We start from the raw sequence: 54302 nt of genomic DNA, 5'->3' as shown, positions 1-54302 counted from the left end.
CAGACGCTGCAGCTGCTGGCCGACAGCGACGAGAACAACATGCTCAGCCAGCTTTACAGCGCCAAACACCTGCTGCTTGAGCTGGCCGGGTTGGACGATAAGCTCAGCGGCCTGCTGGACATGCTGGAAGAGGCCTCTATCCAGATCAGCGAAGCCAGCGACGAGCTGCGCCATTACGCCGATCGCATGGATCTCGATCCCAACCGCCTGCACGAGCTGGAACAACGCCTGTCGCGCCAAATCAGCCTGGCCCGCAAACATCAGGTCGCGCCGGAGGAGCTGCCGCAGTTGCATCAGCAGTTGCTGGATGAACAGCAGCTGCTGTCGCAGCAGGAAAGCGACCATGAACACCTGAACGAAGCGGTCACCCTGCATCACCAGCAGGCGCTGGCGCTGGCGGAAGAGCTGCACCAGAAACGCCTGCACTACGCCGCCGAGCTGACCACGCTCATCACCGACAGCATGCAGGCGCTCTCCATGCCGCACGGCAAATTCAACATCGACGTGCGCTTCGAACCGCAGCACCTGAGTGCCGAAGGGGCCAGCCGCACCGAGTTCTGCGTCTCCACCAACCCGGGGCAACCGCTGCAGCCGCTGGCGAAGGTCGCCTCCGGCGGCGAGCTGTCGCGCATCGCGCTGGCCATTCAGGTGATCACCGCCCGCAAGATGGAAACCCCGGCGCTGATCTTCGATGAGGTGGACGTGGGCATCAGCGGCCCGACCGCCGCCATCGTCGGCCGCCTGCTGCGCCAGCTCGGCGAATCCACCCAGGTGATGTGCGTCACCCACCTGCCGCAGGTGGCCGGATGCGGGCATCAGCACCTGTTCGTCAGCAAGCAGACCGACGGCACGGTTACCGAAACCCAGATGGCGCCGCTGGATAAACGCGCCCGGCTGCAGGAGCTGGCGCGCCTGCTCGGCGGCAGCGAAGTCACCCGCAATACGTTGGCCAACGCCAAAGAACTGCTGGCCGCATAAAAAAGCTCAACTTTTTCACTTTCCTGCGGTCTGACAGTGACGCTGTTGGCCCGAGAAATATCTAAAGTGCGGCGCGGCGGTGATCCAAAGCCATCTCAACGGCCTGAAAAAGGCCAAGCGCTTGAGGTGCTAAAAGAAAGCCAATGCGTCGCAACGTGAAAGATGAAGGGTATAAAGGTTTCCAACTGCCGCAAGGTCTATTATCATCGGCATCCTATGCCCTAAAGGAATGTGATTACTATGCGCTGTAAAACGCTGACTGCCGCCGCTGTAGTTCTTGTGATGCTGACTGCAGGCTGTTCTACTTTTGAAAAGGTGGTTTATCGTCCTGACATCAACCAGGGGAACTACCTGACGTCGACCGACGTGGCAAAAATTCAGAAAGGGATGACCCAACAACAGGTCGCTTACACATTGGGCACCCCAATGCTGCAAGACCCGTTCGGAACGCAAACGTGGTTCTATGTGTTCCGTCAGCAGCCTGGCCATGAAGACATCACCCAGCAGACGCTGACGCTGACCTTCGACAGCGCAGGCGTGTTGACCGATATCCAGAACAAACCGGCGCTGACCAAGTAATCGGTGCCGCCCGCTCTTCCGGCCCATGAGGGGGCATGATGTTCCTCATGACAGTCGCAGGCTGCAACGCGGAAGAAAAAGTCAGCTTCAGATAAAAAAATAAGGCGCTATAAGCGCCTTATTTTTTTGCCTTTTCTGCCCGTTGCCGGCGCAGCTCTTTCGGATCGGCTATCAAGGGCCGGTAGATCTCCACCCGGTCGCCGTCGTTCAGCGTATCGCCCAGCTTGGCTGGGCGGCTGTAGATGCCGATTTTGTTGCTTTTAAGATCGATATCCTGGCGCAGCTCCAGCAGGCCCGAAGCCTGGATCGCCTGCTCAACGCTGCTGCCCTCGGCCAGCTTCACCTTGCGCAGATACTGCCGCTCCGGCAAGGCGTACACCACCTCGACCTGGATATCAGACACTGTAGACCTCTTTCGCCCGCTGGGTGAATGCCTGCACCATGCTGCCCGCCAGCTCTTTGAACACCTTGCCGAACGCCAGCTCAATCAGTTTGTTGGTGAACTCGAAGTCCAGGTGCAGCTCCACCTTGCAGGCCTCTTCGCTCAGCGGTGTGAACTGCCAGCCGCCCATCAGCTTGCGGAACGGGCCATCAACCAGCTGCATATTGATGCTCTGGTTATCCAGCAGCGTATTGCGCGTGGTGAAGGTCTTGCTGATACCGGCCTTGGCGACGTCCACCGCGGCGGTCATCTCGTTGGAGGTAGCGTTAAGCACCCGGCTGCCGGTGCAGCCTGGCAGAAAATCGGGGTAAGAATGAACATCGTTAACCAACTGATACATCTGCTCGGCGCTGAACGGCACTAATGCAGACCGACTGATCTGGGGCATATCATTTCCTGTAAGACATAAAACGTACAGATAATACCATTTATCTGGCGGCAAACAAAAAATCTGCTAAGGGATGAGGGAACCAAAAATGCGAAAAATTGCGCAGGTGCTGACCGGGAAAGGATTTCTTTCGCTGAAGCATCCAGTATAATGAACGCACTATGACAAAGAAAAAAGCACACAAACCCGGTTCCGCCACCATTGCCCAAAACAAGCGCGCGCGTTTCGAATACTTCATTGAAGAAGAGTTCGAGGCGGGCCTGTCGCTGCAAGGGTGGGAAGTTAAATCGCTGCGTGCAGGCAAAGCCAACCTCAGCGACAGCTACGTGACGTTCCGTGACGGTGAAGCCTACCTGTTTGGCGCCACCATCACCCCGCTCAACGTGGCTTCGTCGCATGTGGTGTGCGATCCGACGCGTACCCGTAAACTGCTGCTGAACCGGCGCGAGCTGGACACCCTGCTCGGCCGCGTCAACCGCGAGGGTTACACCGTGGTGGCCTTGTCCCTGTATTGGAAAAATGCCTGGAGCAAGATCAAGATCGGCGTAGCCAAAGGCAAGAAAGAGCACGACAAACGCGATGACATCAAAGATCGCGAATGGCAGACGGCGAAAGCCCGTATCATGAAGCACGCCAATCGTTAAGCCGCTGGCTTATCGAGGTAAACTTCTGGTATACTGCACAAAGTTACTTGGGGCTGATTCTGGATTCGACGGGATTTGCGAAGCCCTAGGAGCATGCCGAGGGGCGGTTGGCCTCGTAAAAAGCCGCAAAAAAATAGTCGCAAACGACGAAAACTACGCTTTAGCAGCTTAATACCCTGCTTAGAGCCCTCTCTCCCTAGCCTCCGCTCTTAGGACGGGGATCAAGAGAGGTCAAACCCAAAAGAGATCGCGTGGACGTCCTGCCTGGGGCCGAAGCGTTAAACTCAATCAGGCTAGTCTGTCAGTAGCGTGTCCATCCGCAGCTGGCCGGCGAATGTAAAGATTGGACTAAGCATGTAGTGCCGACGGTGTAGTAATTTCGGACGCGGGTTCAACTCCCGCCAGCTCCACCAAATACGTCGCCAGTGAACCAGATAGACCCGGCGATAATAGCGAAAAAGCCCACAACTTCGGTTGCGGGCTTTTTTGTTTTTGTCACATTCAGGGGGAACCCCCTTGGCACGGGTTCCCCCGGGCCGATGCAGGCTAGTGATCCAGATAAAGGTAGTGCAGCCAGCTGGTCATGCGCAGCAGCACTTTGCGCATCACGGAGACGTGCTCGAAGTGGCCGGTGTAAACCGCCGCCTGGGCGCTCACGCCGTCGGGCAGATGATCCAGATCCGGGTTGGCTGCCAGATCGATCATTACGTACACCCCTTCCCGCCCTGGCGTGGCGCTCAGGCCCTGCAGTGCGCCGCTGGCCTGGTAGCTGCCGTCCGGTATCGCCGGCAACACCCGGCTCACGGTGCCGCCATAAACCTGTCCCGGCAAGCCGTTAAACACCACCTCAGCCTGATCCCCCTGCGCCAAGCGCAAGATGGCGTTCTGGCGGAATACCGCCACCACCTGGCGCTTTTGCTGCGGGATAAAGATCATCACCGGTTTGAACGGCAAGCGCACCGCCGCCGTGCCCGGCCGCGCCAGCACCTGCGTGACATAGCCATCGCTCGGCGCACGCACCACCGTTTGTTCCAGGTTGTAACGCGCTTCGGCTATTTGCGATTTCAGGCTGGCTATCGTGGCGTCTTCGCCGTCATAGCGTCCGGACAACCGAGCCTGTTCCTGTTGGAACTGGGCTTTCGCCGCCTGCAGCGCGGCGGATTGCGCCTGGTACTGCTGCTGCGCATGGCTGACGTCCTGCTCCGAGAATGGGTTGACCGGCATGGCCGCCCCTTTCGCGTAGCGCTGGTAATCCTTGCGGGCACGATCATACTCCGCGTTCGCCCGCTGCACGTTGGCGGCGGACTCGCTGAGCGCCGCCCGACGCATTCTGATCTCCGCCTCCGCCCCGGCCAGATCCGCCTCCAGCCTGGTGAGCCGCGCGCGGTAGCGGCTGTCGTCGAGCCGGAACAGCACCTCGCCTTTGCGCAGCAGCACGTTGGTTTTCTCCGTCACTTCAACGATCATGCCCGAGACCTGCGGCACCATCGGCACCGACACGGCAATTTTCTGCGCCCGATCGCTGTACGGATGGTTGTAGTTCATCGTCAGAATCAAAGCGCCGACGATAACGATCCCGCCGAGTACGGCGGTCGGCACGGTCCATTTGTTGACCGGAATGCGGAACAGTTTAAATACGCCGTAGCTCAGCGCCACGTAGCTGAGAATAATGAGCAAATCCATAGGCTACGCTCAACTTACCGTGGGGCCGGGAACCGCCGTCGGCTTTTCCTGCAGGCGTTGTAATTCGGTTTCGAGCAGTGCGATGCGCGCCTGCAGATCCGTTGAGGATTCCGTTCTTTCACTCATGCCCCAGCCGCGTTCCGGCCGATAGAGCGTCGCCCAGATCCACAGCAGCGGCCAAATGGCGTGCAGCGTAAACAGGCTGACCCAACCGGCAACGTGAATCGCATCCTGATGCGGGTGCCGGCGCTTTTTCGCCAGCAAATAAGGAATGTCATGAATAATAATGACGCCGTAGAATAATATCAGGAATACCGCAATCAGTACGCCTAACGCAAAATAGTTAAGAAACATGTAAAGTCCTGGTTGAGAATAATGGAAATAAATAATCTCTATAGCGTGTTATATTGTCTGATGTCGTTGGCGATGGTATCGATGGCGTTCTTCACGTCGGTGACTTTCAGCTGTGCTTTCTCATTATTAAGATTTTCTCCCGAAGCCTTACGCACCACTTTAATCACCGGCTGGTTGGTCGCGGCATCGATAAACTCGCCTTCCATATAAACCGCGCTCTCCATGGTGCGGTGCCCGGTTACGCTTTGCGTGGCGGCGATCAGCAGCGTGATTGGCAAGACTTCATAGACCTGCAGCCCTTTCTTCTGCGTGTCGATCGCCGTGATGGCGCCGCGGAAGATCAGCGTATGCTCGCGCGGCATGTCCACCAGCGTAAAGTGGGTGCCCATCGCCTGTTTAAACTGCTGGTTGGTGTAATTCAGGATATTGTCGAGCGCGCGTTGGCTGACCATTTCGCTCGGTTTCGGCCGCGGGAAATAGATCATCGGTTGATACACCAGATATTGATAACGGGAAAAATCGACGCTCTGATCTTTCCAATATAAAACGTCTTTACCGGACGCGGATTGGCCTTTGTTAATATCGTTATAATTGGTCAGAAAGGTCGAATATTTTTCTTTTTCGGTCACGGCGGACGAGCACGCGGCCAATAATAACAGCGCAGGTAAAATCACCGTTCTTGTTACTTTCATTGACGGATTTCTCTTTATTTATGTGGATAGCAAATAATCAAATCGAATGATACCCACCCGCCCGTGATAAGTCATATGACAATGCCGCCAAAGACGTATATCATTTTTGATATACATACTCATACGAGCCAGCCAGTGAAAGAGAAAGACTTCCGTATTGAAGAACTCAGGATTGTAAGCGTCATCGCCGAAACGGCGAGCGTCAGCAAAGCGGCGCAGCTGCTGGATATGCCGCAGTCGAATGTGTCGCGCGCCCTCACCGCGCTGGAGCGGCGGCTGGGTCTGGAACTGTTCTTGCGCGGCCCGCGCACTCTGTCACTGACCGAGTTCGGCGAACAATTCTTGCGCCGCGCCTCCCAGTTGCTGAACGAGCATAGCGATCTGCTCGATATGGCCGGCACCTATAAGCGCAGTATGAGCGGCATGGTCACGCTCGGCGCGCCGATCGGTATCCACGCTTTCCTGGCCAGCTATTTGCTGCCGCCGCTGCTGCACGCTGCGCCGGCGCTGACTGTCGATCTGGTGACCCGCAACCCCGACGAACGTGAGAAAAAATATGGCGCAGTATTCGACAGCGACTGCGATTTGCTGATCAGCTTTTTCCAGCCGCAAAACGAAAGCCTGATCGCCAGGCCCTTTACCCGTTTTCGCGTCGGGCTGTTCGCCGCGCCGGATTACATCGCCCGCATGCCGTTGAAGGAGCTGGATGAACTGTCGCAGCATCGCTGCATTACCTTGCGTATGCTGGGCGGCATCCGCAATACCTGGAGCGGCTACAATGCACAGGGGGAGTTGGTGCAGGTCGAGATCAACGGCGCCAGCGTCTGCGATAACATTCTGCCGGCGATCGAGCTGGCCAAACAGGGCCTGGGCATCGTCTACGCCCCGTATTATTCCGTGGCCGCCGAGCTGGATGCCGGCACACTGCAGCCTTGCCTGGCGCGCGAGCGCGGCATCGATATGCAGGCCTACCTGATCTACCGCCGGCGAGGCGTGTTGCCGCACCGCGTGCAGGTGACGATGGACAGCATCATGGAAAGTGTCAAACTGCACGCGCACCGGCTGATGTAACCAAGAAAAACCCCGCCGCAGCGGGGTTGAACGCCTCACATCAGCGCAAAATACCTCACCGCCCCTCTTTTTCCCCCAGGAAGAAATACCACAGCGGAATGGAAAGCAGCAGGGTGAACACCAGCGTATACAGCAACACCATCAGGCTCTGCATCACGATCATCTGGGCGCTCCAGGCACCGATCGGCAGCTGAAACTGCTCGACGGTGCCGCCGAGGATCGCCCGGCCCATCACGCAGCCAACCACCACCGCGACCGTCGCCACCGCCGCGCGGAACTTGCGCACCTCGGCGCGGCGGGCGGCCGCTTCCGGCGTTCCGTCCCGAAGGCCTTGCCGCTGGCCGCGCCAGCGCCATACGTCCACCAGCAACAACGCCGCGAGGCTCACGCCCATCACCGGCAGGCAATAACCCAGTACGGCTGCAACCAGCAGCGTGACGGCGCGCGCCGGCAGGGAAAGCGCCAGCCAGGCGGCAACCAGCGTATGCACCGGATGCTGCGCACCCGCCGCCGGGCGGCGACTCCACCACATGCGGTAACCCAGCACGATCGTCAGGCACAGCCCAAGGCCAAACGCCGCCAGCAGCAGCTGATTCGGCAAGCCGAACAGAATGCCCATGTGGGCGTCGATGCCCCAGCGGGTCAGCTTGGCGATGAGCGGGAAGGTGTCGAACCGCACCTGGTCGACGACGGCGAAGCTTTGCGGCGCGATGGCGACCGAGTCCACCTGCGTTGGCCAACTGCGATCCACTTCGGTCACCGTCCAGGCTTTGCCCTCGCCTTTCGGCTGGCGAAGCTCGACCTTAGCGGCGTCTATTCCGGCGGCGCGCGCGGCGTGCAGCGCCCGATCCCAATCGCCGTTCAGCGCATTGCTTTGCGCGGCAGGGCCCATCTTCATGCCAGGCATCATCCCGCGGTGCTCGGCGTGCGGATCGGCCGGCATCTGCGGCGCATCGGCCTGCAGGCTGGCGTTGACCTGCGGCGTCAGCCAGCCCAGGTTGGCCCGCAGCGCGTCGATGTTGCCGCCGGCCCACTGCGACCAGGTCAGCCCGGTAGCCGAGAAGAACAGCAGCCCGGCCAGCAGCGCTACGCCCAGCGTGATATGCCACTGGCGGTTAGCGGCGAAGCCCCCTTTCACCCTTTTCAGCTTGCGCTTCGGCCGCGTCGCCAGCCACAGCGCCACGCCGCCCAGCGCGGCCACCCACAGCCAGGAAGCCGCCAGCTCGCTGTAATTGCGGCCCATATCGCCGAGCAGCAGGCTGCTGTGCAGCTTATCCAGCCAGGTGCGCAGCGGCAGTACGCCGGAGGTGCCGTACACCGTCATATCGCCCTTGATCGCCAGGGTGTAAGGATCGACAAACAGCGCGCGCGACTCGGAAGCGCCCAGATCGGCTCCCACGAACTGTACGCGCGTGGTATCCGTCGCGCCGGGCGCCGGGCGCACGGCGTAAATGCGCGTCTCGGCACCCGCCACGCGGCGGGCGGCGGCGATTTGGTCGGCCAGCGATGTCGCCTGTCCGTGCGGTTCGGTGAAAAGCGCATCGCGATACAGCGCCTCTTCAAGCTGCGGGGTTAGCACATACAGCGTGCCGGTCAGTGCGGCGACCAGAATAAAAGGGGCAACCAGCAGGCCGATATAAAAATGCAGCCGTCTGATCAGGTTCAGCATCGCGCCTCGCGGCGATGCGGCAGGTGGAGTTTTGGTTATTGAAGACATGGCCTTTCTCGTTTTTCAAACTGTGTGCGCAGGCAAACCGTCCGCAGCGATACGGACGGCGTGACCCATGATCAAGCAATAGGGAAAAACGATTGGCCGGGTGGCCCGCGCGGGCTCGGCCGCAGATTAAGGCGCCGAATGGGCGGAGAAACGATGCGCGGCGCGCAAGGCAGGCGTGCGATGCGCGCCATCAGCCACAGCAGCGGGACGAATGTCCACAGCAGCAGCGGCACGTGGATCAGCAGCTCGCAGTAGCCGCAGAAAATCATCTCCGCCGGATCCATGCCGTGGTGGCCGGCATGCTCGGCGGCGGGCATCGCCATCCCGTGCATCTCGTGCGGCATGGCGGCTGCCGGCTGCGCCATGCCGCCCATCATCTGATGGTGCATCAGCGATTTCGACACCACCGGCGCCACAAACAGCAACAGCACCGCCATAATGGCGATGCAGGCGGTAAAGCGTTGCGGTAGCTGGCGTGGCACTCTCATCGCGCGGCGAATTAATCCGGTCGGTGGCGAACAAGCGGCCAGTGTAACCCGCGATGCGCGATGAGGTGAATGAAAAGTCAGGTTTGTCTTACACGGCGGCGGCGATCACAGCACCCGCGAATAGACCCGCGAGGTCTCGCCCCAGGGGTGATACCCAAGCCCGTTATAAACGAAACCGCTGCGCTCGTAGTAACCCTCCAGATCGGTGCACAGGTGCAGCTGCGGGAAGCCCAACCGGCGAGTTTCCGCCGCCACATGCTCAATCAGCTTGGCGCCGCAGCCCCGGCCGCGCTGCGTTTCCTCTACGTAGAGCGCACACAGCCAGGGATACAGCTCGCCGCGGCTGATAAAGTCGTTGGTAATCAGCCCCGCACAGCCGAGGATCTGGTCATTTTCCATCAGCAGGTACCACTGCGGCAGCGGGTTGGCGGCGCCGAGGCTGCGGTTGATGGCGTCTTCATACATCATCAGCGTCTCTGCCGTGGCCCAGTGCCGCTGAAAATATGCAATGGCGCGCGGCGCCAGCTCGGGCGCTTGCCGCACCGAAATCATGTCCATCGTCATTCCCGTTATTCATGTTGTCAGCGTAGAATTATGCAGCAATATGCAGAGTATGGCAGCGGCATTCCGCCGCCGTCATTCATCCCAAGGAGTCATCATGACGCAAAACATCTATGACAATCAGGCCTTCTTCGACGGCTACGCGCAGCTCAGCCGCTCGCAGCACGGCCTGGACGGCGCGCCGGAATGGCCCGCCATCCGCCGCATCCTGCCGGACTTGCAGGGAAAAAGCGTGGTCGATCTCGGCTGCGGCTACGGCTGGTTTTGCCGCAGCGCGCGCGAACAGGGCGCAGCCAGCGTGCTGGGGCTGGACGTCTCGGAAAAGATGCTGGCCAAGGCGCGGGAGATGACCGCCGACGCGGGCATCGAGTACCGCCGGCAAGATTTGGCGCAGCTGCAGCTGCCGCCGGAAAGTTACGATCTGGTCTACAGCTCGCTGACGCTGCACTACCTCGAGGATCTGGCCGCGCTGTTCGCCACGGTTTACGCCGCGCTGAAACCCGGCGGGCAGTTCATCTTCACCGCCGAGCACCCGATCTACACCGCCCCGGCGCAGCAGGGCTGGCTGACCGACGGCAACGGGCAGAAATCCTGGCCGGTCAACGGCTACCAGCGGGAAGGCCAGCGCGTCTCCAACTGGCTGGCGGAAGGCGTCATCAAGCAGCACCGCACGCTCGGCAGCTATATCAACCCGCTGGCGCAGCAAGGATTTATCATCCAGCATTTGAACGAATGGGGCCCCAGCGCGCAGCAAATCGCCGCTACCCCGGCGCTGGACGAAGAGCAGGAACGCCCGATGATCTTCATTCTCGCCGCCCGCAAACCCGCCTGATGCTTGCCTGATTCACCTGCAGTACACCATTAACACCGCCAAATTTGGGGAGGCCGCCTCCCCCCAACGTTACTCACCAATCGGCAGATACCCCTGCCACAGCGGCCGGGCCGGTTTGCCGTGCGGGTTGGCCCGCAGATGAACGTGATAACCCTGCAACGCCTGCAGCAGCAGGCAGTCGTCCACCTCGGCCAGGTCATCCTTGTGCTGCTGCGCGCTGTCGGTCAGCAGCACTCGTTTGGCTTTGTCTTTCGCCTCGTCGGCGGAGCGCGCCACGAACAGGCCGAACTGGTGCAGTTCCGCCAGCTCATCGCTGCGGTAACCGCCCACGTTAACGAAAAACAGCTTCTCTTCACCGGCGAACGGCGCAGGCTCCAGACTCACGTCGTAACCGTCCGCCCAGTCGATGCGCGCATAGCCGTCGACATGCACCTTGCGCTTATCGCCGAACCACTTTTCGCGCAGCAGTGGATACGCCTCATCCGGCCGATCCGCCGCCGCGAACTGCACGTCGTGCAACTCAATATTGGCGCCCGGCGCCGTACCGCCCACATAAAACATCAATAATCCCGGCATGTTAGTCTGCTCTCCCTGGTGATAATCGCTGTATAAGTTAATACATAACGAAACATCTGCCAACGGTAGCGCCATTCTGTGTTATCAATAGGTGAGGTTTAATCTGTTGTGGAGGAACGCATGGCATTCAATATCGGTGATTTTGTACAACGCACCACCGGCGGCCCAAAGATGACCGTGGTGGCGATCGACGGCGAAACCCTGGTTTGCAGCTGGAATGAACTGGGTAAAGAGCAGCGCACGGAGGTGCAGGCCAGCGAGGTGGCGCTGTACCACGAAGACGGCGATTTCGGCGTCTGCTGAACGCTCGGGGCGCGCGCCGCGCCCCGTTATCGCCTCAGGCGCGAATGTCCTGATAGGCTGGCGTGGTATCAAACTCATGCTTGGCGAACGGGCACAGCGGAATGATTTTACGCTGCTCCGCGCGCATTTTCTCCACCACCAGCGCCACCAGCTTTTTGCCGACGCCCTGCCCCTTCAATGACTCATCCACCCAGGTGTGATCGATAATGGTCAGCTTGTCACCGCTCGGCACGAAAGAGATCTCGGCGATCAGCTTGCCTTGCTCATCATTGATATAAAAACGCTTGTCGTCTGCCAAGATTTTATGATCCATACGATTTCTCCCTATATTTCAGTGCGCCGCTGGGGCAGCTGTCGATAACGCGTTTCACCTCGGCCGGCTCGGCATTGTCCGGCATAATCCACGGCCGGCGGTTCAGGGTAAAAATAGCCGCGTTGCCACGCACGCAGTTGGCGGAATGGCGGCATATCGCGCTGTTAAAATAAACGTCAATCTTGTCGCCGGAATAACGGCGGTAACCGGCGGCGGTCAATTCCTCATCCATCACGACCTCACATTGCCTGTTTTATTGTTTTTGCTCCAGGCTCAAGTATAGGCAATGTCGCCGGCTTCACCACGCGTCTCGCCCAACGAAAAAAGTGGCGCAACCGCCCGTCGCCGCTAGAAAAAAACGTAAATTGTTCTAATCTTTATACAGTAAGACAACATAATTCCGACAGTGGCTAAGGAGTTCGAAATGGGTGATAGCTCAAAAGACGGCGTAATTCTGCTGTCCCGCATATTGCTGATGATTCTGTTTATCATTTTCGGCTGGATGAAACTGGTCAACTTCGGTGCGACCGTCACGGCGATGGAAGGTTACGGCACGCCGATGCCTTATTTGGCGGCGATCGTTGCCGTGGTGGTGGAGTTTATTTTCGGCATCGCGCTTATTCTCGGCCTGTTTACTCGCCCTATCGCGGTCATTTTCGCCCTCTATGTTTTGGGCACCGCGTTTATCGGCCATCCATTCTGGAAAATGACCGGTATGGAAATGATGGGCAACGAAATCAACTTCTTTAAAAACATCAGCATCATTGGTGGTTTGCTGTTGCTGGCGGTGACCGGCGCCGGCCGTTATTCGCTGGACTATAAAATATTTAATAAATAATTCATCGATGGCCGGCGTCTATCGCCGGCCATTTTATTTCGGCAATCCTTTCAACGGCTACGCTTGGCGTGGCGCTCAAAGTTTTCCGCCCTGGCCTGCACCGATTTACGCAGCGTGACGTAGCAGGCGCCCTCGCCGCCGTCGCGCGGTAAGGCGCGGCAAAACGCCTGCACCTGCTCAAACTGCGCCAGCCATTTGGCGACGTAACTGCGCACGATATTCGGATGGCTGTCGTTCTGCCGCCCGCGGCCATGCACGATCAGCAGCGAACGCAGGTTTTGCGTCTCCGCCTGCACGATGAAGCGAAACAGCGCCTGCCGGCTGGCTTCGACCGACTGACGCAGCAGGTTCAGCGACGCCTGCGGCGGGTAACGCCCGTTGCGCAGCTTGTCCAGCACGCCCTGCTGAATGCCTTCTCCTTTGAACTCCAGCGGCTGTTCGCAGGGGATCACCTCGAGAAAATCGGTGCTGAGGAAGTTTTCCTGCCGCAGCCGCTGTGCTTCGCGCCGCGCGCTTTTGTCCACCGTCTCCTGCGGCCGGAGGTGCAACGTCTGCCGCCCGTTCGCCAGCGGCACCACGTCCGCCATCGCCTGTTCAAAAAAGTCTTTTTCCTGCTCGCTCATGTTCCACCTCTCTTGAACGGCAGCCTTTACGGCTGGGAATGGGGTCGATTGTAAGACGCCTTGCCACGGTTGCAAGCCGGGAATTGTCAGCGGCATGTGTCTCATTTGTCGTCAACGGGTGAGCTTGCGAACAGTTTTCGCTATACTGCTAAGCCATCATTGAGTGCCGCAAAGGATCGAGCCCATGACAATGCGCGAGCTGGAAATCCAGTTTCAAAATGCGATGAATGAGTTGCAGAGCAGCTTCGAACGGCAACACCGCGAATGGCAGCAGAGCTACCAGGCGCTGCAGCAACTGCTGGAAGAAGCCAAACAGCGCGAAGCCGCGCTGCGGGCGCAGAATGAACAACTGGCGCGCAAACTGAGCACCGCCAGTTCGGTGCCGGAACAACATGCGCTGGTGAAGCAGATCAAAATGCTTGGCGCCCATCTCGACGCGTTGGCCAAAGACGCGGCCACCTTTAACCACCATCTGCGCCAGCAGAGCGCGGTCGGTAATTTCAGCGGCGAACAGCATTGATAGCGGGCGCTGTCGCACAGCGCCTCTCCCTCTTCTGGCGTATTGAGAGTGTAATAAAGCCTAAATGACCTGGATCATCCTCGCCGTCCTGATCGTCGTATTTATTATCGGTTACCGCATTCTGACGTCCGACACCCGCAAAGCCATCGATTCGCTGGCCCATCTGCTGAGGGTCAAACCGATGCTGATCGAATCGATGATCCAGGAAATGGGCGGCCGCCAAAGCCAGACCTTTATCCGCATGCTGAACAACGGCTACACCGAAGAGATGCACCAGGCCGCTTACCTGCTGTTCATCTATCTGACGTTCATCAAACAGGCGGACGACGAACAGATTGCCCTGTGGCGCGACGTGCTGCTGCGCGCCGGGCTGTCGCCGGAGCTGCACGCCGAGCACACCGAAGCGGCGCTGTTTTACTTCGCCGAGCTGGATATCGATGCATTTGAACTGGCGCAGTTCCGCCGCGCCTACAATGAGCGTTTCAACCGCGAAGCGTTGGCCCACGGCTGATCGCGTCCCCCGGGCGGGGGACCGATTACAGGAACATGCTGTAGAGGTAGCGCGACAGCGCTTCGCGCGAGCTGAAGCCGTGTGCGATGCCGTAACGCAGGTTCGGGGCGTCGCTGCTTAAATCCAGGGGAAACTCCAGATACTGCTCGCTGGTGCGCACCGGGGAGGTCGGCGTGGCGAAATGCACGCTTCTCTCTTTCAACGCCGGGTGGATCACCAATGCGGTTCTGCCCATCCGCGCTTCGCGATTCACATACACATAATGCGTACCCTTGCGGTAGCCATAGGCCTGATCGGTGACATAATCACGCTCAAAGCCGGTATTCTCCAACACTTTAGCCACTTCATCCGGCCGTAAATACATCGATTCCTCCTCTCATTCTGGACCGCTGAGCGACCTTACCGTAATCATTCACCGAAACAACGATTTTCTGGGGAGGAATCCGGGTTTCGGACTATTCCTGAATCAGCGCCGGCTGCGCTGCAGCAGACGCAGGGTGAGCAGCACCCCGATCGCCACCAGCAGTGCCGCCGCCAGATAGATCGACGGCACGCCCGCTTGCCCAATCAGCAGCCCGGCCAGCGGGCCGGTGATGCCCAACGCCAGGTCGAGGAACGCCGAATAAGTGCCGAGCGCTGTGCCCTGGTTCTGCGGCGGCACCTGTTTCACCGCCTCAACGCCCAGCGCCGGGAACACCAGCGAAAAACCGGCGCCGGCCAGCAACGCGCCGGTTTGCACCATCCAGGGTTCGCCGGCCTGCCAGATCAACAGCAGCCCGACGATCTCGACCAGAAACGATGCCAGCGTCACCTTCAACCCGCCGTGGCGGTTGATGACGTTGCTGAAAATCAGGCGGATGCCGACGAAGGCGCAGCTGAACAGCGTCAGCGAAAACGCCGCGCCGCTCCAGCCCTTGTCGGCGTAGTAAAGGGTGATGAACGTGGCGATGACGCCGAAGCCGACGGTGCCCATTGCCAGCCCGAGACCATAGGCCCAGATGCGGCCGAACACCGCGCTGAAGGCGATGCGCTGCCCGGCGGCGATCGAGACGTCCAGCTTGTCGCTCGCCAACAGCAGCGCCACCGCGACCGCCAGCACGATCAGCGCCGCCACCCCGGCCAAGCCCCACTGCTGATTCAGGTACACGCCGAGCGGCGCGCCGGCCGCCATCGCCCCGTAGGTGGCGACGCCGTTCCAGGAAATCACCCGTGCGGTGTGCATCGCTCCGACCCGGCCGATGCCCCACAGCGTGGAACCGGTGCTGGCGAAGCTTTCGCCGACGCCGAGAAACACCCGCCCCACGCACAGCAACAGCAGGCTGAGCCACGGATAACCGTCAACGCCAAACGCCAGCGCGTAAAACAGCCCGCTGGCGCCGCAGCACGCCAGGCCGAACAGCACCACCTTCTTCGGCCCCAGCTGATCGGCGTAGCGCCCGGCATGCGGGCGGCTGAACAGCGTGGCGAAGTACTGCGCGCTAATGATAAGGCCCGCCAGCACCGAGTTGTAGCCCAGGTGGTCATGCACAAATCCCGGCAGCACCGCCAGCGGCAGGCCGATGGTCAGGTAGCAGACGAAGGTGAACATCACCACGGACAGAATGCGTCGGTTCAGCTGGAAGTTATTTTCTGCGGTCATCGAAGGTGGCTCGCATCGGACGAGGTAGACGAAGCCCTCCAGCATACCCCGATGAGATTTGATGATAAATGAGAGAGTGATAACGAATTATTATTTCGCTAACGGTTTGCCGCCACCCGCACGCGCAGAAAATCGATAAACGCCCGCACCTTCTCCGGCACGTGGCGGGTGTTCGGGTAGAGCGCATAGATGCTCTGCTCGGGGAAACGGTGATCCGGCAGCAACCGCTGCAGCCTGCCGGCGTCGATCTCGGGCTGCGCCAGCCACGCCGGCAGCAGCGCCACCCCGGCGCCATGCAGGGCGAACGCCAGCAATGCCGCAGCGCTGTCGCCGGTAAGCGTGGCGGCGTCCGCCACCTTGAACAGCACCGCTTCGCGCTGCGGCGTGACCACCTGCCAGCTGAGCGGCGAACTGAGCCGGCTGTGGGCTATCCACTGCGCCTGCGCCAGATCCGTCAGCGAATGCATCGGCCGGTCGGCCAGATAATCCGGCGCCGCCACCGGAAAAATGGCGAAGCTGTCGATCAACGCCGCGCGGTGGCTGGAATCCGCCAGCTGGCCCAGGCGGATCGCCACGTCGAAGCGCTCCGAAATCAGATCGGCATGATAAGAAGAAGAGACATGCTGGATGCGCAGGCGCGGATGCTGGCGCGAAAACGCCGCCAGCGCCGGCGCCACCACCTGCGCGCCGTACTCCGGCGTGCTGGTGATGCGCAGCACGCCGCTCAGCCCGTGATGATCGCGGCGCACGTCGTCGAGCACGTTCTCCGCCTCCTGCAACAGCTGCAGGCTGCGCTGGTAGAAGCGTTCGCCGGCATCGGTCAGCGATAATCGGCGGGTGCTGCGCGCCAGCAGTGACACCCCCAGCTCATTCTCCAGCTGCTTGACGTTAAAGCTCACCACCGCCTTGGTTTGCCCCAGTGCCACCGCCGCTGCGGTAAAGCTGCCCGCCTCCACCACCGCCGCGAAGATCGCCAGGCGCTGCAAATTCAGCATTTCGCCACCCTTATTGTCAAAATTATTTTGACAGTGTAATCGCCCGCCGCCGATTTATCCGCACTTTTCCCCCCGCTACACTGCTCGCCTTCAACCGGAGGCACCATGTCTTATCGCAGCAAAGTGGCAATCGTCTATCTGCTCGGCTTTTTCGTCGATCTGATCAATATGTTTATCGCCAACGTCGCCTACCCCGCCATCGGCCAGGCGATGCGAGCATCGGTCAGCCAACTGGCGTGGGTCAGCAACGGCTATATTCTCGGCCTGACGCTGGTGATCCCGCTCAGCGCCTGGCTGGCGCAGCGCATCGGCGGGCGGCGGGTGTTTCTGCTCTCGCTGGCGCTGTTCATGCTGGCCACCCTCGGCGCAGGCAACGCCGAGAGCATCGGGGCGCTGATCGGCTGGCGCACCCTGCAGGGCATGGGCGGCGGCTTGCTGATCCCCATCGGCCAGACGCTGACCTATCAGTTGTATCGCAGCCATGAACGCGCCGGGCTGTCGGCCGCCATCATGTTAGTCGGGCTGCTGGCGCCGGCGCTGTCACCGGCGCTGGGCGGCTGGCTCGTCGATCGGTTGGACTGGCGCTGGGTGTTTTTCGCCAACCAGCCGCTGGCGGCTCTGGCCCTGGCGCTGGCGGCGCTGTGGCTGCGCGCGGAAGCGCCGACGGCGGTGCGTAAACCGCTCGACGCCACGGGGCTGCTGAACGGCTGCGCGGCGCTGACGCTGCTGCTGCTCGGCCTGACCCGGCTGAGCGAGGGCGGCCATCAGGCTTCCGGCGCGGCGCTGCTGGCCGCCGGTCTGCTGGTGCTGGCCTATTATTTGCGCCATAGCCTGCGCACCCCGCAGCCGCTGCTGAACCTGCGGCTGGTCGGCGATCCGCTGCTGCGCAACGCCATGGCGGTTTATTTGTGCATTCCCGGCCTGTTCATCGGCGTCAGCCTGGTGGCAATGCTGTATCTGCAAAACCAGCTGGGGATGCCCGCCGCACAGGTCGGCGGCCTGATGCTGCCCTGGGCGCTGGCATCGTTCCTGGCCATCACGCTAACCGGCAAAACCTTTAACCGCCTCGGCCCGCGGCCGCTGCTGATCGTCGGCTGCCTGCTGCAAGGCGCCGGCATGCTGACGTTGGCGCAGATCGATCAGGCCGGGCAGCACGTGTTGCAGATCGCCGCCTTCGCCCTGATGGGGTTCGGCGGCAGCCTGTGCAGCAGCACCGCGCAGAGCAGCGCGTTCCTGCAGATCCCCGACGCTCAGCTGGCGGACGCCAGTGCGCTGTGGAACATCAACCGCCAACTCAGTTTTTGCCTCGGCGTGGCGCTGCTCAGCCTGCTGCTGAATCTGCTGCTGGCCGTGTTGCCGCCCGCGGCGGCTTACCGCACCTGCTTCATTCTGGCGGGCGCCAGCACACTTATCCCGCTGTTACTGTGTCTGCGCCTCGCCAACCGCGCCATCGTGCGCCAACTCAACGCTCAACAGGATGCTTTATGAACCCGTATTTTACCGAAGTGATCGACGCCCACATCGCCATTGAACGCTGGCTGGGCAAAGGTGCCGGAGAGGAGCAAGCGCTGCTGGCGCGCTTTACGCCGGATTTCAGCATGATCGCGCTGAACGGCGCCCCGCTGGATTTCACCGCGCTGTGCGCTTTTTTCCGCGCGCATCGCGCCGCCAAACCGGGACTGGAAATCGAGATAGAAGAGATGAAGCTGGTGGCCGAATGGCCGACGGGCGCGGTAGTCAGCTACCGGGAAAAACAGAGTCTGCCGGGGCAAAGCGCCACGCTGCGCTACTCCACGGTGGTGTTTGAACGCCAGCTCAACGCGCTCGGCTGGCGGCATTTGCATGAAACCGCCGCGGCGCAATGATCACAGGAAGCTGCCGGCCAAAAACAGTTCCCAGCCGACGATCACCCCGCACAGGGTTACCGCGCTGAAAATGACTTCAAACAGATAGCGATTGATCATCGTGCGTCGCCTCAAAAGAAGACACCCGGAAGAACCGGGTGTCTGGAGTACGGACTGGAGCGTGCGGAACCTTTCGGTTCCGCAAACATCACTTAATTATGCTTTTTTACCGGCTTTTTTGTGGTGTTTTTTAGCGGCCTGAGCTTTCTGCACTGGCGCTTTTTTGTGGTGCTTTTTAGCGGCCTGGGCTTTCTGAGCTGGCGCTTTTTTGTGGTGCTTTTTAGCGGCCTGAGCTTTCTGGGCTGGCGCTTTTTTGTGGTGCTTGGCTTTCTTGTGGTGCGTTGCTTTAGCTGGCGCTTTTTCAGCAGCAGCCGCTGGCGCAGCGGTAGTGGTGGTCGCAGCTGGCGCGGTGGTGGTAGCCGGAGCAGTAGCTGCAGTATCAGCAGCGAAAGCAACAGAAGACAGACCCATAGTGGCAGCAACGATCAGCGCTAATACTTTTTTCATCTTTAAATCCTCAGAGTGTTGTTTCGGTAAGCTCCGGTGGAGCCGTTGAAACAGATACTAGTGGAATCAAACCGCCGCTTCCGTGAGTGATTGGTTTCGCCGAGTAACCAAATGTACAAAGCCCAGGCGCCGGCAAACACCTGCGTGACGGCGGTTTTTTTCCGTGATCGGCCACGCAAATCTCGACATGGTCTACACTTAAAAGACATGTGTCGAAATGGAGAGCTGAATGTTTAAGAAAGCGGAAAGAACAGAACGCGACATCGATCAGGACGTCACTCTGTTGGCCGATACGCTGGATGAAGTGTTGCGCGAGTCCGGTGACAAGACCAAAGAGGAACTGAAAGAGCTGCACAGCAAGGCGAAAGGCGTGTTGCGCGACGCCCGGGCGCGGTTCAACGGCTCCACCAGTCTGACACAGCATGCGCGCGACGCGGTCGATCAAGCCGACAGCTATCTGCGTGACAAACCTTGGCAGGGCGTAGGGATCGGTGCCGCCGTCGGCATCGTGCTCGGCGTGCTGCTGGCCCGGCGTTAACACCCCTGCAGTCATAAAGATAAAACAGATGTGCGTCTGGCCCGCGGAAATCGCGGGCCGTTTAATTTGCGTGTTTAAACAGCTGCGCTAGCCCCTGCACCGCCCGCTCCGCCTCCTCTCGCCGGCTGAAATTGGCGAACCCCAACAGTAACCCCTGCCCCGCCGGATGGTCGATGCGCCAGTCTGAGAGCGCCTGCACCGCCAGCCCCTGTTGCCACGCCTGCGCCGCCAAGGGCGCATCCGCCATGCCGTCGCACAGCCGGGCCAACAGCTGAATGCCGCCCTGCTGCGGCACCACCGTCAGCCACGCCTCCAGTCGCCGTTCCAGCGCCTGCGTCAGCCACTCGCGCCGCTGGCGGTACAGCGGCCGCATGCGTTTCAGGTGGCGGTAGAAATGCCCTTGGCGGATGAAATCCGCCACGCTTGCCTGCAGCAACGGCGGGCAGCCGCAGCCGCGCAGCCGGCTGCTGCGCACGAATGCCTCCGTCAGACCGGCGGGCACTACCAAATAAGCCATGCGCAGCGCCGGGAACAGCGTTTTGCTGAAGGTGCCGGCGTACAGCACCCGCCCCTGAACGTCGAGGCTTTTCAGCGGCGGCAATGGCCGCCCGTGATAGCGAAACTCGCTGTCGTAGTCATCCTCGAGGATCCAGGCCCCACACTGCTGCGCCCAGTCGAGCAGCGCCATCCGCCGCGCCAGGCTGAGCGAGACGCCGAGCGGGCTCTGATGAGTCGGTGTGACCACCGCCAGCCGCGCCTCGGGCTCCGTCAGAATACCGGCGGCCACGTCCATGCCCTGTTCATCCACCGGCACGGCGACCGGCCTCACGCCGGCGGCCCGCAGCAGCGGGCGCGTGACCGGATAGCCGGGATCTTCAATCCATACCGCGTCACCGGCGTGCAACAGCGTCTCCACCACCCAGTCCAACAGCGCCGGGTAGCCGGCGCAGAGGAAAATCTGCTCCGGCTGGCAGCTGATGCCGCGCGACAAATGCAGATAATGGGCGATCGCCTCACGCAGTTCAAGCAGGCCGCCAGCCGGCGGCAGCGCCAGGGAAGCCACCGTAGAACCGCGCAGCTGGCGGGCGACAATGCGCTGCCACAGCGCACGTGGAAACGCATCCAGCGCCGGCACGCCCAGTTGGAAAGGCTGCAGCATGCCCTGCGGCTGCAGCGGATCGGGCGCCACCGCCGGCAGCGGCGGTGCAGCGGACGCCGCCCCCTGCATGGGCGGCAACTGCGGCGAGACATAGGTGCCTGCCTGCCCCCGGCTCTGCAAAAAACCTTCGGCAATAAGTTGCGCGTAGGCGCTTTCCACCGTGGCGCGCGCCACGCCAAGATCGCTCGCCAACCCGCGTACCGAAGGCAGCCGGCTGCCCGCCGCCAGGTTGCCCTGGGCGATGGCGTCTTTGATTCGCAGATAAATCTGCCGGTACAGCGGTTCGGCGAGCCGGCTGTCCAAACGCAGCGAGGTCAGGAAAGTTGGCATCATGGCCCGGTTAAATAATCATTTTATGGCCCTATAGCATAGACCATAAGGCCGCTAAAGTAGCGGCATGATTTCGTTACTATCGATTGAGGTTGACCATGATTAAGCAACGTTTGAATTACGCCGAGCTGGCGCCCGTCCCGTACAAAAATATGGTGAGCGCGCTGATGGCGCTGGAGAAAGGCGCTCTGGACAAAGCGACCATCGAGTTGATGTTTATGCGCGTTTCGCAGATCAACGGCTGCGCCTACTGCCTGGACATGCACGGCAAAGCGCTGCGCGAAAGCGGCTTCAGCCACGCCAAACTCGATACGCTGGCGGGCTGGCGCGTCAGCCATGAGTTCAGCGAGCGCGAACGCGCCGCGCTGGAATGGGCCGAGTCGGTGACGCTGATCGCCGCCACCGGCGCGCCGGACAGCGCTTTTGAGGCGCTGAAAGCGCACTTCAGCGATACCGAGATCGCCGATCTGACCTTCGCCATCAGCATCATGAACGCCTTCAACCGGCTGGCCGTCAGCATGCGCCAATAATGCGTTCGCCCCCCCCCTCTTCTCTGAGAGGGGGGAATTTCCCACCCGCAAAAAAATTTTCCCCTCGCCTTCCCAGCTCCGACGCGGTCTGCGCACCCAACCCCAAAAAACACCATATATAGCGTGGTTGATAAAACAAATATCAACATATAGTATTTTATAGGTCAGCCGCAGGGAATGTCGTTCGGTTGATAACGCCGTCAGAAACGCCAGGAACGATGCTCCGTTATCTGACTTGTCCGCCTTTCCTTCAGCCTAAAGGTAAATGCGAATCATGAGCATTATTATTTACAGTAAGCCGGACTGTGTCCAGTGCAACGCCACCTATCGCGCATTTGATAAGCAGGGGATTGATTATCAGGTGATCGATCTCACCCAGGATCAGCAGGCGCTGAACCACGTTAAATCATTAGGTTATCAGCAGGTTCCGGTGATTATCGCCGGTGACGATCACTGGTCCGGTTTCCGGCCGGACAAAATCGGCGCGCTGGCGCTCACCTGCTGAGGTTCGACGATGAATCCGCTGGTCTATTTCTCCAGCAGTTCGGAGAACACCCACCGATTCGTTGAGAAACTGGGCCTGCCGGCGATCCGCATTCCGATCGCCGGCGCCCGCAGCAAATTGCTGATGGAACAACCCTATATCTTGATCGTGCCCAGCTATGGCGGCGGCAGCGCCGTCGGCGCGGTGCCGATCCAGGTGATCCGCTTTCTCAACGTTCCGCAAAACCGTTCATACCTGCGCGGCGTCATCGCCGCCGGGAACACCAACTTCGGCGCAGCGTACGGCATCGCCGGCGACATCATCGCCAAAAAATGCCAGGTGCCTTTTTTGTACCGCTTCGAGCTGCTCGGCACCGCGCAAGACGTTGAAAACGTTCGACAGGGAGTAACCGCATTTTGGCAACGACAGAACTGACCAGGCCCGAGACGGGCGCGCTGGATTACCATTCGCTCAACGCGATGCTCAATCTTTACGATGCGGAAGGCCGGATCCAGTTCGACAAGGATCGGCTGGCGGCGCGGCACTACTTCCTGCAGCACGTCAACCAAAACACCGTGTTCTTCCATAACCTGGAGGAAAAGCTGCGCTATCTGGTGGAAGAAGGCTACTACGAGCCGCAGGTGCTGGCGCAATACGAATTCCCGTTTATCAAGCAGCTGTTCCAGCAGGCCTACGCCAAAAAATTCCGCTTCGAGACCTTCCTCGGCGCCTTCAAGTACTACACCAGCTATACGCTCAAAACCTTCGACGGCAAGCGCTATCTGGAACGCTACGAAGATCGGGTGTGCATGGTGGCGATGACGCTGGCGGCGGGCGACACCGCCCTGGCGCAGGATCTGGTGGAGGAGATGATTTCGGGCCGCTTCCAGCCGGCCACGCCGACCTTCCTCAACTGCGGCAAACGCCAGCGCGGTGAGCTGGTCTCCTGCTTCCTGCTGCGCATCGAAGACAATATGGAATCGATCGGCCGGGCGGTGAACTCCGCGCTGCAGCTGTCGAAGCGCGGCGGCGGCGTGGCCTTCCTGCTGAGCAATATTCGCGAGGTGGGCGCGCCGATCAAGCGCATCGAGAACCAGTCTTCCGGCGTCATTCCGATCATGAAAATGCTCGAAGACGCCTTCTCCTACGCTAACCAGCTCGGCGCGCGCCAGGGAGCCGGCGCGGTGTATCTCAACGCCCACCACCCGGACATTCTGCGTTTTCTCGATACCAAGCGGGAAAACGCCGACGAGAAGATCCGTATCAAGACGCTGTCGCTGGGGGTGGTGATCCCGGATATTACCTTTGAGCTGGCGAAGAACAACGAAGAGATGTACCTGTTCTCGCCCTACGACGTCGAGCGGGTGTATGGCATGCCGCTGTCTGAAATCAGCGTCAGTGAAAAATACCGCGAGATGGTGGACGACAAGCGCATCCGCAAGTCGCGCATCAACGCGCGCGAGTTCTTCCAGGTGCTGGCGGAGATCCAGTTCGAATCCGGCTACCCGTATGTGATGTTCGAGGACACGGTCAACCGGGAGAACCCGATCGCCGGGCGCATCAACATGAGCAACCTGTGTTCGGAGATCCTGCAGGTCAACCGCGCCAGTACGTATCATGAAGATCTGAGCTACGATCGCATCGGCAAGGACATCTCCTGCAACCTCGGCTCGCTGAACATCGCCAAAACCATGGACGCGCCAGACTTCGGCAAGGCGATCGAGACCGCGATCCGTGCGCTGACCGCGGTGGCCGACATGAGCGACATCCGCTCGGTGCCGTCGATCGCCGAAGGCAACCGCAGCGCCCGCGCCATCGGTCTCGGCCAGATGAACCTGCACGGTTACCTGGCGCGCGAGCGCATCTTCTACGGCTCGGAAGAAGGCATCGACTTCACCAATCTCTATTTCTATACCGTGGCCTATCACGCCATCCGCGCCTCGAACCGACTGGCGATCGAACGCGGCGGCGCGTTCGACGGCTTTGAGCACTCGCGCTATGCCAGCGGCGAGTACTTCGACAAGTACACCGAACGCGACTGGCTGCCGCAGACCGAGCGGGTGCGCGAGCTGTTCGCCGCCGCCGGTATCGCCATTCCGGGCCGCGACGAGTGGCGCGCGCTGCGCCAGTCGGTGATGATGCACGGGTTGTACAACCAGAACCTGCAGGCGGTGCCGCCGACCGGTTCCATCTCGTACATCAACAACGCCACCTCCAGCATTCATCCGATCGTTTCGCGCATCGAGATCCGCAAGGAAGGCAAGATCGGCCGCGTTTACTACCCGGCGCCTTACATGACCAACGACAACCTGGCGTATTACCAGGATGCCTACGAGATTGGCCCGGAGAAAATCATCGATACCTATGCCGCCGCCACGCAACACGTCGATCAGGGGCTGTCGCTGACGTTGTTCTTCCGCGATACCGCCACCACCCGCGACATCAACCGCGCGCAGATCTACGCCTGGCGCAAAGGCATCAAGACCATTTACTACATCCGCCTGCGCCAGATGGCGCTGGAAGGCACCGAGGTGCAGGGCTGCGTGTCCTGCTCGCTGTGAGGCAACTTATGACGACCGTAACATCGGCGCCGCTGGTGCGCGCCATCAACTGGAACATCATCGAAGACGACAAGGATTTGGAGGTGTGGAACCGCCTGACCTCCAACTTCTGGCTGCCGGAGAAGGTGCCGCTGTCCAACGATATCCCCTCCTGGGCTACGCTGACGCCGAAGGAGCAGCAGCTGACCATTCGGGTGTTCACCGGGCTGACGCTGCTGGACACCATCCAGAACACCGTCGGCGCGCCGGCCCTGATCGCCGATGCGCTGACGCCGCACGAAGAGGCGGTGTACTCCAACATCAGTTTTATGGAGGCGGTGCACGCCCGCTCTTACAGCTCAATCTTCTCCACCCTGTGCCAAACGCCGGACGTGGATGACGCCTATCGCTGGAGCGAGGAAAACCGCGCGCTGCAGAAGAAAGCCGGCATCATTCTGGCGCACTACCGCAGCGACGATCCGCTGCTGAAAAAAGTTGCCAGCGTGTTCCTCGAGTCGTTCCTGTTCTATTCGGGCTTTTACCTGCCGATGTACTGGTCCAGCCGCGCCAAGCTGACCAACACCGCCGATCTGATCCGCCTGATCATTCGCGACGAAGCGGTGCACGGTTACTATATCGGCTATAAGTTCCAGAAAGGGCTGGAGAAAGTGGACGCCGCACGGCGCCAGCAGGTGAAAAACTTTGCCTTCGATCTGCTGCAGGATCTGTACGACAACGAGGTGCGTTACACCGAGGAGCTGTACGACGGCGTCGGCTGGACGGAAGACGTGAAGACCTTCCTGCACTACAACGCCAACAAGGCGCTGATGAACCTCGGGTATGAAGCGCTGTTCCCACCGGCGATGGCGGAGGTCAACCCGGCGATCCTGTCGGCGCTGTCGCCGAACGCCGACGAAAACCACGACTTCTTCTCCGGCTCAGGTTCGTCTTACGTCATCGGCAAGGCGGTCAACACCGAGGATGAGGACTGGGATTTCTGAGGCTGGCTAGCCGTATCAGGAATAAACCTTCACGGGAGTGCGGCGTGTCGTGCTCTCGCGACTATGTGTTTTGCTTGAATTCCGCACGCAGCTCAAGCCGCCGCCAGATGGCGCGTTTTTCCGCGTCGCTGGCGGTCGGCCAGGCGGCGATCTCCGCCCGCGTGCGCCGGCATCCGCGGCACTGCTGGGTTTCGTCGTCGATCCGGCATAGGCTGACACAGGGCGATCTGACGCCAGGATGGGATTGCTGAGTGTGGCCCGCCATACGTTGCCCTTGATGTGATATGTTCCGCCACAGGATACCCGATCCGGCGGCGGCGCGTCGCCAATCAGATGATGCCGCCGTTGGCGCGCAGGGTTTGGCCATTGATCCAGCCGCCGTCGGCCCCGGCGAGAAAAGCCACCGCCGCGGCGATATCGTCCGGCGTACCCAGGCGTTCCAACGGCGCCATCTTCGCCAGCCGCTCGATAAGCTCCGGGGTTTTGCCGTCGAGGAACAAGCCGGTGGCAGTCGGCCCCGGCGCGACGGCGTTCACCGTGATATTGCGGCCGCGCAGCTCTTTCGCCAGCACGCTGGTCAGCGCTTCGATCGCCGCCTTACTGGCGGCATACATGCCGTAACCCGGCTGCAGCAACCCCACCACGCTGGAGGAGAAGTTGATGATGCGGCCATTGTCGCGCAGGCGCTTCGCCGCCTCGCGCATCGCATTGAAGCTGCCTTTCAGGTTGATGTCGAGCAAGCGATCCGCGTCTTCATCCCTCATGTCCGCTATCGGCGCCAGCGCGATCACCCCGGCGTTATTGACCAGCACGTCGACGCCGCCAAACGCCTGTTCGGCGCTGTCGAACAGCCGGGCGACCGCAGACGCATCGCTGACGTCGGCCTTGACGCTCAAGGCGCGGCCGCCGCGCTGTTCTATCTTGCATGCCAGCTCGTCGGCCGGCGCCGGGTTGCCCGAATAGTTGATGACGACGGTAAAGCCGTCGGCGGCCAGACGCTCGGCGATGGCCGCGCCGATGCCGCGGGATGCGCCGGTGACGATGGCGACGGAGTGAGTTTTCTGGTTCATCGGGAGCTCCTTAAAGAAAACGACAGGCATGACGTTAATCATGCACTGTTTATCACGGCGAATCAGCCCCGATTCTCTGGCATCATAATCCCAAATTATCGAACAATGCCGCGGGGCTCTGTTCGATGGCCGCCCAACGGGCGGCCATCTCCGTTACAGCGCGCCGTAATTCAGCGGCACCCAGGTGTAACCGTCGCCCTGGCGGTTCAAATACCCCAACCCCGGGAACGACAGGTGTGCGCCACCCACCAGCTCGCTCTGCCGCGCGCTATCGCCAAATATCCGCAGCCGCTGAGCGACCGCCGCCTTGGCGTCATTATCAAAGCTGATAGCCACCTTCGGATGCGGCATCTGCACCGCCGCCACGTGGATCAGATCCCCCAGCAGCAACAGCTTCTGGCCCTGGCTGGTCACCTGATACACGCTATGCCCCGGCGTATGGCCGTGGGCGGCAAAGGCGGCAATGCCCGGGGAAAGCTCACCGTCGCCGCTGAACGGCTTAAAGTGGCCGGCCGCCTGATACGGCTTGATCACTGCCTGAGCCCTTTCGAAGTTGCTTTTACTGCCCGCGCTGGCCTGTTTCAGTTTGTCCGCGCTTAGCCAGAAGTCCGCGTCCTGGCTGGCGGCGCGCACCACCGCATTGGGGAATACCGCCTTGCCGTCGTGCGTCAGGCCGCCGAGGTGATCCGGGTGCATGTGGGTCAGGTAGATCTCATCCACCTGCTCCGGCTGGTAGCCCGCCGCACGCAGGTTATCCACCAGCTTGCCCAGGCCGTCGCCCAGCAGTTGGCCGGCGCCGCTGTCGATCATCACCAGCTTGTCGCCGGTATTGATCAGATAAGCATTGACCGAGGTGACCACCGGCAGGCTTTGATGCCGCTCGGCCAACCCGGCGGCGATCTGCTGCGGCGTGCTGTTCAGCAACAGCTTGTCCGCCGGCAGCCGAATGATGCCATCGGACAACGCGGTCACTTCAAAACTGCCCAGCATGATGCGGTAGAATCCCGGCGTCGGGGTTTTGGCCTGCGGCGCGGCGGCCCCGGCCTGTAATGACATAACGGCCAGCGCCGCGCCCAGCAGACAACGTTTCCAGAACATGATGACTCCTTGCGAGAATTGAACAACGCTAAGTATTGACGCAAAAAGCCCGATGCGCCTGTTTAATAAATGCCTTTGATAAATATATAAATAATATATTTATTGTGAATAATTTTGTTTGCCGACTCACACAACCCCAATCCATATTTTCTCGTTCGCCACTTGGTTATTTTCCTTACTCCCTAAACCAAGAGTGAGGAAATATCATGAGCTATCAATTCGAAAACCTGGTCTTTGAAGGCGGCGGCGTAAAAGGCATCGCCTATGGCGGCGCGCTGGAACTGCTGGAAGCCAAAGGCATCATGCCGCAGATCAAGCAAACCTCCGGCGCCTCGGCGGGCGCCATCGCCGCGCTGCTGGTCGGCCTGGGCTGCAGCTCGGCAGACGTAACCAAAATTCTGTCGGCGATGGATTTTAAAAAATTCCTCGATTATAACGGCGGCTTTTTCGGCACGATCCAGGACGCCTATCGCCTGTTTAATCAATACGGCATCGCGCCCGGCGATTATTTCTATCAATGGTCGCGCGATATTATCAAGCAATATACCGGCAACCCGGATATTACCTTCGAGCAGTTCGAAGCGATGAAGGCGGCGAAAGGGTTCAAGTCGATTTACTTTATCGGCGCCAACCTCAACAGCGGTCAGCGCGAGGTCTATTCTCACCGCACCACGCCGCGCATGAAAGTGGCGGACGGCCTGCGCATTTCGATGTCGTTCCCGTTCGCCTTCGTGGCGAAGAAAAATGCCCTGGGCGACCTGTGCATCGACGGCGGCATGATCGACAACTATCCGGTGCGGCTGTTCGACTATGACTTCTCCGCCACGCCGCCTTACATCGACAGCACCAGCCAGCGCATCAACACCCGCACGCTGGGCATTCGCCTGGATTCCGCCAGCGAAATCGCCCAGGCCGCCGGCCAGGCCGGCCCGCGCACGCCGGTCAACAACCTGTTTGATTTCACCCTGGCGGTGGCCAACGTGATGCTGGACATCCAAACCAAGGTGCATCTGGACAGCGATGACTGGAAACGCACCGTGTATGTCGACACGCTCGACGTCGGCACGCTGGAGTTCGGCATCAGCGAGGAGAAAAAACGCGCGCTGATCGAATCCGGCCGTCGCGGCGTAGAGCGCTACTTCGCCTGGTATGACGCCGCCATGAAACAGGCGGCGTAACCGGTGTTTTCCCGCCTGCGCGGCCGGCCGGCGCGCGGGCAAAAAAAATCCCCGCGGGGGCGGGGAAAGGCAAAGTAACGCTAAGGATTTATAGGAGTTATACGAAGAACTTGGCCAACACCAGCAGCGACAGCGAGACGTTGATAGCGCCGCCGATACGGGTTGCGATCTGGGCGAACGGCATCAGCGACATGCGGTTGCCGGCGGTGAGGATCGCGACGTCGCCGGTGCCGCCCTGCCCACTCTGGCAGCAGGAGACGATCGCCACGTCGATAGGGTGCATGCCGATTTTCTTGCCGACGAAGAAACCGGTCGCCACCAGCGCGCTGACGGTGGTGACGATCACGATCAGGTTCTGTACGGTAAACGCGTCCACCAGCTCCTGCCACGGCGTGATGGCTACCCCGACCGCGAACAGGATCGGATAAGTCACGGCGGTGCGGAAGAATTTGTACACCACCTGCGAGCCTTCCTGAATGCGCGGCGACACCCCGTGCGCCAGTTTCACCGCCACGGCGGCGAACAGCATGCCCACCGGCGCCGGCAGGCCGATCAGACGGTGCAGCAGCATGCCCACCATATACAGCAGAATGGCCAGCAGCGCGCCGCAGGCGATGGTGCTGACGTCCACCTTGCCACTGATTTTTTCCACCGCGTTCATGTTGCTGTCGCCCTGCTTACTCGGCATCAGGCTGCCTTCGCCGGTCAGGTGCGGATAACGCTTGCCCAGTTGGTTGAGCAGACCGGCGATGACGATGGCGGTCAGGCTGCCGAGCATCACGATCGGCAGAATGCGCCCCAGCGCCACGCCCTGCTCCATGTGCAGGATCGCCGCGTAGCCCATCGATAGCGGGATCGCCCCTTCACCCACGCCGCCAGCCATGATCGGCAGGATCAGGAAGAAGAAGATCTGGAACGGCTCCAGGCCCAGCGCCATGCCGACGCCCATCCCCACCAGCATGCCGACGATCTCGCCGCACAGCATCGGAATGAAGATGCGCAGGAAACCCTGGATCAGCACCTGGCGGTTCATGCTCATGATGCTGCCGACGATGATGCAGCAGATGTAGAGATAAAGAATGTTGGTCGATTTGTAGAACTTGGTGGTCGATTCCACCACCACGTCCGGCAACAGGCCATAGTGCACCAGCGCGGAAGGAATAAAGGTGGCGCAGATCGCCGCCGCGCCCATTTTGCCGATCAACGGCAGGCGTTTGCCGAATTCGCCACAGGCGAAACCGAAGAACGCCAGGGTGGCCACCATCACCACGATATCGCTCGGCAATTTGCCTTCCAGGCAGTCGAGCAGAATCAATACGCCGGCCAGAATAAAGAACGGTAACGGAATAATCCCTACTTTATAATTGTCCAGTATCCGCCACCATTTCTCACGCAGAGGAATATCGGCGGTCTTGTCTTTGGCTACGAGGTAAGAATCATCTGTTGTGCTCATAATCTGGCCTCTTATTAGTTTGTTCAGCCATCATAGAGAAGCGCACGGATTATCTGCTGTGATTATGTTCAAAGTTAAAAAGGGTTTTTAATGGTGGTTATGGTTTCTATGGGGTTAATTAAGATTATGTAAAAACCGACGTGGTTTTAATGGTGTTAATACCGTTTTTATTTTAAAGCTTATCAATTTTATCGCAGGCGAACAATTCTCGTCCGGTTCACTCTAATCCCGTGTGAAGGATCACAAGTTGATCGGGCGCAATATTACAGACCCCGCTTCTCGTGATAGGGTAAGGCTTCAGGATCTCTTTACGGTGAAGCTCCGCCATGCGCCTCAAACTCTCATTTCAAATCAAGCTGTTTCTGTGCCTGGTGGCCTTCTCCTGCCTGCTGCTGACCTGTATCGGCGCCTACACCTATTACCAGTTGGATGCGCAGCTGCACCGCGATCTCGGCGCCCGCGCCCAGGTGCAGGCGCGGGAAATCGCCCTCATTCCTTCGCTGGTGGACGCAGTGGAAAAACACGACGCCGCCAGAATTGCCGCGCTGATGAAAAAAATCCGCGCCAGCAGCGACGCCAGTTATATCGTCATCGGCGATAGTCATGCCCGCCACCTTTATCATTCTGAATACGAAGGCCGCCTGGGTACGCCGATGATCGGCGGCGATAATAAAGAGGTGCTGGAAGGAAAAAGCATTATTTCCATTCGCAAGGGCGGCATTGGCGTTTCATTGCGCAGCAAGGCGCCGATCCTGGATGAAAATAATCACGTGATCGGCATCGTTTCCGTCGGCTATTTGAAATCGCACATAGATAATTTAAATGCCAGGACGTTGACGCAAATTATCGGCTCCATCGTCCTGCTGCTGATCGCCCTGTTCGTCTTTTCCTGGCTGCTGTCGAAAAACCTCAAGCGCCAGATGTTCTGGCTGGAACCGAAAGAGATCGCGCTGCTGGTGCGTCAGCAAAAAGCGCTGCTGGAAGCCATTTATGAGGGCGTGATCGCCATCGATCCGCAATTACGGATCATCACCATCAACCATGCGGCGCGCGAGCTATTGGATCTGCACCAGCCCGCCGCCAGCTTGCTGGGCCGGCCGATCGGCGAGGTGATCCAGGCGCAGCCTGACTTCTTCGCCGCCGCGCAACTGGGCCAGGATACGCACGACGAGGTGTGCCGCTTCAACCACGTGCGGGTGATCGCCAGCCGGGTGCGCATCATGCAGGAGCAGGAGCTGCAAGGCTGGGTGATCAGCTTCCGCGACAAAAACGACATCAATACCCTGAGCAGCCAGCTCAGCCAGGTGAAACGCTATGCCGACAACCTGCGCATCATGCGCCACGAGCAGCTGAACTGGACCGCCACGTTGGCCGGGCTGTTGCATATGCAGCGCTACGACGAGGCCATTCGCTATGTGGAAGCCCAATCCGAGGGCGCACAGGAGATCCTCGATTTTATCTCGCAGCGCTTCAGTTCGGCGGCGCTGTGCGGCCTGCTGCTGGGCAAATATTCCAGCGCCAGAGAAAAAGGCATCGAGCTGCGCTTCGATCCGGCCTGCCAACTGCGGCAGATCCCGGCGGCGCTGAATGAGACCGAACTGATGTCGATCGTCGGCAACCTGCTGGATAATGCGGTGGAGGCGACGCTGCACTGCCCGGCGCCGCACGACGCGATCGAACTCTATATCAGCGATGGCAGCGACGAGCTGGTGATCGAGGTGGCGGATCGCGGCACCGGCATCGCCGAGGAGATTCGTGATACGCTATTTGAACAGGGCGTCACCACCAAAGCGGATAAAAGCGACCACGGCATTGGCCTGCATCTGGTCGCCAGCCATGTGGCGCAGGCGCACGGCAGCATAGAAGTGTCGGACAACGAGCCGCACGGCGCGATATTCTCTATATTTATCCCTAAATAAAACCCATAACCCGATTTTTTGAGCACCCGATTATGTCACACCTAGCACTGGACGTTCTGATCGTGGAAGACGAGCCGCAACTGGCGACGCTGCACGCGGAGTTCATCGAGAAAAATTTCAACCTGCGGGTGGTGGCTTACGCCGCCACGCTGGCCGAAGCGCGGGCCAAAGCCAACGAGCATCAGCCGAGGCTAATCCTGCTGGATAACTTCCTGCCGGACGGCCAGGGCATCGAGTTGATGGAAGAACCGGCGGTAAAAAACCCCGCCTGTTCGGTGATCTTCATCACCGCCGCCAGCGACATGCATACCTGCAGCCAGGCGATCCGCAACGGCGCCTTCGATTACATCATCAAACCGGTGTCCTACAAGCGGCTGCGCAATTCGCTCGAACGCTTCATGCAGTTCGTGCAGACCCAGCGCACCTTCAAGATCATCGATCAGGACAACGTCGATGCGCTGTATAACCTGCAGTCGAAGCAGTTCTCTAGCGAGCCGAGTGCCAAAGGCATCGAAACCAACACGCTGGAGCTGGTGCAGGCGCTGTTTATCGCCCAGCCGGCGGTGGCGCATGCGGTGGAAGACGTGGTTGAGCAAGTCGGCATCAGCAAAACCACCGCCCGCCGGTATCTGGAATATTGCGTCGCCACCCAGTTCGTGCGGGTGGAGATGCTGTACGGCAATATCGGCCATCCGCGGCGGCTGTATCGCAAGGCCTGAGGCTGCCATCTGGCTGTCATACTAAGGCGATAACATGACGCTCGACGATATCCCCCTCGATATCGGCACCTGTCGTTAAAACTGATGAAATACTGATGACTTTTGCCCGGCCTCTGGTCGGGTTTTTTATTATCCGAACGGCAGGCGCGGCGCCAAAATATCTCTCTGCGCCACACCGTATTATTTTCCCAAAAACCAAACCATTATGCCGAATAATGGCCGTCAATTTTGAGTCACGGGCCAAATTACCATAACTAATTAAAACCTTGATGTAAACCACTAATATCCCATTTAAATGACATTGAGGGTTGTCTCAGATATTCACTGTGTTAGGGTAAAAAGCTCTTTTATTTTGCTAAGGACAGCCCATAACGCGTTAATTAAACCAGAGGAAACAGCAAATTGCATGGCAATTAAACTCGAAGTAAAGAACCTGTATAAGATATTTGGCGAACACCCGGAACGCGCATTCAAACTGCTGGATAAAGGTCTGACAAAAGATCGGCTGTTTGAAAAAACCGGCTTATCGCTCGGTGTAAAAGACGCCACTCTGGCCATTGAAGAAGGCGAGATATTTGTCATCATGGGGCTCTCCGGTTCCGGCAAGTCCACCCTGGTACGCCTTCTCAATCGTCTGATAGAACCCACCCGCGGTCAGGTGCTGATCGACGGTGAGGACATCGCCAAAATATCCGACACCGCGCTGCGCACCGTGCGGCGAAATAAGATCAGCATGGTATTCCAGTCATTCGCGCTAATGCCGCACATGAATGTCCTGAATAACACCGCTTTCGGTATGGAATTAGCCGGCATACCGCTGCAGGAGCGCCAGGAAAAAGCGCTGGATGCCCTGCGTCAGGTCGGGCTGGAGAATTATGCGCTGTCTTATCCGGATGAATTATCCGGCGGTATGCGCCAGCGCGTGGGATTAGCCCGCGCCCTGGCCAATAACCCGGATATATTATTGATGGACGAAGCCTTCTCGGCGCTCGATCCGTTAATTCGTACCGAAATGCAGGATGAGCTGGTGAAATTACAGGCTCAGCATCAGCGCACCATCGTGTTTATTTCCCACGATCTGGACGAAGCGATGCGCATTGGCGATCGCATCGCCATCATGCAGGGCGGTGAGGTGATCCAGGTCGGCACGCCGGACGAGATCCTGAACAACCCGGCCAACGACTATGTGCGCACCTTCTTCCGCGGCGTGGACATCAGTCATGTATTCAGCGCCAAGGATATCGCCCAACGGCGCCCGGTGACGCTGATCCGCAAAACCCCCGGTTTTGGCCCCCGCTCGGCGCTGCAGCTGCTGCGCGATGAGGACCGTGATTATGGTTATGTTGTTGAACGCGGGAAGAAATTTATCGGCGTGGTGTCGATAGAGTCGTTGAAAAAGGCGCTGTCCGCCAATCAAACGCTGGACGATGCCCTGCTCGAGGCCCCCGCCGCCGTGCCGGCCGACACGCCGCTCAGCGATCTGATTTCCCTGGTCGCCCAGGCGCCGTGCGCGGTGCCGGTGGTGGGCGAAGAACATAACTATCTCGGCATCATCTCCAAGGCCATGCTGCTGCAGGCGTTGGACAAGGAGGGCTCAACCAATGAGTGATACCACGCAAACCCAAGATCCCTGGGCTACCGCACCGGCCGATACCGGCGCCGCACCTGCCAGCGATGCCGCCGCCAACGCCGGTGACGCCTGGTCCAGCGCGCCGCCGCCGGCCGCACATGACGCCGCCGGGCAAAGCGCCGATTGGCTCAGCGGCGCCCCGGCGCAGCCGGAGCACTTCAGCCTGCTCGATCCGTTCCACAAAGCCTGGGTGCCGTTCGACACCTGGGTTACGCAAGGCATCGACTGGCTGGTGCTGCACTTCCGCCCTCTGTTCCAGGGCATCCGCGTGCCGGTGGACATGATCCTGAGCGGCTTCCAACAACTGCTGCTGGGCATGCCGGCGCCGATCGCCATTCTGGTGTTCTCGCTGCTCGCCTGGCAGGTCTCGGGCCTCGGCATGGGCGCCGCGACGCTGCTCTCCCTGATCGCCATCGGCGCCATCGGCGCCTGGTCGCAGGCGATGGTCACGCTGGCGCTGGTGCTGACCGCGCTGTTCTTCTGCATCCTTATCGGCCTGCCGCTCGGCATCTGGCTGGCGCGCAGCAAGCATGCCGCCAAGGTGATTAGGCCGCTGCTCGACGCCATGCAAACCACTCCGGCCTTCGTCTATCTGGTGCCGATCGTCATGCTGTTCGGCATCGGTAACGTGCCGGGCGTGGTAGTGACCATCATCTTCGCACTGCCGCCGATCGTGCGTCTGACCATTCTCGGCATCAAGCAGGTGCCGGAGGATCTGATCGAGGCCGCCGAATCCTTTGGCGCCAGCCCGCGCCAGCTGCTGTTCAAGGTGCAGCTGCCGCTGGCGATGCCGACCATCATGGCCGGCGTTAACCAGACGCTGATGTTGGCGCTGTCGATGGTGGTCATCGCCTCGATGATCGCCGTCGGCGGCCTGGGACAGATGGTGCTGCGCGGCATCGGTCGGCTGGACATGGGCCTGGCCGCCGTCGGCGGGGTCGGCATCGTGATCCTGGCGATCATTCTCGATCGCCTCACCCAATCGCTGGGGCGCGATCGCCGCAGTAAAGGCATCGGCCGCTGGTATCGCCGCGGCCCCATCGGGTTACTGACTCGCCCGTTCATCAAGCAAGCCTGACGCTTTTCCCGCCGGCGGCTGCGGCCCCGGCGGGCTATGACACCACCACATCGAAAGAGGGGAAACACTATGCGCACCACGGGCATCTGGGCTCTCGCCCTGACGACGCTGATTGGCTCACAGAGCGTGAGCGCAGCAGATTTACCCGGCAAGGGGATCGCGGTACAGCCGGTGCAAAGCACCATTTCCGAAGAGACTTTCCAGACGTTGCTGGTCAGCAAGGCGCTGGAAAAATTGGGTTACGACGTGAAAGAACCGCGTGAAGTGGATTACAACGTGGCCTACACCTCGATCGCCTCCGGTGACGCGACCTTTATCGCGGTCAACTGGGATCCGCTGCACGCCGATCAGTACAAGGCCGCCGGCGGCGACGCCAAGTTCTACCGCGAAGGCGTCTACGTCAACGGCGCCGCGCAGGGCTACCTGATCGACAAGAAAACCGCCGAGCAATACCACATCACCAACGTCGAGCAGCTCAAGGATCCCAAGATCGCCAAGCTGTTCGACACCAACGGCGACGGCAAGGCCGATCTGACCGGCTGCACCCCGGGTTGGGGCTGCGAAGCGGTGATCAACCACCACATCAAGGCCTATGGCCTGAGCAACACCGTCGAGCACAATCAGGGCAACTACGCGGCGATGATCGCCGACACCATCACCCGCTACAAAGAGGGCAAACCGGTGCTGTATTACACCTGGACGCCGTACTGGGTCAGCGATGTGATGGTGCCGGGCCGCGACGTGGTCTGGCTGCAGGTGCCGTTTTCCTCCCTGCCGGGCGAGCAGAAAAACGTCGACACCAAACTGCCTAACGGCGCCAACTACGGCTTCCCGGTCAACACCATGCGCATCGCCGCTAACAAACAGTGGGCCGAAGCCAATCCGGCGGCCGCCAAGCTGTTCGCCATCATGAAGCTGCCGATCGCCGACATCAACGCGCAAAACCTGCGCATGCATGAAGGCCAGGCTTCGGAAGCCGATATCCAGAACCACGTCAACGGTTGGATCAAGGCGCACCAGGCCACCTTCGACGGCTGGGTGAAAACCGCCGCCGCAGCGGCGAAGCCGTAACCGTTCAGGGGCGCCGCCTTTGCCGCGCCCCTACCCCGCCATATCGATGCCGCTGAACTGTAAAAAACGTGCGGCGGCGTTCGACAAGGGCTGCGGCCAAATGCAATACACCTGGCGCCGCGGCCCGTCTTCAATCGGAATCGACACCAACGCGCTTAAGCGTTGCGCGGTCGAGACAGGTACGATACCCGCCGCCAACCCGCGCCGCACCAGATTCTCCAGCCATTCGATATGATCGATCTCAAAACTGACGTGCCGGCGGATGCCCGCCGCCAGGAAGGCGCGATCGGTTTGGCGCCGCGCGCCGGTGCCGCTGTAGAAATCCACCAGCGGCACTTCCGCCAGCGCTTGCAGGTTGACCCGCTCACGGTTGGCCAGCGGGTGCTGCGGCGCCACCAGCGCCACCAGCGGCTCATCGGTCAACTGCCGGTGCGACATCGGCAGTAAATCGACATCGCCGGGCCAGATGCCGACGAACGCCATATCACACTTCTGCTGACGCACGTCCTCCAACAGGGCTTCGCTCATGCCAACGTAAAGGCGGATGTTCACCGCCGGATAGTGGCGATGAAACTTGTCGAGCTTTTCGGTCAGATCAATCGCGTTTATGGTTGAAATCGTGCCGATGGTCAGGGTGCCGGACACCGCATCGCCGGCGGCGGTCACCTCTTCCACCAGCGCCTGCTGCGCCGCCAACAGCCGCTGCGCCGACGGAATGAAAGCCTGGCCGGAGGGGGTCAACCGCACCCGGCGCGAGGTGCGTTCAAACAGCGTACAGCCCAGCTCTTCTTCCAGTTTGGCGATCTGGTGGCTGAGCGCCGACTGCACCGTATGGCAGCGCTGCGCCGCCCGGGTGAAACTCTGTTCTTCCGCCACCGCCAGCGCATAGCGGATCTGTTTCAGGTTCATGGCATCTATCTTGAAATGAGATAAATCAAATGAAAATTATACATTGGTTTCCGCAGACGCGTTGCCGGATACTGCGCGCTATCTTCTTCCCGTGATGAAAAAATCATGAACCAACAAAACGCCCATCCGGGCCTCAGCCCGGCGCTGACCGTGCTGATTGCCATCGCCACCGGCCTGGCGGTCGCCAGCAACTACTACGCGCAACCGCTGCTGGAAACCATCGCCACCAGTTTCAACCTGTCGGTCAACCAGGCCGGCTTTATCGTCACCGCCGCGCAGCTCGGTTACGCCACCGGCCTGCTGCTGCTGGTGCCGCTCGGCGATATGTTCGAGCGCCGCGGGCTGATCGTTTTCATGACGCTGCTGGCCGCCGGGGGCATGCTGATCACCGCCACCTCCGCCACGCTGCCGATGATGATCCTCGGCACCGCGCTCACCGGGCTGTTCTCGGTAGTGGCGCAGATCCTGGTGCCGCTGGCCGCCACGCTGGCCCACCCGGAAAAGCGCGGCAAGACCGTCGGCATCATCATGAGCGGCCTGCTGCTCGGCATCCTGCTGGCGCGCACCGTCGCGGGCGCACTGGCGTCGTTCGGCGGCTGGCGCACCATCTACTGGGTCGCCAGCGTGCTGATGATCCTGATGGCGTTGATCCTGTGGCGCGCGCTGCCGCGCTATAAGCAACACTCCGGGCTGAACTACCCGCAGCTGCTGGCCTCGATCTTCAGCCTGTTCTGCCGCACGCCGCTGCTGCGCACCCGCGCCATCCTCGGCGCCCTGTCGTTCGCCAACTTCAGCGTGCTCTGGACCTCAATGGCCTTTCTGCTCGCCGCGCCGCCGTTCAACTATTCCGAGGGGGTGATTGGGCTGTTCGGCCTGGTGGGCGCCGCCGGGGCGCTGGCCGCTTCGCGCGCCGGGCATCTGGCGGACAAAGGCAAGGCCGGGCTGACCACCACCGTCGGCCTGGTGTTGCTGCTGCTGTCCTGGATCCCTATCGCGTTCGCCAAACAATCGCTGTGGGCGCTGATCGCCGGCATCCTGATCCTCGATCTGGCGGTGCAGGCGGTACACGTCACCAACCAGAGCGTGATGTACCGCATCATGCCGGACGCGCGCAACCGCCTGACCGCCGGCTACATGACCAGCTACTTTATCGGCGGCGCGCTCGGTTCGCTGCTCTCCGCCTCGGCCTATCAACATGCAGGCTGGTACGGCGTGGCTGCCGCCGGCGGGGTGTTATGCCTGCTCAACCTGCTGACCTGGTGGCTCGGCAAGCACCACGATCCGCAGGGGCCGGCGACAATCTGATTATCGTGCAAATAGTCACTAAAGAAATTTATTAGCGGTGCAGGGTATAAACATTACTTACTCTCTGGTAATGTTCTGGGCATAAACTATTGAAGTCCTATCTACCCTGCGATCCACAACCATGCAAAGCCAAGCTGCAGACAGCCTCAATCCGCCCGCCGTCAGCGCCACCTTCGCCAACGGCGTCGTCGACAGTTTGCCGATCGTCATCGGGTATGTCCCGGTGGCGTTCGCCTTCGGCCTCAGCGCCGTCAAACTGGGTTTTTCCCCGCTGGAAAGCATTTTCTTCTCCTGCATCATCTACGCCGGCGCCAGCCAGTTCGTGATCACCGCCCTGCTGAGCGCCGGGATGTCGCTGTGGGTCTCCGCATTGACGGTGATGGCGATGGACGTGCGCCACCTGCTGTACGGCCCGGCGCTGCGTCACCGCATCGTCTCGCGCATGTCGCCCGGCAAAACGGCGATATGGGCCTTTGGCCTGACCGATGAGGTCTTCGCCGCCGCCACCGCCAGGCTGATGCGCAATAACCGCAGCTGGAGCGAAAACTGGATGCTGGGCATCGCGCTCTGTTCCTGGCTCTCCTGGGTGGCCGGCACCGCGCTCGGCGCGCTGTTCGGCAACGGCCCGCTGGAGCAGTTCCCGGTGATCGAGGCCTCGCTGGCCTTCATGCTGCCGGCGCTGTTTCTCAGCTTCCTGCTGGCCGCCTTCCGCCGCCCGCAGAGCCTGACCATCGCCGCCGCGCTGGCCGGCGCGCTGCTCGGCGTGGTGCTGTTCTCCATTCCGGTCGCCATTTTGGCCGGCATCGGCGCCGGCTGCATTGCCGCCCTGTTCCAGCCAGCCCCTGCGGAGGCCAGCCATGAACATTGATGTGCTGGTGATTGGCCTGGTGGTGGGCTGCGCCAATTACCTGTTCCGTTATCTGCCGCTGCGGCTGGCGCCGGCGCGCGCCCAGCCCGGCCTCAAACGCGGTAAAGCCGCCCTGTTGCTCGACAGCATCGGCATCGCCTCGATCTGCGCCCTGCTGGTGGTCTCCAGCACGCCGGTGGTGATGCGCGAACCGGACAAGCTGCTGCCGACGTTGGTGGGGTTCGCCGCGCTGGCACTGTGCTTCTACCGCAGCAAAAGCATCATTCTGTCGACGCTGCTCGGCGCAACGGCCTTTGGCGTCACATTAAAACTGTTAATGCTTTTCGGTGCAGGCTGACGCCGCTCCCGATCGTTTGGCTTCACACTGGCGTTTTCAGGCGCCACATCTTTACAAACACTGACAAATGACACGAATTGCTAAATTATCCGCACGGCTGAACATTTACATTATTTGTCACCGTCGTTACTATCTCGAACGAAATTAATGAGGCCCTAAATTATGGAAAGCTCGTTTGCCCCCATAGAACAAATGCTGAATTTCCGCGCCACGCGGCAGAAAGATTTCCCTTATCAGGAAATCCTGCTGACCCGCCTGTGCATGCACATGCAAGGCAAGCTGCTGGAAAACCGCAATAAGATGCTGAAAGCGCAGGGGATTAACGAAACACTGTTTATGGCGCTGATTACCCTGGATGCGCAGGAAAGCCACAGCATCCAACCTTCTGAGCTAAGCTCTGCCCTGGGCTCCTCGCGCACCAATGCGACCCGCATCGCCGACGAGCTGGAGAAGCGCGGCTGGATCGAGCGCCGGGAAAGCGACAACGATCGCCGCTGCCTGCATCTGCATCTGACGCCGCAGGGGGAAGAATTTCTCAGTCAACTGCTGCCGCCGCAGCACCAATGTCTGCATTTCCTGTGGTCCACGCTGACCGACGATGAGCAAAAACAGCTGGAACAGCTGACGCGCAAATTGCTGGCACGTCTGGATCAAATGGAAATCACAGAACAGTTACCCTAATTCACAATTTCTGTTCAGGTACCTACTTATGCGATCCCCATTTCACTGGAGATTCACCCCGCTGTTCGCCGTGTTGCTGCTGGCCGGGTGTGCTTCGACCGATAATATTGCCCCGCAATCCACGCTGATGGATCCGCAGAGCCTGCAGTTGGCTCAGCCGAAAGTCAGTTCGCTGGCCGTCAGCCCGCAGTGGTGGCGCGCCCTCAAGGATCCGCAGCTGGACGCCCTGATGACGCAGACGCTGCAAAGTTCGCCGACCCTGCGTCAGGCCGCCGCCCGCGTGCGCGAAGCGCAGAGCGTGGTAGGCGAAGCCAGCGCCGCCAACGGGCCGAACCTGGATCTGAACGCCAGCACCCAGCGCCAGCGCGTGCCGCAGAACGTCAATATGGGGCTGGGGTATCCGCATAAGCCGATCTATTCAAGCTCCAACTCGCTGGGGTTGAACCTGGCGTACGAGTTCGACTGGTGGGGCAAATACCGCAACCAGGTGAACGCCGCCAAGGCGCAAGTGAACGCAGCGCGCGCCGAGCAGGAACAGGCGGCGTTGACGCTGACCAGCTCGGTGGCGTCCGCCTACTACCAGCTGCAGAGCAATCTCGCGCTCGAGAAGCTGCTGCAGCAGGAAGTGAACAACAACGAGCGCCTGACCGCGCTGCGCCAACAGCGCTATCAGGCCGGCCTGACCGGCGTCGATGTGCCGCAACAAACCCAGGCGCAGTCCGACGTCGCCAAGCAGCAGATCTTGCAGCTGCAGTCGCAAATCGAACAGCTCAGACACCAGCTCGCCGCGCTGGCGGGCCAGGGGCCGAACGCCATGCAGCACCTGCGTCAGGTGCCGCTGCCTGCAGACAACCTGATGGCGCCGCAGGGCGAACTGACGGCGGATCTGCTGGGCAAACGCCCGGACATCGCCGCGCAACGCCAGCTGGTGGAGTCTTACAGCCAGCGCGTCAGCGCCGCGCGTAAAGAGTTTTACCCCAGCCTGACCATTTCAGCCTTCGCCGGCCTGATGACCACCAATACCAGTGGCACCAGCCCGAATCTGTTTGAAGCGGCCAGCCAGGCCTGGAACGTGATGCCGGCGATCTCGCTGCCGATCTTCCACGCCGGGGCCCTGCGCAGCAAGCTGGGCGAGGAATCCGCGCTGTATGACGAAGCGGTGGAATCCTACAACCAAACCATCCTGAATGCGGTACAGGAAACCGCCGACGCCATCACCATCCAGCAGAGTTCTGCGCAGCAGCAACTGCAGGCGGCGTCCGCGGCCCAGTCGATGCAACAGGTGTATCAGGTCGCCAACGCCCGTTACCAGGCAGGGATTATCGGGCGCGACGATCTGTTGACCAGCCAGACGCAGCTATTGCAGCAGCAACAGGCGGAGTTGAATGCCAGCAGCAATTTACTGCAGGCGAAGATAGGACTGATCCGCGCGTTGGGCGGTGGCTATCAGGCCCCGGCCGCAGCGGATTCGAAAGCATAATAATATAAGGCTTGGAGAACACCATGAGCGCAAGCGCGGAAACCCAAAACCCGCAGCAGCCGAGCGGCAAAAAGAAGCAGCGCAAATTTTGGCTGCTGTTGCTGACGGTTATTTTCATTGTTATAGGGGTGGCTTATTTAGTGTATTGGTTCCTGGTGCTGCGTCATCACCAGGAAACCGACGACGCCTACGTCTCCGGCAACCAGGTGCAGATCATGGCCCAGGTGTCCGGCAGCGTGAACAGCGTCAACTTCGACAACACCGACTACGTCAAGCAGGGCGACGTGCTGCTGACGCTCGATCCGACCGATGCCGAGCAGGCGTTTGAACGCGCCAAAACCGGCCTGGCCAACAGCGTGCGTCAGACCCACCAGCTGATCATCAACAGCAAGCAGTATCAGGCCAACATAGCCCTGCGCAAGACCGATCTGAGCAAGGCCGAGAACGATCTGAAACGCCGCGTGGTGCTGGGCAGCGTTGACGCCATCGGCCGCGAAGAGCTGCAACACGCTCGCGATGCGGTCGACAGCGCCAAAGCCGCGCTGGAAGTGGCGGTGCAGCAATACAACGCCAACCAGGCGATGGTGCTGAACACCCCGCTGGAACAGCAGCCGGCGATCCAGCAAGCCGCCGCGCAGATGCGCGACGCCTGGCTGGCGCTGCAGCGTACCAAGGTGATCAGCCCGATTACCGGCTATGTCTCGCGCCGCAGCGTGCAGGTCGGCGCGCAGATCGCCGCCGGTTCGCCGCTGATGGCGGTGGTGCCGGCCGATCACATCTGGGTTGACGCCAACTTCAAGGAAACGCAGATCGCCAATATGCGCATCGGCCAGCCGGCGACGGTGGTCAGCGACGTCTACGGCGACGACGTGGTGTATCAGGGCAAAGTGGCCGGTATCGACATGGGCACCGGCAGCGCCTTCTCGCTGCTGCCGGCGCAAAACGCCACCGGCAACTGGATCAAGGTGGTGCAACGCCTGCCGGTGCGTATTGAGCTCGACGCCAAGCAGGTGGCCGACCATCCGCTGCGCATCGGTCTTTCGACGCTGGTGACCGTCGACACCGCCAATTTGGACGGCCGCGTGCTGGCCGACGTGGTGCGCGACAAACCGCTGTATCAGAGCGACGCGCTGGCGTTGAATCTGGCGCCGGTTAACCAGCTGATCGCCGACGTGATCCATGCGAACGCCGGCTAAGCGCGCGGGAGGCCATCTTGCCACAGAAACCGCTTGAAGGTGCCCAGCTTGCCTGGATGACGGTCGCGCTCGCCATGGCGACCTTCATGCAGGTGCTGGACTCCACCATCGCCAACGTGGCGATCCCCACCATTTCCGGTAACCTCGGGTCTTCCAACTCGCAGGGTACCTGGGTGATCACCTCGTTCGGCGTGGCGAACGCCATCTCGATTCCGATCACCGGCTGGCTGGCGAAGCGTTTCGGCGAAGTGCGGCTGTTCCTTTGGTCCACCGCGCTGTTCGCCATCGCCTCCTGGCTGTGCGGCATTTCCAACAGCCTTGGCATGCTGATTTTCTTCCGCGTGATCCAGGGCGTGGTGGCCGGGCCGCTGATCCCGCTGTCGCAGAGTTTGTTGTTGAACAACTACCCGCCCGCCAAGCGAGCGATGGCCCTGGCGCTTTGGTCGATGACCGTTATCGTCGCGCCAATCTTCGGGCCGATCCTCGGCGGCTACATCAGCGACAACTACCATTGGGGCTGGATCTTCTTCATCAACATCCCGATCGGCGTCTTCGTGATCGTGGCGGCGATGGCGACGTTGAAGGGGCGGGAAACCAAAACCGAGATCAAACCGATCGACACCGTCGGCCTGGTATTGCTGATCGTCGGCATCGGTTCTCTGCAGATCATGCTCGATCAGGGCAAGGAGCTGGACTGGTTCAACTCGACTGAGATCATCACGCTCACCGTCGTGGCGGTGGTGGCGCTGCTGTTCCTGGTGGTGTGGGAGCTGACGGACGACCATCCGGTGGTGGATCTGTCGCTGTTCAAGTCGCGCAACTTCACCATCGGCTGCCTGTGCATCAGTCTGGCGTACATGCTGTACTTCGGCGCCATCGTGCTGCTGCCGCAGCTGTTGCAAGAGGTGTACGGCTATACCGCCACCTGGGCGGGGCTGGCGTCGGCGCCGGTCGGGCTGATCCCAGTGTTGCTGTCGCCGATCATCGGCAAGTTCGGCAACCGGCTCGACATGCGCCGGCTGGTGACCTTCAGCTTCATCATGTATGCCGTGTGCTTCTACTGGCGCGCCTATACGTTTGAACCGGGCATGGACTTCGGCGCATCCGCCTGGCCACAGTTCGTTCAGGGCTTCGCCATCGCCTGCTTCTTCATGCCGTTGACCACCATCACGCTGTCCGGCCTGCCGCCGGAACGCATGGCGGCGGCATCGAGCCTGTCGAACTTCACGCGAACGCTGGCGGGCTCGATCGGTACCTCGATCACCACCACCCTGTGGACGCAGCGCGAATCGCAGCACCATTCGCAACTGACGGAGTTCGTCAACCCGTACAACCCGCAGTCGCAGGAGATGTACCGGCAACTGGAGCAGCTCGGCATGAGCAAGCAGCAGGCGTCGGCGTATATCGCCAACGAGATCACCGCGCAGGGCCTGATCATCTCCGCCAACGAGATATTCTGGCTGTCGGCCGGGGTGTTCCTGGTGTTGCTGGTGCTGGTGTGGGTGGCGAAACCGCCATTCAGCTCCGGCGGCGGCGGGGGCGGCGGCGCTCACTAAGCCTCAATAAACGAAACGGGCGCCCTGGGGCGCCCGTTTTTTTATCCGACGTAGAAAATTACGCCTGATTCTGACGCCACCAGTCCGCCAGCAAAATGCCGGTCGCCACGGAAACGTTCAGGCTTTCCACCTTGCCGGTGCCGCCGATGGACACGTTCATATCGCCCTGCTGCCAGGCGCTGTCGCTCAGACCGTCGCGTTCCTGGCCCAGCACCAGCACCATCTTGGCCGGCAGCTTGGCCTGCGCCAGCGCGGTGCCTTTGTGGCTGGAGGTGGTGACGATGGTGTAACCCGCCTTGCGGAAGGTATCCAGCACAGACAGGAAATCATCGGCGTTGATCGCCTTGATGTGCTCCGCGCCGCCTTCTGCGGTGCGCACCGCCGCGCCGGATTCCAGCAGCGCCGGATCCTGCAGCAGCACGCCGTTGACGCCGAAGTGGGCGCAAGAACGAACGATGGCGCCCAGGTTATGCGGGTTGCCCACTTCTTCCAGCGCCAATACGCAGTCGGTCGCCGGCGCGCTTTTCAGGTAGGTCTGCGCATCCAGGCCCTGACGCTTTTTGATCAGGAAGCAGACGCCGCCGTGGTGCTCGGTGCCGGAAGCCTTGGCCAGTTCTTCTTCATCCACCACGTGGTAAGCTTTGCGGTTAGCCGCCATCCAGCGCAGCGCTTCGCGGAAGCGCGGGGTGACCGACTGCACGAACCAGGCGCGCACGATCGCTTCCGGACGGCTGGCGAACAGCGCCTGACAGGCGTTTTCACCGTAAACGCGGGTTTCTTCCGCGCGCTGGCGGCGCAGCTGCTCAGGATCGATAAAGCTTTTGCCGCTGATGCCGCCATGATCGAACGCCGGCTCTTCATTCGGCGCGCGCGAGACGGTTCTCCACGGCGACTCATTGCCACCGCGATCTTCAGAGCGCGCCGGACGGCGAGGACGATCGCTTTCACTGCGGCGGGAGTCGGCGCCGCGGCGATCGTTGCCGCCGCGCGCCTTGTCTTGACCGGTGCGGCCCGATCGCGCACCGTCAGCCGGACGGCCTTTGCCGGCCGGACGTTTATTCTTGTTACGGTCGTCGCCGTTGTCGTCGTCACTGCGGACGTACATCACTTTGACTTTACCGTTCTTGCCACTAAATGAATCGTTCATTGTCTTCTCCACCAACGCGCAGGGCGCGAAGATTACCTGATGTTGGTGCACGAAGCCACCAACTTGCGCTAAAAGCTCCCAACTATCACATCCATTGAACAAACCTCATTGTTCACGCGCCGGGTTTTGCCGATAATTGTCAGCATTAAAGAAACATCTCCGCAACCGCGTTGCGGGGACCATGCTTTCTCTGTACCCGAGGTCAACATGAATACAGTTTGTGCAGCTTGCAATGCCACCAACCGCGTGCCGGAAGAACGTCTGGCGGACAATGCGAAATGCGGCCGCTGCGGCCATGAGCTCTTCGACGGTGAAGTGATCAACGCCACCGCCGCCACGCTGGACCAGTTGCTGCAGGACGATCTGCCGGTCGTGGTCGATTTCTGGGCGCCGTGGTGCGGCCCGTGCCGCAGCTTTGCACCGATCTTTGAAGACGTGGCCGAAGAGCGCGCCGGCAAAGTGCGCTTCGTGAAAGTGAACACCGAAGCCGAGCCGGAGCTGAGCGCCCGTTTCCGCATCCGCAGCATCCCGACCATCATGGTGTTCCGTCAGGGCAAGATGGTCGACATGCTCAACGGCGCGATGCCGAAAGCGCCGTTTGACAACTGGCTCAACGAGTTAGTGTGATTCGGCAAGTATAGGCCGTATCCCGCCATTGCGCGCGAACGCGCCCCGATCGAGCCCGCCCCTCCCGGCGGGCTTTTTTCTGCGTTACAATAGCGGTTTTTCCCCAGGATCGTTATGACCGACAACGCCGTACTTCGCCTGCGCCAATTCCGTTTAGACCGCGCCACCCGCCCTTTTTTGGCGCGCGGTTGCCGGGTGGCGCGTTGTCAGGGTTGCCTGCTGCCGCATAAAAACTGCCTGTGCGACACCATTCGCCCACAGCAGGCCGGCAGCCGTTTCTGCCTGATCATGTTCGGCGCCGAGCCGCTCAAGCCCAGCAACACCGGCCGCCTGATCGCCGATATCCTGCCGGACACCCAGGCGTTCCTCTGGTCGCGCACCGAGGTCGATCCCGCCCTGCTGACGGCCATCAACGATCCGACACGGCAGCCTTATGTGGTGTTCCCCGCCTCTTACGCCGACGCCGAACGGCCGGTGTTCAGCGCGCTGCCCGTCGGCGGCAAACCGCCGCTGTTCATCATGCTGGACGGTACCTGGGCGGAGGCGCGCAAAATGTTCCGTAAAAGCCCGTATCTCAATCAATTCCCGGTGTTTTCCCTCAACGTCGACGCCGCATCGGACTACCAGCTGCGCGAAGCCAGCCGCGCCGAGCAACACTGCACGGCAGAAGTCGCCGCCGCCCTGCTGCAACAGGCGGGCGATCTGCCGGCCGCCGAAGGGTTGAATCAGCATTTTCGCTATTTCCGTCAACAGTATCTGGCGGGAAAACCGACCCGGCCGGAGGCACCGGTCACAGCAATGCAGCCATAAAGCGCCTAAAATCAGGCATAACGTTGCCAAAAGGAGCCGTGCATGAGCCAGCGAGGGTTAGAAGCGCTACTACGTCCCAAATCGATCGCCGTGCTGGGCGCTTCGCAGCAGCCGGGCCGCGCCGGCAACCTGATGATGAGCAACCTGCTGGCCGGCGGTTTCGGCGGCCCCATCCTGCCGGTGACGCCGCGCTACAAGGCGGTATGCGGCGTCATGGCCTATCCCGACGTCGCCAGCCTGCCGCTGACGCCGGATCTGGCGATCATCTGCACCCACGCCAAGCGTAATCTGGCGCTGCTCGACGCGCTGGGGCAGCGCGGCTGTAAAACCGCCATCGTGCTCTCTTCACCACCGGAACAGTTCGCCGAGCTGAAAGCCTGCGCGCAGCGCTACGCCATGCGGCTGCTGGGCCCCAACAGCCTGGGATTGCTGGCACCGTGGCAGGGCATTAACGCCAGCTTCTCGCCGGTGCCGATCCAAAAAGGCAAGCTGGCGTTTATCTCGCAGTCCGCCGCCGTCGCCAACACCATTCTCGACTGGGCGCAGCAGCGCGAAGTCGGCTTCTCTTACTTCATCGCGCTGGGCGACAGCCTGGATATCGACGTCGACGACCTGCTCGACTTTTTGGCGCGCGACAGCAAGACCAGCGCCATCCTGCTGTATCTGGAAAACATCAGCGACGCACGGCGCTTTCTCTCTGCCTCGCGCAGCGCCTCACGCAATAAGCCCATTCTGGTGATCAAAAGCGGCCGCAGCCAACAGGCGCAATTACTGCTCAACAGCCAGCAAGGGCTGGACGCCGCTTACGACGCCGCCATCCAGCGCGCCGGCCTGCTGCGCGTGCAGGATACCCATGAGCTGTTCTCGGCGGTGGAAACCCTCAGCCATATGCATCCGCTGCGCGGCGAACGGCTGATGATCGTCAGCAACGGGGCGGCGCCGGCGGCGATGGCGCTGGACGAGCTGCTCGGGCGCAACGGCAAGCTGGCGACACTGAGCGAGGAGAGCCTGGCGAAGCTGAGCGATGCGCTGCCGGATTTCATTCGCGCCGGCAACCCGCTCGATCTGCGCGACGACGCCACGCCGCAGCGCTACCTGGCGGCTCTTGAAGCGCTGCTCGACAGCCACGACTATGACGCGCTGCTGCTGATCCATGCACCGAGCGCGGCGGCGCCGGGCACCGCCACGGCGCAGCGGCTGATCGACGCGCTGCACCGCCATGCGCGCGGCAAACGCATCACCTTGCTGACCAACTGGTGCGGCGAATACTCTTCTCAAGAGGCGCGCCGGCTGTTTACCGAGGCCGCCATTCCCACCTATCGCACGCCGGAAGGCGCTGTGACCGCTTTTATGCATATGGTGGAATACCGCCGCAACCAGAAGCAGCTGAAGGAGACGCCGGCGCTGCCGGTCGGCCTGACCGCCAATACCGCCGACGCCCACCGCCTGATCCATCAGGCGCTGGCCGAAGGCGCCACCCAGCTGGATACCCACGAGGTGCAATCCATTCTGCAGGCTTATGACCTGAGCACCCTGCCGACCTGGATCGCCGAAGACAGCGCCGAAGCGGTACATATCGCCGAACAGATCGGCTACCCGGTAGCGCTGAAGCTGCGTTCGCCGGATATCCCGCACAAGTCGGAAGTTCAGGGCGTGATGCTCTACCTGCGCACCGCGACCGAAGTGCAGCGCGCGGCGGAGGCGATCCTCGACCGCGTGAAGCGTACCTATCCTCAGGCACGCATCCACGGCCTGTTGGTGCAGAGCATGGCCAACCGCGCCGGCGCCCAGGAGCTGCGCATCGCCGTGGAGCAGGATGCCATTTTCGGCCCGCTGATCATGCTGGGCGAAGGCGGCGTAGAGTGGCGCCAGGAAAATCAGGTCGCGGTCGCGCTGCCGCCGTTGAATATGGCGCTGGCGCGTTATCTGGTGCTGCAGGCGGTGAAAGGCGGCAAGATCCGCGGGCGCAGCGCGCTGCGGCCTTTAGATATCCCCGGGCTAAGCCGCTTGCTGGTGCAGGTCTCCAACCTGATCCTCGACTGCCCGGAGATCGCCCGGCTGGATATCCATCCGGTGCTGGCCTCCGGCAGCGAATTCACCTTACTGGACGTTTCGATGCAGCTCGCGCCGTTCAGCGGCGATCCGCAGGCGCGGCTGGCGATCCGCCCTTATCCGCATGAGCTGGAAGAGACCATCGCGCTGAAAGACGGCAGCCAGTGTCTGTTCCGCCCGATCCTGCCGGAAGACGAACCGGCGCTGAAGCATTTCATCGACCGGGTGACCAAGGAAGACCTCTATTATCGCTACTTCAGCGAGATCAATGAGTTTACCCATGACGATTTGGCCAACATGACGCAGATCGACTACGATCGAGAAATGGCCTTTGTGGCGGTGCGCGCAGAAGAGATCATCGGCGTGACCCGCGCGCTGTCCGATCCGGACAACACCGACGCCGAATTCGCCGTGCTGGTGCGTTCCGACCTGAAAGGCCTGGGCCTGGGCCGTCAGTTGCTGGAGAAAATGATCGCCTATGCGCGCGCCCATGGCCTGACCCGTCTGAGCGGCATCACCATGCCGAATAACCGCGGCATGATCGCACTGGCTCAGCGGCTGGGCTTTGGCATCGAGGTGCAGCTTGAGGACGGCATCGTCAATCTGACGCTGCCGCTGCGGGCCGCCGACGCGCAGTGACCTGCGTCGCAATGCGCTACGAATCCACCACTTAACGCCAAAACATACGCACAATCGGGGCAACTAATGGTATTATCGCCCGATTATTCGGTTTATTGTTTTTATGCCTGTGGCGTTCTGGCCATCAATCATGAGAGAAGAAACGCACTGTGATGTTGTCAAAATTTAAACGTAGCAAACATCAACAACACCTTGCACAACTGCCCAAACTCCCCCAGACGGTTGCTGATGTTCGTACGTTGTACGCGCCGTCCGATTTTCGCACCACGCTGCTGGACGCCATCGCCAACGCCACCCAACGCATCTATCTGGTGGCCCTGTATTTGGAGCATGACGACGCCGGGCGCGAGATCCTCAATGCGTTGTATCAAGCCAAACAGCGGCGGCCCGAGCTGGAAATCTGCGTACTGGTCGACTGGCACCGCGCACAGCGTGGACGCATCGGCGCCGCCGCCGCCAATACCAACGCCGACTGGTACTGCGCCATGGCCAGCCAACATCCGGAACAGTCGGTGCCGATCTACGGCGTGCCGGTCAATACCCGCGAAGCGCTGGGCGTATTGCATCTGAAGGGCTTTGTGGTCGACGATACCGCGATCTACAGCGGCGCCAGCATCAACGACGTTTATCTGCATCAACATGAGAAATACCGTTACGATCGCTACCAGCTGATCACCAATGAGGTGTTGGCCGATACCCTGATCGATTACATCAAGCAGCATCTGCTCACCGCCGGTGCCGTACAGCGCCTCGATCGCAGCGATCGGCCGAAAAGCCCGGAGATCAAAAACGAGACCCGCCTGTTCCGTTTCGCCCTGCGCCGCGCCGGTTACCACTTCCGCGGCAAGGCCGGCAACGATGAGCTGGCGGTGACGCCGCTGGTTGGGCTTGGCAAGCAAAGCGTGCTGAATAAAACCATTCATCACCTGATGTCGTGCGCCGACCAGAAACTGACGCTCTGTACCCCCTACTTCAACCTGCCGGCGCTGCTGGTGCGCAACATCATTTATCTGCTGCGCCAGGGTAAACAGGTGGAGATCATTGTCGGCGACAAGACCGCCAACGACTTCTATATTCCTGAAGACCAGCCGTTCAAAATCATCGGCGCGCTGCCCTACCTGTATGAGATCAACCTGCGCCGCTTCCTGAGCCGCTTGCAGCGTTACATCGACACCGGCCAACTGATCGTGCGGCTGTGGAAGGATGGCGATAACAGCTATCACCTGAAAGGCATGTGGGTAGACGAAGAGTGGCAGCTGATTACCGGCAATAACCTCAACCCGCGCGCCTGGCGGCTGGATCTGGAAAACGCCATTCTGATCCACGATCCCAAGCAAGAGATGCGCGAGCAGCGGCAGAAAGAGCTGGAGTGCATCCGCACCCACACCACCGTGGTCGGCCACTATCAGGAGCTGCAAAGCATTCAGCAGTACCCGATCAAGGTGCGTAAGCTGATTCGCCGTCTGCGCCGCATCCGCATCGATCGGCTGATTAGCCGTATCCTGTAAGCGGTACTCTGACCCCGGCCAAGGCCGGGGTTTTTATTACAGCTGTATCTCCTTGCCTTTGCGATGCAACCGAAGCGAAACCAGCAGCGCCAGCAGGCACATGCCGGAGACATACCAGAAGAAAGCGTTCTCCACGCCGAACGATTTTAGCGAGAGCGCGACATATTCCGCCGAGCCACCGAACAGGGCGTTCGCCACCGCATAAGACAAGCCCACCCCTAACGCGCGCACCTCCGGCGGGAACATCTCGGCTTTAAGCAGCCCGCTGATCGCGGTGTAAAAGCTGACAACGAACAACGCCAAGACGATCAGACCGAACGCCATAAAGGGGTTGGTCACCTCTTTCAAGGCAAACAGGATCGGCACCGTCAACACCGTGGCGAAGGCTGAGAAGATCAGCATCGAGCTGCGACGGCCGATTTTGTCCGAAAACGCGCCTACTGCAGGCTGCAGCAGCATAAAGACGAATAGCGCAACGGTCATGATGGCGCTGGCCAGCTTGGCGTCCATACCGGCGGTGTTCACCAGGTATTTCTGCATGTAGGTGGTGAAGGTGTAGAAGGTCAGTGAACCGGCAGCGGTAAAGCCCAGCACCATCAGGAACGCCTTGCGATTTTTCCACAATCCCGTCAGCGAACCGGCATCTTTGTGGTTACGCGTCTTCGCATCGGAGGTTTCATTCAGCGAGCGGCGCAGGTACAACGCGACTACCGCCAACACGGCCCCCAGGGCAAACGGAATACGCCATCCCCAGGCCTTCAGCTCTTCAGCGGGCAATATCTGCTGCAGGATCACCAAGACCAGCAGCGCCAGCAGTTGCCCGCCGATCAGCGTGACATACTGAAACGAGGCGTAGAAGCCACGCCGACCCTTGATCGCCACCTCGCTCATGTAGGTGGCGCTGGTGCCATACTCGCCGCCCACCGACAACCCCTGAAACAATCGAGCGATCAGCAGCAGCGCCGGCGCCCAGCTGCCGATCGATTCATACGTCGGCAGGCAGGCGATCACCAGCGATCCGGCGCACATCATGCAGACTGAAAGCAGCATTGAGTTTTTTCTGCCATGCTTGTCGGCAATATAGCCGAACAGCCAGCCGCCGATCGGCCGCATAAAGAAGCCGGCGGCGAATACCCCGGCGGTTTGCAACAGCTGCGTGGTGCTGTTGCCCGCCGGAAAGAACGAGGCGGCAAAGTAAATGGAACAGAAGGAGTAAACGTAAAAATCAAACCACTCCACCAGATTGCCTGATGAAGCTCCGACGATAGCGAAAATGCGTTTCTTGTTATCCAGCGCCCCCTGTTCGACGCCGTGCTCATCCCCAAGAGCCGAGGTTGTTTCTGTCATGATATTTTCTCCGAGCCATAGCAATGATGAAATTCGGCTTCCTGCCGCCCTGGTTGTTACTTTATTGTTATTTATAAGTTAACAGCCAAACTTAATAGCGGACGAAGAATATCTGACATTCAGAGAAACAATGCGTTGGTTTTGTGATGAATATTAAACAGTACGATGAAAGCTGAAGCGGGTTACAACGGGGACTTTCCATTTTTCCCAAAGCAAAAAGCCCTGAACGTCAGTTCAGGGCTTTCGGCTTTGTTTGATGCCTGGCAGTGTCCTACAGTATTCGTCTCATCCTGAGACTCTCCCCTGCGGGGCCGCCGCACGCGGCGTTAAGGCCCGTTCCCGACGGGCCTTTCGCATGCCCATGCTCGGGCAGAACACCAGATAACAGACAAAACAAAAAGCCCCATGCTTTCGCATGAGGCTTGTTGTTTTATTTGATGCCTGGCAGTGTCCTACTCTCGCATGGGGAGACCCCACACTACCATCGGCGCTACGGCGTTTCACTTCTGAGTTCGGCATGGGGTCAGGTGGGACCACCGCGCTATTGCCGCCAGGCAAATTCGTTTCATTCCAACCGCTTCACTTCCATGAAGCCATCAGAACCAATCTCGGAACTTCGCTGAAAATCTCTCTAAAAACACCTTCGGTGTTGTAAGGTTAAGCCTCACGGATCATTAGTACTGGTTAGCTCAATGCATCGCTGCACTTACACACCCAGCCTATCAACGTCTTAGTCTTAAACGTTCCTTCAGGGGCCTTGAAGGCCCAGGGAAGACTCATCTTGAGGCAAGTTTCGCGCTTAGATGCTTTCAGCGCTTATCTTTTCCGCACTTAGCTACCGGGCAATGCCATTGGCATGACAACCCGAACACCAGTGGTGCGTT

Annotated in this window: 59 protein-coding genes, 2 rRNA genes and 1 other RNA gene (1 of these 62 running past the window's edge); 35 read left to right on the top strand and 27 right to left on the bottom strand. The window is 60.4% G+C overall.

The features are described from left to right. Together recN and bamE are read left to right on the top strand one after the other, a co-directional pair. On the top strand, positions 1-978 hold the 3' portion of the coding sequence (gene recN / locus ACJ8QF_RS08130) for a DNA repair protein RecN (protein WP_004929104.1). Its footprint begins 684 nt before the window's first position; the window shows 978 of its 1662 coding nt (coding positions 685-1662); the start codon falls outside the window, past its left edge; it ends in the stop codon at positions 976-978. 240 nt (positions 979-1218) lie between these two features. Further along, positions 1219-1557, top strand: a complete 339-nt coding sequence (bamE, locus tag ACJ8QF_RS08125; RefSeq protein ID WP_004929101.1) for an outer membrane protein assembly factor BamE — start codon at positions 1219-1221, stop codon at positions 1555-1557. 118 nt (positions 1558-1675) lie between these two features. On the opposite strand, the gene ACJ8QF_RS08120 is transcribed toward bamE, so the two are convergent. After that, entirely contained in the window at positions 1676-1960 is a 285-nt protein-coding gene (locus ACJ8QF_RS08120; RefSeq protein ID WP_004929098.1) for an RnfH family protein, read from the bottom strand. Further along, complete coding sequence (locus ACJ8QF_RS08115; protein ID WP_004929096.1) at positions 1953-2387, bottom strand: type II toxin-antitoxin system RatA family toxin; 435 nt, start codon at positions 2385-2387, stop codon at positions 1953-1955. The genes ACJ8QF_RS08120 and ACJ8QF_RS08115 overlap by 8 nt, the downstream gene beginning before the upstream one ends. A gap of 161 nt (positions 2388-2548) precedes the next feature. On the opposite strand from ACJ8QF_RS08115, the gene smpB reads away from it, so the two are divergent. Both smpB and ssrA read left to right on the top strand, forming a co-directional pair. Beyond that, positions 2549-3031 carry an SsrA-binding protein SmpB gene (gene smpB, locus ACJ8QF_RS08110; protein WP_004929094.1) on the top strand — a complete coding sequence of 161 codons (483 nt, stop codon included), beginning with the start codon at positions 2549-2551 and terminating at the stop codon, positions 3029-3031. 49 nt (positions 3032-3080) lie between these two features. Beyond that, positions 3081-3444, top strand: a transfer-messenger RNA (tmRNA) gene (ssrA, locus tag ACJ8QF_RS08105). Between the two features lie 133 nt (positions 3445-3577). Here the strand turns inward: ssrA and ACJ8QF_RS08100 are convergent. From ACJ8QF_RS08100 to ACJ8QF_RS08090, 3 genes are read right to left on the bottom strand one after another with little or no spacing between them, the layout of a single operon-like run. Continuing rightward, complete coding sequence (locus tag ACJ8QF_RS08100) at positions 3578-4714, bottom strand: HlyD family secretion protein (RefSeq protein ID WP_131165094.1); 1137 nt, start codon at positions 4712-4714, stop codon at positions 3578-3580. 9 nt (positions 4715-4723) lie between these two features. After that, entirely contained in the window at positions 4724-5068 is a 345-nt protein-coding gene (locus ACJ8QF_RS08095; RefSeq protein ID WP_015378821.1) for a DUF3302 domain-containing protein, read from the bottom strand. Between the two features lie 38 nt (positions 5069-5106). Next, the gene (locus ACJ8QF_RS08090; protein WP_004929005.1) at positions 5107-5760 is read right to left on the bottom strand and encodes a DUF3313 domain-containing protein; all 654 of its coding nucleotides are present in this window, start codon (positions 5758-5760) and stop codon (positions 5107-5109) included. 135 nt (positions 5761-5895) lie between these two features. Between ACJ8QF_RS08090 and ACJ8QF_RS08085 the strand changes: the two genes are divergently transcribed. Then, entirely contained in the window at positions 5896-6831 is a 936-nt protein-coding gene (locus ACJ8QF_RS08085) for a LysR family transcriptional regulator (RefSeq protein ID WP_082997558.1), read from the top strand. A 55-nt stretch (positions 6832-6886) separates the two neighbouring features. Here the strand turns inward: ACJ8QF_RS08085 and ACJ8QF_RS08080 are convergent, their stop codons facing one another. The 3 genes from ACJ8QF_RS08080 to ACJ8QF_RS08070 all read right to left on the bottom strand — a co-directional run bounded on the left by ACJ8QF_RS08080 (position 6887) and on the right by ACJ8QF_RS08070 (position 9594). Beyond that, on the bottom strand, positions 6887-8500 hold the full coding sequence (locus tag ACJ8QF_RS08080; protein WP_131165146.1) for a DUF2534 family protein: 1614 nt from the start codon (positions 8498-8500) through the stop codon (positions 6887-6889). A gap of 119 nt (positions 8501-8619) precedes the next feature. Next, positions 8620-9036 (bottom strand): DUF2946 domain-containing protein, encoded by a 417-nt coding sequence (locus ACJ8QF_RS08075; protein WP_440484493.1) that lies wholly within the window; start codon positions 9034-9036, stop codon positions 8620-8622. A 105-nt stretch (positions 9037-9141) separates the two neighbouring features. Then, entirely contained in the window at positions 9142-9594 is a 453-nt protein-coding gene (locus ACJ8QF_RS08070; protein WP_080116054.1) for a GNAT family N-acetyltransferase, read from the bottom strand. 100 nt (positions 9595-9694) lie between these two features. Here ACJ8QF_RS08070 and ACJ8QF_RS08065 point away from each other — a divergent pair, with 100 nt between their 5' ends. Beyond that, on the top strand, positions 9695-10429 hold the full coding sequence (locus tag ACJ8QF_RS08065; protein ID WP_004928990.1) for a class I SAM-dependent methyltransferase: 735 nt from the start codon (positions 9695-9697) through the stop codon (positions 10427-10429). A 69-nt stretch (positions 10430-10498) separates the two neighbouring features. Here ACJ8QF_RS08065 and ACJ8QF_RS08060 read toward each other — a convergent pair whose 3' ends face one another. After that, positions 10499-11005: a DUF1543 domain-containing protein gene (locus ACJ8QF_RS08060; RefSeq protein ID WP_131165097.1), complete on the bottom strand. Its 507-nt coding sequence runs from the start codon at positions 11003-11005 to the stop codon at positions 10499-10501. Positions 11006-11125: 120 nt separating this feature from the next. Between ACJ8QF_RS08060 and ACJ8QF_RS08055 the strand changes: the two genes are divergently transcribed. Further along, positions 11126-11308, top strand: a complete 183-nt coding sequence (locus tag ACJ8QF_RS08055) for a YodC family protein (RefSeq protein WP_015378856.1) — start codon at positions 11126-11128, stop codon at positions 11306-11308. A 34-nt stretch (positions 11309-11342) separates the two neighbouring features. On the opposite strand, the gene ACJ8QF_RS08050 is transcribed toward ACJ8QF_RS08055, so the two are convergent. Together ACJ8QF_RS08050 and ACJ8QF_RS08045 are read right to left on the bottom strand one after the other, a co-directional pair. Further along, on the bottom strand, positions 11343-11621 hold the full coding sequence (locus ACJ8QF_RS08050; protein ID WP_004928983.1) for a GNAT family N-acetyltransferase: 279 nt from the start codon (positions 11619-11621) through the stop codon (positions 11343-11345). Further along, positions 11611-11853 (bottom strand): (4Fe-4S)-binding protein, encoded by a 243-nt coding sequence (locus tag ACJ8QF_RS08045; RefSeq protein WP_280631271.1) that lies wholly within the window; start codon positions 11851-11853, stop codon positions 11611-11613. Before ACJ8QF_RS08045 ends, ACJ8QF_RS08050 begins: the two co-directional genes overlap by 11 nt. A 192-nt stretch (positions 11854-12045) precedes the next feature. Here ACJ8QF_RS08045 and ACJ8QF_RS08040 point away from each other — a divergent pair, with 192 nt between their 5' ends. Then, the gene (locus tag ACJ8QF_RS08040; protein WP_004928980.1) at positions 12046-12459 is read left to right on the top strand and encodes a DoxX family protein; all 414 of its coding nucleotides are present in this window, start codon (positions 12046-12048) and stop codon (positions 12457-12459) included. Positions 12460-12509: 50 nt separating this feature from the next. Here the strand turns inward: ACJ8QF_RS08040 and smrA are convergent, their stop codons facing one another. Further along, positions 12510-13082, bottom strand: a complete 573-nt coding sequence (smrA, locus tag ACJ8QF_RS08035) for a DNA endonuclease SmrA (RefSeq protein WP_131165098.1) — start codon at positions 13080-13082, stop codon at positions 12510-12512. Positions 13083-13266: 184 nt separating this feature from the next. Here smrA and ACJ8QF_RS08030 point away from each other — a divergent pair, with 184 nt between their 5' ends. Together ACJ8QF_RS08030 and ACJ8QF_RS08025 are read left to right on the top strand one after the other, a co-directional pair. Continuing rightward, positions 13267-13602: an MbeD/MobD family mobilization/exclusion protein gene (locus ACJ8QF_RS08030; RefSeq protein WP_004928976.1), complete on the top strand. Its 336-nt coding sequence runs from the start codon at positions 13267-13269 to the stop codon at positions 13600-13602. Positions 13603-13666: 64 nt separating this feature from the next. After that, positions 13667-14113: a DUF1198 family protein gene (locus ACJ8QF_RS08025; protein ID WP_004928974.1), complete on the top strand. Its 447-nt coding sequence runs from the start codon at positions 13667-13669 to the stop codon at positions 14111-14113. Between the two features lie 25 nt (positions 14114-14138). On the opposite strand, the gene ACJ8QF_RS08020 is transcribed toward ACJ8QF_RS08025, so the two are convergent. The 3 genes from ACJ8QF_RS08020 to ACJ8QF_RS08010 all read right to left on the bottom strand — a co-directional run bounded on the left by ACJ8QF_RS08020 (position 14139) and on the right by ACJ8QF_RS08010 (position 16747). Next, on the bottom strand, positions 14139-14477 hold the full coding sequence (locus ACJ8QF_RS08020; RefSeq protein WP_004928971.1) for a DUF2002 family protein: 339 nt from the start codon (positions 14475-14477) through the stop codon (positions 14139-14141). Positions 14478-14579: 102 nt separating this feature from the next. Beyond that, on the bottom strand, positions 14580-15752 hold the full coding sequence (locus ACJ8QF_RS08015; RefSeq protein ID WP_280631270.1) for an MFS transporter: 1173 nt from the start codon (positions 15750-15752) through the stop codon (positions 14580-14582). A gap of 98 nt (positions 15753-15850) precedes the next feature. Further along, complete coding sequence (locus tag ACJ8QF_RS08010; protein ID WP_280631269.1) at positions 15851-16747, bottom strand: LysR family transcriptional regulator; 897 nt, start codon at positions 16745-16747, stop codon at positions 15851-15853. A 105-nt stretch (positions 16748-16852) separates the two neighbouring features. Between ACJ8QF_RS08010 and ACJ8QF_RS08005 the strand changes: the two genes are divergently transcribed. Next, positions 16853-18235 carry an MFS transporter gene (locus ACJ8QF_RS08005; RefSeq protein ID WP_442537434.1) on the top strand — a complete coding sequence of 461 codons (1383 nt, stop codon included), beginning with the start codon at positions 16853-16855 and terminating at the stop codon, positions 18233-18235. Then, complete coding sequence (locus ACJ8QF_RS08000) at positions 18232-18612, top strand: DUF4440 domain-containing protein (RefSeq protein WP_336956251.1); 381 nt, start codon at positions 18232-18234, stop codon at positions 18610-18612. The genes ACJ8QF_RS08005 and ACJ8QF_RS08000 overlap by 4 nt, the downstream gene beginning before the upstream one ends. A gap of 195 nt (positions 18613-18807) precedes the next feature. On the opposite strand, the gene asr is transcribed toward ACJ8QF_RS08000, so the two are convergent. Continuing rightward, positions 18808-19158, bottom strand: a complete 351-nt coding sequence (gene asr, locus ACJ8QF_RS07995) for an acid resistance repetitive basic protein Asr (protein ID WP_004928953.1) — start codon at positions 19156-19158, stop codon at positions 18808-18810. A 229-nt stretch (positions 19159-19387) separates the two neighbouring features. Here asr and ACJ8QF_RS07990 point away from each other — a divergent pair, with 229 nt between their 5' ends. Further along, entirely contained in the window at positions 19388-19696 is a 309-nt protein-coding gene (locus ACJ8QF_RS07990; RefSeq protein WP_442537433.1) for a DUF883 family protein, read from the top strand. Positions 19697-19757: 61 nt separating this feature from the next. Here ACJ8QF_RS07990 and pdxR read toward each other — a convergent pair whose 3' ends face one another. Continuing rightward, positions 19758-21188: a MocR-like pyridoxine biosynthesis transcription factor PdxR gene (pdxR, locus tag ACJ8QF_RS07985; RefSeq protein ID WP_442537432.1), complete on the bottom strand. Its 1431-nt coding sequence runs from the start codon at positions 21186-21188 to the stop codon at positions 19758-19760. 95 nt (positions 21189-21283) lie between these two features. Between pdxR and ACJ8QF_RS07980 the strand changes: the two genes are divergently transcribed. From ACJ8QF_RS07980 to nrdF, 5 genes are all read left to right on the top strand, one after another. After that, on the top strand, positions 21284-21715 hold the full coding sequence (locus ACJ8QF_RS07980) for a carboxymuconolactone decarboxylase family protein (RefSeq protein WP_442537431.1): 432 nt from the start codon (positions 21284-21286) through the stop codon (positions 21713-21715). A 274-nt stretch (positions 21716-21989) separates the two neighbouring features. After that, positions 21990-22220: a glutaredoxin-like protein NrdH gene (nrdH, locus tag ACJ8QF_RS07975; protein WP_004928934.1), complete on the top strand. Its 231-nt coding sequence runs from the start codon at positions 21990-21992 to the stop codon at positions 22218-22220. Between the two features lie 9 nt (positions 22221-22229). Beyond that, the gene (gene nrdI / locus ACJ8QF_RS07970; protein WP_015378865.1) at positions 22230-22634 is read left to right on the top strand and encodes a class Ib ribonucleoside-diphosphate reductase assembly flavoprotein NrdI; all 405 of its coding nucleotides are present in this window, start codon (positions 22230-22232) and stop codon (positions 22632-22634) included. Continuing rightward, positions 22616-24760, top strand: coding sequence for a class 1b ribonucleoside-diphosphate reductase subunit alpha (nrdE, locus tag ACJ8QF_RS07965; protein WP_076606802.1), 2145 nt, complete (start codon positions 22616-22618; stop codon positions 24758-24760). Before nrdI ends, nrdE begins: the two co-directional genes overlap by 19 nt. Positions 24761-24768: 8 nt before the next feature. After that, the gene (nrdF, locus tag ACJ8QF_RS07960) at positions 24769-25740 is read left to right on the top strand and encodes a class 1b ribonucleoside-diphosphate reductase subunit beta (RefSeq protein WP_004928917.1); all 972 of its coding nucleotides are present in this window, start codon (positions 24769-24771) and stop codon (positions 25738-25740) included. Positions 25741-25801: 61 nt separating this feature from the next. Here the strand turns inward: nrdF and ACJ8QF_RS07955 are convergent, their stop codons facing one another. The 3 genes from ACJ8QF_RS07955 to ACJ8QF_RS07945 form a co-directional block, all read right to left on the bottom strand. Further along, positions 25802-26005, bottom strand: a complete 204-nt coding sequence (locus tag ACJ8QF_RS07955; protein ID WP_015378867.1) for a DUF1289 domain-containing protein — start codon at positions 26003-26005, stop codon at positions 25802-25804. 64 nt (positions 26006-26069) lie between these two features. After that, the gene (locus ACJ8QF_RS07950; RefSeq protein ID WP_021504980.1) at positions 26070-26810 is read right to left on the bottom strand and encodes an SDR family oxidoreductase; all 741 of its coding nucleotides are present in this window, start codon (positions 26808-26810) and stop codon (positions 26070-26072) included. Between the two features lie 153 nt (positions 26811-26963). Further along, positions 26964-27908, bottom strand: coding sequence for an MBL fold metallo-hydrolase (locus tag ACJ8QF_RS07945; protein WP_442537430.1), 945 nt, complete (start codon positions 27906-27908; stop codon positions 26964-26966). A gap of 206 nt (positions 27909-28114) precedes the next feature. On the opposite strand from ACJ8QF_RS07945, the gene ACJ8QF_RS07940 reads away from it, so the two are divergent. Further along, entirely contained in the window at positions 28115-29086 is a 972-nt protein-coding gene (locus ACJ8QF_RS07940; RefSeq protein ID WP_004928911.1) for a patatin-like phospholipase family protein, read from the top strand. Positions 29087-29183: 97 nt separating this feature from the next. Here ACJ8QF_RS07940 and ACJ8QF_RS07935 read toward each other — a convergent pair whose 3' ends face one another. After that, positions 29184-30539, bottom strand: coding sequence for a 2-hydroxycarboxylate transporter family protein (locus tag ACJ8QF_RS07935; RefSeq protein ID WP_004928909.1), 1356 nt, complete (start codon positions 30537-30539; stop codon positions 29184-29186). 326 nt (positions 30540-30865) lie between these two features. Here ACJ8QF_RS07935 and ACJ8QF_RS07930 point away from each other — a divergent pair, with 326 nt between their 5' ends. Together ACJ8QF_RS07930 and ACJ8QF_RS07925 are read left to right on the top strand one after the other, a co-directional pair. Continuing rightward, a complete protein-coding gene (locus ACJ8QF_RS07930; protein WP_261126212.1) occupies positions 30866-32458 on the top strand; it encodes an ATP-binding protein in 1593 nt (530 codons plus the stop codon). A gap of 32 nt (positions 32459-32490) precedes the next feature. Further along, the gene (locus ACJ8QF_RS07925; protein WP_004928904.1) at positions 32491-33177 is read left to right on the top strand and encodes a response regulator; all 687 of its coding nucleotides are present in this window, start codon (positions 32491-32493) and stop codon (positions 33175-33177) included. Positions 33178-33193: 16 nt separating this feature from the next. Here the strand turns inward: ACJ8QF_RS07925 and ACJ8QF_RS07920 are convergent, their stop codons facing one another. After that, positions 33194-33457 carry a hypothetical protein gene (locus tag ACJ8QF_RS07920; protein ID WP_126186591.1) on the bottom strand — a complete coding sequence of 88 codons (264 nt, stop codon included), beginning with the start codon at positions 33455-33457 and terminating at the stop codon, positions 33194-33196. A gap of 126 nt (positions 33458-33583) precedes the next feature. On the opposite strand from ACJ8QF_RS07920, the gene proV reads away from it, so the two are divergent. The 3 genes from proV to proX all read left to right on the top strand — a co-directional run bounded on the left by proV (position 33584) and on the right by proX (position 36956). Next, complete coding sequence (proV, locus tag ACJ8QF_RS07915; protein ID WP_004928900.1) at positions 33584-34786, top strand: glycine betaine/L-proline ABC transporter ATP-binding protein ProV; 1203 nt, start codon at positions 33584-33586, stop codon at positions 34784-34786. Next, positions 34779-35885 (top strand): glycine betaine/L-proline ABC transporter permease ProW, encoded by a 1107-nt coding sequence (gene proW / locus ACJ8QF_RS07910; protein WP_004928897.1) that lies wholly within the window; start codon positions 34779-34781, stop codon positions 35883-35885. The genes proV and proW overlap by 8 nt, the downstream gene beginning before the upstream one ends. 69 nt (positions 35886-35954) lie before the next feature. Further along, positions 35955-36956: a glycine betaine/L-proline ABC transporter substrate-binding protein ProX gene (gene proX, locus ACJ8QF_RS07905; protein ID WP_044030618.1), complete on the top strand. Its 1002-nt coding sequence runs from the start codon at positions 35955-35957 to the stop codon at positions 36954-36956. Between the two features lie 30 nt (positions 36957-36986). Here the strand turns inward: proX and ACJ8QF_RS07900 are convergent, their stop codons facing one another. Then, positions 36987-37865: a LysR family transcriptional regulator gene (locus ACJ8QF_RS07900; protein WP_442537429.1), complete on the bottom strand. Its 879-nt coding sequence runs from the start codon at positions 37863-37865 to the stop codon at positions 36987-36989. Between the two features lie 105 nt (positions 37866-37970). Here ACJ8QF_RS07900 and ACJ8QF_RS07895 point away from each other — a divergent pair, with 105 nt between their 5' ends. The 7 genes from ACJ8QF_RS07895 (at position 37971) to emrB (ending at position 45288) form a co-directional block, all read left to right on the top strand. Then, entirely contained in the window at positions 37971-39170 is a 1200-nt protein-coding gene (locus ACJ8QF_RS07895; RefSeq protein ID WP_044030616.1) for an MFS transporter, read from the top strand. A gap of 121 nt (positions 39171-39291) precedes the next feature. Continuing rightward, on the top strand, positions 39292-40038 hold the full coding sequence (locus ACJ8QF_RS07890) for an AzlC family ABC transporter permease (RefSeq protein ID WP_004928884.1): 747 nt from the start codon (positions 39292-39294) through the stop codon (positions 40036-40038). Beyond that, on the top strand, positions 40028-40375 hold the full coding sequence (gene ygaH / locus ACJ8QF_RS07885) for an L-valine transporter subunit YgaH (RefSeq protein WP_004928882.1): 348 nt from the start codon (positions 40028-40030) through the stop codon (positions 40373-40375). Before ACJ8QF_RS07890 ends, ygaH begins: the two co-directional genes overlap by 11 nt. A gap of 162 nt (positions 40376-40537) precedes the next feature. Then, positions 40538-41056, top strand: a complete 519-nt coding sequence (mprA, locus tag ACJ8QF_RS07880; protein ID WP_004928879.1) for a transcriptional repressor MprA — start codon at positions 40538-40540, stop codon at positions 41054-41056. A gap of 28 nt (positions 41057-41084) precedes the next feature. Beyond that, positions 41085-42536: an efflux transporter outer membrane subunit gene (locus tag ACJ8QF_RS07875; RefSeq protein WP_004928878.1), complete on the top strand. Its 1452-nt coding sequence runs from the start codon at positions 41085-41087 to the stop codon at positions 42534-42536. Positions 42537-42559: 23 nt separating this feature from the next. Then, positions 42560-43732: a multidrug efflux MFS transporter periplasmic adaptor subunit EmrA gene (emrA, locus tag ACJ8QF_RS07870; protein WP_015378875.1), complete on the top strand. Its 1173-nt coding sequence runs from the start codon at positions 42560-42562 to the stop codon at positions 43730-43732. A 14-nt stretch (positions 43733-43746) separates the two neighbouring features. Beyond that, positions 43747-45288 (top strand): multidrug efflux MFS transporter permease subunit EmrB, encoded by a 1542-nt coding sequence (gene emrB, locus ACJ8QF_RS07865; RefSeq protein WP_161800767.1) that lies wholly within the window; start codon positions 43747-43749, stop codon positions 45286-45288. Positions 45289-45346: 58 nt separating this feature from the next. Here the strand turns inward: emrB and ACJ8QF_RS07860 are convergent, their stop codons facing one another. Further along, complete coding sequence (locus ACJ8QF_RS07860) at positions 45347-46435, bottom strand: tRNA/rRNA methyltransferase (protein ID WP_015378876.1); 1089 nt, start codon at positions 46433-46435, stop codon at positions 45347-45349. 207 nt (positions 46436-46642) lie between these two features. Between ACJ8QF_RS07860 and trxC the strand changes: the two genes are divergently transcribed. The 4 genes from trxC (at position 46643) to pssA (ending at position 52071) form a co-directional block, all read left to right on the top strand. Further along, positions 46643-47062: a thioredoxin TrxC gene (gene trxC, locus ACJ8QF_RS07855; RefSeq protein WP_004928868.1), complete on the top strand. Its 420-nt coding sequence runs from the start codon at positions 46643-46645 to the stop codon at positions 47060-47062. Between the two features lie 114 nt (positions 47063-47176). Beyond that, positions 47177-47872 (top strand): tRNA-uridine aminocarboxypropyltransferase, encoded by a 696-nt coding sequence (locus tag ACJ8QF_RS07850; protein WP_197753821.1) that lies wholly within the window; start codon positions 47177-47179, stop codon positions 47870-47872. A gap of 42 nt (positions 47873-47914) precedes the next feature. Then, on the top strand, positions 47915-50563 hold the full coding sequence (locus ACJ8QF_RS07845) for a bifunctional acetate--CoA ligase family protein/GNAT family N-acetyltransferase (RefSeq protein ID WP_442537428.1): 2649 nt from the start codon (positions 47915-47917) through the stop codon (positions 50561-50563). Between the two features lie 152 nt (positions 50564-50715). Then, positions 50716-52071 (top strand): CDP-diacylglycerol--serine O-phosphatidyltransferase, encoded by a 1356-nt coding sequence (gene pssA / locus ACJ8QF_RS07840; protein WP_165491286.1) that lies wholly within the window; start codon positions 50716-50718, stop codon positions 52069-52071. A gap of 36 nt (positions 52072-52107) precedes the next feature. On the opposite strand, the gene ACJ8QF_RS07835 is transcribed toward pssA, so the two are convergent. The 3 genes from ACJ8QF_RS07835 to ACJ8QF_RS07825 form a co-directional block, all read right to left on the bottom strand. Further along, positions 52108-53418, bottom strand: coding sequence for an MFS family transporter (locus ACJ8QF_RS07835; RefSeq protein ID WP_033632262.1), 1311 nt, complete (start codon positions 53416-53418; stop codon positions 52108-52110). Positions 53419-53857: 439 nt separating this feature from the next. Beyond that, positions 53858-53973, bottom strand: a 5S ribosomal RNA gene (gene rrf / locus ACJ8QF_RS07830). A 98-nt stretch (positions 53974-54071) separates the two neighbouring features. Continuing rightward, positions 54072-54302: ribosomal RNA gene (locus tag ACJ8QF_RS07825) — 23S ribosomal RNA — on the bottom strand; the annotation flags it as partial.

This window comes from Serratia sp. CY81684 (assembly GCF_052166595.1).
Taxonomy (GTDB): domain Bacteria; phylum Pseudomonadota; class Gammaproteobacteria; order Enterobacterales; family Enterobacteriaceae; genus Serratia; species Serratia nematodiphila.
The sequence above is the reverse complement of the archived record's forward strand: the minus strand, read 5'-3'. Positions and strand labels throughout refer to the sequence as shown.

Excerpts from the sequence above, each read along its gene's own strand:
- bamE (WP_004929101.1), top strand. The coding sequence starts at position 1,219 with ATGCGCTGTAAAACGCTGACTGCCGCCGCTGTAGTTCTTGTGATGCTG.
- ACJ8QF_RS08115 (WP_004929096.1), bottom strand. The coding sequence starts at position 2,387 with ATGCCCCAGATCAGTCGGTCTGCATTAGTGCCGTTCAGCGCCGAGCAG.
- smpB (WP_004929094.1), top strand. The coding sequence starts at position 2,549 with ATGACAAAGAAAAAAGCACACAAACCCGGTTCCGCCACCATTGCCCAA.
- ACJ8QF_RS08100 (WP_131165094.1), bottom strand. The coding sequence starts at position 4,714 with ATGGATTTGCTCATTATTCTCAGCTACGTGGCGCTGAGCTACGGCGTA.
- ACJ8QF_RS08095 (WP_015378821.1), bottom strand. The coding sequence starts at position 5,068 with ATGTTTCTTAACTATTTTGCGTTAGGCGTACTGATTGCGGTATTCCTG.
- ACJ8QF_RS08090 (WP_004929005.1), bottom strand. The coding sequence starts at position 5,760 with ATGAAAGTAACAAGAACGGTGATTTTACCTGCGCTGTTATTATTGGCC.
- ACJ8QF_RS08080 (WP_131165146.1), bottom strand. The coding sequence starts at position 8,500 with ATGCTGAACCTGATCAGACGGCTGCATTTTTATATCGGCCTGCTGGTT.
- ACJ8QF_RS08075 (WP_440484493.1), bottom strand. The coding sequence starts at position 9,036 with ATGAGAGTGCCACGCCAGCTACCGCAACGCTTTACCGCCTGCATCGCC.
- ACJ8QF_RS08070 (WP_080116054.1), bottom strand. The coding sequence starts at position 9,594 with ATGGACATGATTTCGGTGCGGCAAGCGCCCGAGCTGGCGCCGCGCGCC.
- ACJ8QF_RS08065 (WP_004928990.1), top strand. The coding sequence starts at position 9,695 with ATGACGCAAAACATCTATGACAATCAGGCCTTCTTCGACGGCTACGCG.
- ACJ8QF_RS08060 (WP_131165097.1), bottom strand. The coding sequence starts at position 11,005 with ATGCCGGGATTATTGATGTTTTATGTGGGCGGTACGGCGCCGGGCGCC.
- ACJ8QF_RS08055 (WP_015378856.1), top strand. The coding sequence starts at position 11,126 with ATGGCATTCAATATCGGTGATTTTGTACAACGCACCACCGGCGGCCCA.
- ACJ8QF_RS08050 (WP_004928983.1), bottom strand. The coding sequence starts at position 11,621 with ATGGATCATAAAATCTTGGCAGACGACAAGCGTTTTTATATCAATGAT.
- ACJ8QF_RS08045 (WP_280631271.1), bottom strand. The coding sequence starts at position 11,853 with ATGGATGAGGAATTGACCGCCGCCGGTTACCGCCGTTATTCCGGCGAC.
- ACJ8QF_RS08040 (WP_004928980.1), top strand. The coding sequence starts at position 12,046 with ATGGGTGATAGCTCAAAAGACGGCGTAATTCTGCTGTCCCGCATATTG.
- smrA (WP_131165098.1), bottom strand. The coding sequence starts at position 13,082 with ATGAGCGAGCAGGAAAAAGACTTTTTTGAACAGGCGATGGCGGACGTG.
- ACJ8QF_RS08030 (WP_004928976.1), top strand. The coding sequence starts at position 13,267 with ATGACAATGCGCGAGCTGGAAATCCAGTTTCAAAATGCGATGAATGAG.
- ACJ8QF_RS08025 (WP_004928974.1), top strand. The coding sequence starts at position 13,667 with ATGACCTGGATCATCCTCGCCGTCCTGATCGTCGTATTTATTATCGGT.
- ACJ8QF_RS08020 (WP_004928971.1), bottom strand. The coding sequence starts at position 14,477 with ATGTATTTACGGCCGGATGAAGTGGCTAAAGTGTTGGAGAATACCGGC.
- ACJ8QF_RS08015 (WP_280631270.1), bottom strand. The coding sequence starts at position 15,752 with ATGACCGCAGAAAATAACTTCCAGCTGAACCGACGCATTCTGTCCGTG.
- ACJ8QF_RS08010 (WP_280631269.1), bottom strand. The coding sequence starts at position 16,747 with ATGCTGAATTTGCAGCGCCTGGCGATCTTCGCGGCGGTGGTGGAGGCG.
- ACJ8QF_RS08005 (WP_442537434.1), top strand. The coding sequence starts at position 16,853 with ATGTCTTATCGCAGCAAAGTGGCAATCGTCTATCTGCTCGGCTTTTTC.
- ACJ8QF_RS08000 (WP_336956251.1), top strand. The coding sequence starts at position 18,232 with ATGAACCCGTATTTTACCGAAGTGATCGACGCCCACATCGCCATTGAA.
- asr (WP_004928953.1), bottom strand. The coding sequence starts at position 19,158 with ATGAAAAAAGTATTAGCGCTGATCGTTGCTGCCACTATGGGTCTGTCT.
- ACJ8QF_RS07990 (WP_442537433.1), top strand. The coding sequence starts at position 19,388 with ATGTTTAAGAAAGCGGAAAGAACAGAACGCGACATCGATCAGGACGTC.
- pdxR (WP_442537432.1), bottom strand. The coding sequence starts at position 21,188 with ATGATGCCAACTTTCCTGACCTCGCTGCGTTTGGACAGCCGGCTCGCC.
- ACJ8QF_RS07980 (WP_442537431.1), top strand. The coding sequence starts at position 21,284 with ATGATTAAGCAACGTTTGAATTACGCCGAGCTGGCGCCCGTCCCGTAC.
- nrdH (WP_004928934.1), top strand. The coding sequence starts at position 21,990 with ATGAGCATTATTATTTACAGTAAGCCGGACTGTGTCCAGTGCAACGCC.
- nrdI (WP_015378865.1), top strand. The coding sequence starts at position 22,230 with ATGAATCCGCTGGTCTATTTCTCCAGCAGTTCGGAGAACACCCACCGA.
- nrdF (WP_004928917.1), top strand. The coding sequence starts at position 24,769 with ATGACGACCGTAACATCGGCGCCGCTGGTGCGCGCCATCAACTGGAAC.
- ACJ8QF_RS07955 (WP_015378867.1), bottom strand. The coding sequence starts at position 26,005 with ATGGCGGGCCACACTCAGCAATCCCATCCTGGCGTCAGATCGCCCTGT.
- ACJ8QF_RS07950 (WP_021504980.1), bottom strand. The coding sequence starts at position 26,810 with ATGAACCAGAAAACTCACTCCGTCGCCATCGTCACCGGCGCATCCCGC.
- ACJ8QF_RS07945 (WP_442537430.1), bottom strand. The coding sequence starts at position 27,908 with ATGTTCTGGAAACGTTGTCTGCTGGGCGCGGCGCTGGCCGTTATGTCA.
- ACJ8QF_RS07940 (WP_004928911.1), top strand. The coding sequence starts at position 28,115 with ATGAGCTATCAATTCGAAAACCTGGTCTTTGAAGGCGGCGGCGTAAAA.
- ACJ8QF_RS07935 (WP_004928909.1), bottom strand. The coding sequence starts at position 30,539 with ATGAGCACAACAGATGATTCTTACCTCGTAGCCAAAGACAAGACCGCC.
- ACJ8QF_RS07930 (WP_261126212.1), top strand. The coding sequence starts at position 30,866 with ATGCGCCTCAAACTCTCATTTCAAATCAAGCTGTTTCTGTGCCTGGTG.
- ACJ8QF_RS07925 (WP_004928904.1), top strand. The coding sequence starts at position 32,491 with ATGTCACACCTAGCACTGGACGTTCTGATCGTGGAAGACGAGCCGCAA.
- proV (WP_004928900.1), top strand. The coding sequence starts at position 33,584 with ATGGCAATTAAACTCGAAGTAAAGAACCTGTATAAGATATTTGGCGAA.
- proW (WP_004928897.1), top strand. The coding sequence starts at position 34,779 with ATGAGTGATACCACGCAAACCCAAGATCCCTGGGCTACCGCACCGGCC.
- proX (WP_044030618.1), top strand. The coding sequence starts at position 35,955 with ATGCGCACCACGGGCATCTGGGCTCTCGCCCTGACGACGCTGATTGGC.
- ACJ8QF_RS07900 (WP_442537429.1), bottom strand. The coding sequence starts at position 37,865 with ATGAACCTGAAACAGATCCGCTATGCGCTGGCGGTGGCGGAAGAACAG.
- ACJ8QF_RS07895 (WP_044030616.1), top strand. The coding sequence starts at position 37,971 with ATGAACCAACAAAACGCCCATCCGGGCCTCAGCCCGGCGCTGACCGTG.
- ACJ8QF_RS07890 (WP_004928884.1), top strand. The coding sequence starts at position 39,292 with ATGCAAAGCCAAGCTGCAGACAGCCTCAATCCGCCCGCCGTCAGCGCC.
- ygaH (WP_004928882.1), top strand. The coding sequence starts at position 40,028 with ATGAACATTGATGTGCTGGTGATTGGCCTGGTGGTGGGCTGCGCCAAT.
- mprA (WP_004928879.1), top strand. The coding sequence starts at position 40,538 with ATGGAAAGCTCGTTTGCCCCCATAGAACAAATGCTGAATTTCCGCGCC.
- ACJ8QF_RS07875 (WP_004928878.1), top strand. The coding sequence starts at position 41,085 with ATGCGATCCCCATTTCACTGGAGATTCACCCCGCTGTTCGCCGTGTTG.
- emrA (WP_015378875.1), top strand. The coding sequence starts at position 42,560 with ATGAGCGCAAGCGCGGAAACCCAAAACCCGCAGCAGCCGAGCGGCAAA.
- ACJ8QF_RS07860 (WP_015378876.1), bottom strand. The coding sequence starts at position 46,435 with ATGAACGATTCATTTAGTGGCAAGAACGGTAAAGTCAAAGTGATGTAC.
- trxC (WP_004928868.1), top strand. The coding sequence starts at position 46,643 with ATGAATACAGTTTGTGCAGCTTGCAATGCCACCAACCGCGTGCCGGAA.
- ACJ8QF_RS07850 (WP_197753821.1), top strand. The coding sequence starts at position 47,177 with ATGACCGACAACGCCGTACTTCGCCTGCGCCAATTCCGTTTAGACCGC.
- ACJ8QF_RS07845 (WP_442537428.1), top strand. The coding sequence starts at position 47,915 with ATGAGCCAGCGAGGGTTAGAAGCGCTACTACGTCCCAAATCGATCGCC.
- pssA (WP_165491286.1), top strand. The coding sequence starts at position 50,716 with ATGTTGTCAAAATTTAAACGTAGCAAACATCAACAACACCTTGCACAA.
- ACJ8QF_RS07835 (WP_033632262.1), bottom strand. The coding sequence starts at position 53,418 with ATGACAGAAACAACCTCGGCTCTTGGGGATGAGCACGGCGTCGAACAG.